General features: G+C 37.2%; 47 protein-coding genes and 6 tRNA genes (1 of these 53 running past the window's edge). 20 read left to right on the top strand and 33 right to left on the bottom strand.

Translation table 11 applies throughout. From position 1 onward, the window contains the following. Together recG and pheT are read left to right on the top strand one after the other, a co-directional pair. Positions 1-1,357, top strand: partial view of an ATP-dependent DNA helicase RecG gene (gene recG / locus B4F31_RS04220; RefSeq protein WP_093306367.1) — the 3' portion only. 743 nt of this gene lie to the left of the window's left edge; 1,357 of the gene's 2,100 nt are visible here — the last part of the coding sequence; its start codon lies off the left edge, out of view; the stop codon is at positions 1,355-1,357. A gap of 139 nt (positions 1,358-1,496) precedes the next feature. Beyond that, positions 1,497-3,923 carry a phenylalanine--tRNA ligase subunit beta gene (pheT, locus tag B4F31_RS04215; protein ID WP_093306365.1) on the top strand — a complete coding sequence of 809 codons (2,427 nt, stop codon included), beginning with the start codon at positions 1,497-1,499 and terminating at the stop codon, positions 3,921-3,923. Between the two features lie 160 nt (positions 3,924-4,083). Here pheT and B4F31_RS04210 read toward each other — a convergent pair whose 3' ends face one another. Together B4F31_RS04210 and B4F31_RS04205 are read right to left on the bottom strand one after the other, a co-directional pair. Beyond that, positions 4,084-4,668, bottom strand: coding sequence for a DUF4136 domain-containing protein (locus B4F31_RS04210; protein WP_245764404.1), 585 nt, complete (start codon positions 4,666-4,668; stop codon positions 4,084-4,086). A 127-nt stretch (positions 4,669-4,795) separates the two neighbouring features. Next, the gene (locus tag B4F31_RS04205) at positions 4,796-5,350 is read right to left on the bottom strand and encodes a fasciclin domain-containing protein (protein ID WP_414706120.1); all 555 of its coding nucleotides are present in this window, start codon (positions 5,348-5,350) and stop codon (positions 4,796-4,798) included. Between the two features lie 220 nt (positions 5,351-5,570). Here B4F31_RS04205 and B4F31_RS04200 point away from each other — a divergent pair, with 220 nt between their 5' ends. From B4F31_RS04200 to B4F31_RS04190, 3 genes are all read left to right on the top strand, one after another. Further along, positions 5,571-6,299: a hypothetical protein gene (locus B4F31_RS04200; protein ID WP_075326032.1), complete on the top strand. Its 729-nt coding sequence runs from the start codon at positions 5,571-5,573 to the stop codon at positions 6,297-6,299. A 77-nt stretch (positions 6,300-6,376) separates the two neighbouring features. Continuing rightward, complete coding sequence (locus B4F31_RS04195) at positions 6,377-6,622, top strand: putative signal transducing protein (protein WP_075326031.1); 246 nt, start codon at positions 6,377-6,379, stop codon at positions 6,620-6,622. Continuing rightward, entirely contained in the window at positions 6,615-6,809 is a 195-nt protein-coding gene (locus B4F31_RS04190; RefSeq protein WP_075326030.1) for a hypothetical protein, read from the top strand. The genes B4F31_RS04195 and B4F31_RS04190 overlap by 8 nt, the downstream gene beginning before the upstream one ends. 98 nt (positions 6,810-6,907) lie before the next feature. Here the strand turns inward: B4F31_RS04190 and B4F31_RS04185 are convergent, their stop codons facing one another. Next, positions 6,908-7,918: a 3-oxoacyl-ACP synthase III family protein gene (locus B4F31_RS04185; RefSeq protein WP_075326029.1), complete on the bottom strand. Its 1,011-nt coding sequence runs from the start codon at positions 7,916-7,918 to the stop codon at positions 6,908-6,910. Between the two features lie 139 nt (positions 7,919-8,057). Between B4F31_RS04185 and B4F31_RS04180 the strand changes: the two genes are divergently transcribed. Next, positions 8,058-10,517, top strand: a complete 2,460-nt coding sequence (locus tag B4F31_RS04180; RefSeq protein ID WP_286760693.1) for a S9 family peptidase — start codon at positions 8,058-8,060, stop codon at positions 10,515-10,517. A 257-nt stretch (positions 10,518-10,774) separates the two neighbouring features. Here B4F31_RS04180 and B4F31_RS04175 read toward each other — a convergent pair whose 3' ends face one another. Both B4F31_RS04175 and B4F31_RS04170 read right to left on the bottom strand, forming a co-directional pair. Then, the gene (locus B4F31_RS04175) at positions 10,775-12,085 is read right to left on the bottom strand and encodes an ABC1 kinase family protein (protein WP_075326027.1); all 1,311 of its coding nucleotides are present in this window, start codon (positions 12,083-12,085) and stop codon (positions 10,775-10,777) included. A 22-nt stretch (positions 12,086-12,107) separates the two neighbouring features. Beyond that, a complete protein-coding gene (locus B4F31_RS04170; protein ID WP_075326026.1) occupies positions 12,108-12,776 on the bottom strand; it encodes a TetR family transcriptional regulator C-terminal domain-containing protein in 669 nt (222 codons plus the stop codon). Positions 12,777-13,002: 226 nt separating this feature from the next. Here B4F31_RS04170 and htpG point away from each other — a divergent pair, with 226 nt between their 5' ends. Beyond that, positions 13,003-14,889 carry a molecular chaperone HtpG gene (gene htpG / locus B4F31_RS04165; protein ID WP_286760692.1) on the top strand — a complete coding sequence of 629 codons (1,887 nt, stop codon included), beginning with the start codon at positions 13,003-13,005 and terminating at the stop codon, positions 14,887-14,889. Positions 14,890-15,072: 183 nt separating this feature from the next. Here htpG and B4F31_RS04160 read toward each other — a convergent pair whose 3' ends face one another. Beyond that, a complete protein-coding gene (locus tag B4F31_RS04160) occupies positions 15,073-17,286 on the bottom strand; it encodes a tetratricopeptide repeat-containing hybrid sensor histidine kinase/response regulator (RefSeq protein ID WP_286760691.1) in 2,214 nt (737 codons plus the stop codon). A 578-nt stretch (positions 17,287-17,864) separates the two neighbouring features. Between B4F31_RS04160 and B4F31_RS04155 the strand changes: the two genes are divergently transcribed. Both B4F31_RS04155 and B4F31_RS04150 read left to right on the top strand, forming a co-directional pair. Then, the gene (locus B4F31_RS04155) at positions 17,865-18,224 is read left to right on the top strand and encodes a DoxX family protein (RefSeq protein ID WP_286760690.1); all 360 of its coding nucleotides are present in this window, start codon (positions 17,865-17,867) and stop codon (positions 18,222-18,224) included. Positions 18,225-18,226: 2 nt separating this feature from the next. Continuing rightward, the gene (locus tag B4F31_RS04150; RefSeq protein WP_083634154.1) at positions 18,227-18,811 is read left to right on the top strand and encodes an alpha-ketoglutarate-dependent dioxygenase AlkB family protein; all 585 of its coding nucleotides are present in this window, start codon (positions 18,227-18,229) and stop codon (positions 18,809-18,811) included. 55 nt (positions 18,812-18,866) lie between these two features. Here the strand turns inward: B4F31_RS04150 and B4F31_RS04145 are convergent, their stop codons facing one another. Then, entirely contained in the window at positions 18,867-19,649 is a 783-nt protein-coding gene (locus B4F31_RS04145; protein ID WP_286760689.1) for a S1/P1 nuclease, read from the bottom strand. Between the two features lie 160 nt (positions 19,650-19,809). Between B4F31_RS04145 and B4F31_RS04140 the strand changes: the two genes are divergently transcribed. The 8 genes from B4F31_RS04140 (at position 19,810) to mqo (ending at position 27,888) form a co-directional block, all read left to right on the top strand. After that, positions 19,810-20,670 (top strand): SPFH domain-containing protein, encoded by an 861-nt coding sequence (locus tag B4F31_RS04140; protein WP_075326019.1) that lies wholly within the window; start codon positions 19,810-19,812, stop codon positions 20,668-20,670. Positions 20,671-20,677: 7 nt separating this feature from the next. After that, positions 20,678-21,628, top strand: a complete 951-nt coding sequence (locus tag B4F31_RS04135; RefSeq protein ID WP_286760688.1) for an alpha/beta hydrolase family protein — start codon at positions 20,678-20,680, stop codon at positions 21,626-21,628. A 1-nt stretch (position 21,629) separates the two neighbouring features. Next, positions 21,630-21,800, top strand: a complete 171-nt coding sequence (locus B4F31_RS04130; RefSeq protein ID WP_075326017.1) for an Arc family DNA binding domain-containing protein — start codon at positions 21,630-21,632, stop codon at positions 21,798-21,800. Next, positions 21,800-22,609: a Cof-type HAD-IIB family hydrolase gene (locus tag B4F31_RS04125; protein WP_075326016.1), complete on the top strand. Its 810-nt coding sequence runs from the start codon at positions 21,800-21,802 to the stop codon at positions 22,607-22,609. The genes B4F31_RS04130 and B4F31_RS04125 overlap by 1 nt, the downstream gene beginning before the upstream one ends. Positions 22,610-22,683: 74 nt before the next feature. After that, entirely contained in the window at positions 22,684-23,949 is a 1,266-nt protein-coding gene (locus tag B4F31_RS04120; RefSeq protein ID WP_286760687.1) for a DUF819 domain-containing protein, read from the top strand. A 143-nt stretch (positions 23,950-24,092) separates the two neighbouring features. Further along, entirely contained in the window at positions 24,093-24,848 is a 756-nt protein-coding gene (locus tag B4F31_RS04115) for a DUF4369 domain-containing protein (RefSeq protein WP_286760686.1), read from the top strand. Between the two features lie 168 nt (positions 24,849-25,016). Continuing rightward, complete coding sequence (locus B4F31_RS04110; protein ID WP_286760685.1) at positions 25,017-26,291, top strand: L-lactate MFS transporter; 1,275 nt, start codon at positions 25,017-25,019, stop codon at positions 26,289-26,291. A 94-nt stretch (positions 26,292-26,385) separates the two neighbouring features. Beyond that, positions 26,386-27,888 carry a malate dehydrogenase (quinone) gene (gene mqo, locus B4F31_RS04105; protein ID WP_286760684.1) on the top strand — a complete coding sequence of 501 codons (1,503 nt, stop codon included), beginning with the start codon at positions 26,386-26,388 and terminating at the stop codon, positions 27,886-27,888. Positions 27,889-28,107: 219 nt separating this feature from the next. Here mqo and B4F31_RS04100 read toward each other — a convergent pair. From B4F31_RS04100 to B4F31_RS04075, 6 genes are all read right to left on the bottom strand, one after another. Next, positions 28,108-28,181 (bottom strand) — tRNA-Thr (locus tag B4F31_RS04100). 9 nt (positions 28,182-28,190) lie between these two features. Beyond that, the gene (locus B4F31_RS04095) at positions 28,191-28,454 is read right to left on the bottom strand and encodes a hypothetical protein (RefSeq protein WP_079714298.1); all 264 of its coding nucleotides are present in this window, start codon (positions 28,452-28,454) and stop codon (positions 28,191-28,193) included. 63 nt (positions 28,455-28,517) lie between these two features. Further along, a complete protein-coding gene (locus B4F31_RS04090) occupies positions 28,518-28,976 on the bottom strand; it encodes a peroxiredoxin (RefSeq protein ID WP_075326011.1) in 459 nt (152 codons plus the stop codon). Next, positions 28,977-29,387 carry a 6-pyruvoyl trahydropterin synthase family protein gene (locus B4F31_RS04085; protein ID WP_093303772.1) on the bottom strand — a complete coding sequence of 137 codons (411 nt, stop codon included), beginning with the start codon at positions 29,385-29,387 and terminating at the stop codon, positions 28,977-28,979. Further along, a complete protein-coding gene (idi, locus tag B4F31_RS04080; protein WP_075326009.1) occupies positions 29,384-29,902 on the bottom strand; it encodes an isopentenyl-diphosphate Delta-isomerase in 519 nt (172 codons plus the stop codon). The genes B4F31_RS04085 and idi overlap by 4 nt, the downstream gene beginning before the upstream one ends. Positions 29,903-29,997: 95 nt before the next feature. After that, positions 29,998-31,596, bottom strand: a complete 1,599-nt coding sequence (locus tag B4F31_RS04075) for an OmpA family protein (RefSeq protein ID WP_286760683.1) — start codon at positions 31,594-31,596, stop codon at positions 29,998-30,000. 146 nt (positions 31,597-31,742) lie between these two features. Between B4F31_RS04075 and B4F31_RS04070 the strand changes: the two genes are divergently transcribed. Both B4F31_RS04070 and B4F31_RS04065 read left to right on the top strand, forming a co-directional pair. Beyond that, positions 31,743-33,332: a peptide chain release factor 3 gene (locus tag B4F31_RS04070; protein WP_093303779.1), complete on the top strand. Its 1,590-nt coding sequence runs from the start codon at positions 31,743-31,745 to the stop codon at positions 33,330-33,332. A 103-nt stretch (positions 33,333-33,435) separates the two neighbouring features. After that, positions 33,436-34,806, top strand: coding sequence for an alanine/glycine:cation symporter family protein (locus B4F31_RS04065; protein WP_075326006.1), 1,371 nt, complete (start codon positions 33,436-33,438; stop codon positions 34,804-34,806). Between the two features lie 16 nt (positions 34,807-34,822). On the opposite strand, the gene B4F31_RS04060 is transcribed toward B4F31_RS04065, so the two are convergent. From B4F31_RS04060 to B4F31_RS04055, 3 genes are all read right to left on the bottom strand, one after another. Next, entirely contained in the window at positions 34,823-36,409 is a 1,587-nt protein-coding gene (locus tag B4F31_RS04060) for a Ppx/GppA phosphatase family protein (protein ID WP_093303782.1), read from the bottom strand. Between the two features lie 263 nt (positions 36,410-36,672). Beyond that, on the bottom strand, positions 36,673-36,987 hold the full coding sequence (locus B4F31_RS18125) for a group II intron maturase-specific domain-containing protein (RefSeq protein ID WP_414706119.1): 315 nt from the start codon (positions 36,985-36,987) through the stop codon (positions 36,673-36,675). 630 nt (positions 36,988-37,617) lie between these two features. Further along, a complete protein-coding gene (locus tag B4F31_RS04055) occupies positions 37,618-37,935 on the bottom strand; it encodes a DUF3467 domain-containing protein (protein WP_093303787.1) in 318 nt (105 codons plus the stop codon). A gap of 608 nt (positions 37,936-38,543) precedes the next feature. Between B4F31_RS04055 and B4F31_RS04050 the strand changes: the two genes are divergently transcribed. Beyond that, the gene (locus B4F31_RS04050; protein ID WP_286760682.1) at positions 38,544-42,197 is read left to right on the top strand and encodes an SNF2-related protein; all 3,654 of its coding nucleotides are present in this window, start codon (positions 38,544-38,546) and stop codon (positions 42,195-42,197) included. Between the two features lie 230 nt (positions 42,198-42,427). On the opposite strand, the gene rpoC is transcribed toward B4F31_RS04050, so the two are convergent. From rpoC to rpsU, 17 genes are all read right to left on the bottom strand, one after another. Beyond that, entirely contained in the window at positions 42,428-46,729 is a 4,302-nt protein-coding gene (rpoC, locus tag B4F31_RS04045) for a DNA-directed RNA polymerase subunit beta' (RefSeq protein WP_093303793.1), read from the bottom strand. Between the two features lie 73 nt (positions 46,730-46,802). Further along, the gene (gene rpoB / locus B4F31_RS04040; protein WP_075326002.1) at positions 46,803-50,615 is read right to left on the bottom strand and encodes a DNA-directed RNA polymerase subunit beta; all 3,813 of its coding nucleotides are present in this window, start codon (positions 50,613-50,615) and stop codon (positions 46,803-46,805) included. A 130-nt stretch (positions 50,616-50,745) separates the two neighbouring features. Continuing rightward, entirely contained in the window at positions 50,746-51,123 is a 378-nt protein-coding gene (rplL, locus tag B4F31_RS04035; RefSeq protein WP_075326001.1) for a 50S ribosomal protein L7/L12, read from the bottom strand. Positions 51,124-51,180: 57 nt separating this feature from the next. Continuing rightward, positions 51,181-51,702 (bottom strand): 50S ribosomal protein L10, encoded by a 522-nt coding sequence (rplJ, locus tag B4F31_RS04030; protein ID WP_075326000.1) that lies wholly within the window; start codon positions 51,700-51,702, stop codon positions 51,181-51,183. Between the two features lie 11 nt (positions 51,703-51,713). Continuing rightward, the gene (gene rplA / locus B4F31_RS04025; RefSeq protein WP_075325999.1) at positions 51,714-52,412 is read right to left on the bottom strand and encodes a 50S ribosomal protein L1; all 699 of its coding nucleotides are present in this window, start codon (positions 52,410-52,412) and stop codon (positions 51,714-51,716) included. A gap of 18 nt (positions 52,413-52,430) precedes the next feature. Beyond that, on the bottom strand, positions 52,431-52,868 hold the full coding sequence (rplK, locus tag B4F31_RS04020; protein ID WP_057482053.1) for a 50S ribosomal protein L11: 438 nt from the start codon (positions 52,866-52,868) through the stop codon (positions 52,431-52,433). Positions 52,869-52,944: 76 nt separating this feature from the next. Beyond that, positions 52,945-53,496 carry a transcription termination/antitermination protein NusG gene (gene nusG, locus B4F31_RS04015; RefSeq protein WP_075325998.1) on the bottom strand — a complete coding sequence of 184 codons (552 nt, stop codon included), beginning with the start codon at positions 53,494-53,496 and terminating at the stop codon, positions 52,945-52,947. A 10-nt stretch (positions 53,497-53,506) separates the two neighbouring features. Next, a complete protein-coding gene (secE, locus tag B4F31_RS04010) occupies positions 53,507-53,704 on the bottom strand; it encodes a preprotein translocase subunit SecE (protein WP_075325997.1) in 198 nt (65 codons plus the stop codon). A gap of 19 nt (positions 53,705-53,723) precedes the next feature. Continuing rightward, positions 53,724-53,796, bottom strand: a tRNA-Trp gene (locus B4F31_RS04005). 62 nt (positions 53,797-53,858) lie between these two features. Then, the gene (tuf, locus tag B4F31_RS04000; RefSeq protein WP_075325996.1) at positions 53,859-55,046 is read right to left on the bottom strand and encodes an elongation factor Tu; all 1,188 of its coding nucleotides are present in this window, start codon (positions 55,044-55,046) and stop codon (positions 53,859-53,861) included. Between the two features lie 56 nt (positions 55,047-55,102). Beyond that, positions 55,103-55,174, bottom strand: a tRNA-Thr gene (locus tag B4F31_RS03995). Positions 55,175-55,318: 144 nt separating this feature from the next. Beyond that, positions 55,319-55,391: transfer RNA gene (locus tag B4F31_RS03990), tRNA-Gly, on the bottom strand. Between the two features lie 77 nt (positions 55,392-55,468). Further along, positions 55,469-55,551: transfer RNA gene (locus B4F31_RS03985), tRNA-Tyr, on the bottom strand. Between the two features lie 197 nt (positions 55,552-55,748). Further along, positions 55,749-55,822, bottom strand: a tRNA-Thr gene (locus B4F31_RS03980). A gap of 101 nt (positions 55,823-55,923) precedes the next feature. Next, positions 55,924-56,226, bottom strand: a complete 303-nt coding sequence (gene hpf / locus B4F31_RS03975) for a ribosome hibernation-promoting factor, HPF/YfiA family (RefSeq protein ID WP_075325995.1) — start codon at positions 56,224-56,226, stop codon at positions 55,924-55,926. A gap of 28 nt (positions 56,227-56,254) precedes the next feature. Continuing rightward, the gene (locus tag B4F31_RS03970; RefSeq protein WP_286760681.1) at positions 56,255-57,148 is read right to left on the bottom strand and encodes a tyrosine-type recombinase/integrase; all 894 of its coding nucleotides are present in this window, start codon (positions 57,146-57,148) and stop codon (positions 56,255-56,257) included. Between the two features lie 99 nt (positions 57,149-57,247). Next, on the bottom strand, positions 57,248-57,442 hold the full coding sequence (gene rpsU / locus B4F31_RS03965; protein WP_037316435.1) for a 30S ribosomal protein S21: 195 nt from the start codon (positions 57,440-57,442) through the stop codon (positions 57,248-57,250). Between the last annotated feature and the right edge of the window lie 229 nt (positions 57,443-57,671).

Below are 57,671 nucleotides of genomic sequence, written 5' to 3'. Positions count from 1 at the left end.
AGGTTTTGTTTTTGAAGAAATTGGGCAGAATTTCAGTGAATTCTATAAAAACCATCTTCCTTTTGAACTTACGGGTGCTCAAAAACGAGTAATTAAAGAAATTAGAGCCGATCTTGGCAGCGGTGCGCAAATGAACCGTTTGCTGCAGGGCGATGTAGGCTCAGGAAAAACCATTGTGGCCTTAATGTCTATGTTTATTGCGCTAGATAATGGTTTCCAGGCCTGCCTAATGGCACCTACAGAAATTCTCGCCATTCAGCATTATAACGGTCTAGTAGAACTTTGCGAAAACCTGGACACCAGTATTTATTTACTTACCGGTTCTTCCAAAACTAAAGCCCGCCGCGAAATTCACGAAAAGCTTGAAAATGGGGAAATAGATATTCTAATTGGTACTCACGCTTTGCTGGAAGACAAAGTAAAATTTAAAAATTTAGGGCTGGCAGTTATAGATGAACAACATCGTTTTGGCGTGGCGCAACGGGCCAAATTATGGCGAAAAAACCAGGTGCCACCCCATATTTTAGTGATGACCGCTACTCCAATTCCAAGAACCTTAGCGATGAGTCTTTATGGCGATTTAGACATTTCGGTAATAGATGAATTACCACCCGGCAGAAAACCAATTAAAACCGTACATCGTTATGACAGCAACCGACTTAAAGTTTTCGCTTTTATAAAAGATGAAATAAAAAAAGGTCGGCAGGTATATATCGTTTATCCATTGATCCAGGAATCGGAAAAAATGGATTATAAAGATTTAATGGATGGTTATGAAAGTATTGCCCGGGAGTTTCCAGATAAGCAAATTTCTATAGTTCATGGCCAGATGAAATCGGACGCCAAAGATTATGAAATGGAGCGTTTTGTACGAGGCGAAACTCAAATTATGGTCGCCACCACTGTAATTGAAGTTGGAGTAAATGTCCCAAATGCCAGTGTCATGATTATTGAAAGTGCCGAACGATTTGGGCTTTCACAGCTTCACCAGCTGAGAGGACGTGTAGGCCGTGGTGCCGAACAGAGTTTCTGTATTTTAATGACGGGTCACAAATTATCTAACGACAGTAAAACCAGGTTGGAAACCATGACCGCAACCAACGACGGATTTGAGATTGCCGAGGTTGATTTAAAATTACGAGGCCCCGGCGATATTATGGGCACCCAGCAAAGCGGTGTTTTAAATTTAAAGATCGCCGATATTGTTAAGGATAATGACATCCTAAAATTGGCGCGACATCACGCTATGAAGATTTTAAAAGAGGATTCTAACCTCTCTATGGAAAAGAATAAAGTGCTTCGTTTTACTTACGCGCAGGTGGCAAAACATAAAAATATCTGGAATTATATTAGCTAGACTTAAGGTTTAAAAAAATGATGAATCTTCTTCCTCATTCTTAATTCTCACATTTCTTAAAATAAGGCATAAAATTAAAATTTGAAATTATGCCAAAACTATTCGTAATACTATCTTTGCGAACTGAAAATATTGAGACATGAAAATTTCATATAACTGGCTTAAACAATTTATTAAACTTCCCGAAGATTCGGAGAAAACGGGAGAATTACTCACCGATCTTGGCCTTGAAGTAGAAGGACTACAGCCTTTTCAAAGCATTAAAGGTGGTCTTGAAGGTATTGTTGTGGGCCACGTGCTGGAATGTAAAAGTCATCCAAATGCTGATAAGCTACAACTTACTAACGTAGATCTAGGAAATGGCGAGCACGTACAAATTGTTTGCGGTGCACCCAATATTGGTGCTGGGCAAAAAGTTCCTGTAGCGACTATTGGTACAACTCTCTATGATGAAAAAGGTGAAGCCTGGCCAATTAAGAAAGGTAAAATTAGAGGTGAAGCCAGTTACGGGATGATTTGCTCTGAAAAAGAACTTGGCCTGGGACAAAGCCATGAAGGAATTATGGTGATGCAAGACGACCTAATTCCCGGAACTCCTGTTGCCGAAATTTTTGATGTTGAAAACGACCAGGTTTTTGAAATTGGTCTTACTCCAAACCGTGCCGATGCAATGAGCCACTGGGGCGTTGCCAGAGATCTAAAAGCCGGTTACACCCAACAAGGAAGGAATTTAGAACTAATCACCCCTTCAGTTAGTAGTTTTCATGTAGACAACAGAAGTTTAAAAGTACAGATACAGGTAGAAGATTCGGCGCTGGCACCGAGATATTGCGGCGTTACTATATCCGGGCTTAAAGTAGAAGAATCACCAAAATGGCTTCAGAATAGATTAAAAGCGATAGGTCTTGGCCCAAAAAACAACGTGGTAGATGCTACCAATTACGTGATGCACGAGCTTGGGCAACCGCTACACGCATTTGATGCTGCAAAAATTGCCGGTAATGAAATCAATGTAAAAACCCTGGAAAAAGGAACGAAATTTACCACTTTGGATGAAGTAGAGAGAGAGCTTCACGAAGAAGATTTAATGATTTGTGATGCCGAAAAACCGCTTTGTATTGCAGGAGTTTTTGGCGGTGCTACCAGCGGGGTAACCCAGGCTACCACCCAAATCTTTTTAGAAAGCGCTTATTTTAACCCGGTGAGCGTTAGAAAAACGGCAAAAAGACACGGTTTAAATACCGATGCTTCTTTTAGATTTGAACGAGGAATTGACCCCAACATTACTGAATATGCTTTAAAACGCGCTGCACTTTTAATTACAGAAATTGCCGGCGGCGAAGTAACCAGTGATATTGATGATCTTTATCCTAAGAAAATTGAAGATTTCCAGGTTTTCCTAACCTTTGATAAAGTGAATAAACTAATTGGGGAAAATCTTGAAGAAGAAACTATAAAATCTATCCTTGCGTCGCTTGAAATTAGGGTAAACAATGTTACCGAAACCGGGATGGGACTTACCATTCCTTCTTATCGCGTAGACGTGCAGCGGGAAGCCGATGTAATAGAGGAGATTTTAAGAGTTTATGGCTATAACAATATTAAATTTGGCGAAAAACTAAATGCTTCAGTTGCTAATTCTTCAAAGTATGAAGATTATAAACTTCAAAATATAATTGCCAACCAGTTGGTGGGTCAGGGTTTTTATGAAACCATGGCCAATTCTTTAACTACACCGGCTTATTCTGGATTGAGTGAGCAAATTAAAGAATCTCAGAATGTTCAAATGCTAAATCCGTTAAGTCAGGATTTATCTGTTTTGAGACAATCTATGTTATATTCGGGACTGGAGTCTGTGAGTTATAACATTAACAGGAAACGCAGTGATCTTAAATTATTTGAATTCGGGAAAACGTATCACGATTTTAATGGAAGCCGTGTAGAAAACAAACACCTCTCCATTTTTATTAGTGGAAACCGAAATGCCGAACGTTGGAATTCAGTTTCTGCCAGAACAGATTTCTTTTTATTGAAAGGAGTAATTCAGTCAATTTTTCAAAGATTTGGAATTGAAAATTTAAAGCCTTCCGCAGTAAAATCTGATGTATTTTCTGAAGGACTTATATTTTCTTCAGCAAAAAACAATCTGGTTTCTTTTGGAGTGATTCGCAAAAAGGTTTTAAAGCATTTTGATATTGAGCAGGAAGTACTTTATGCCGATATTAACTGGGATGCTTTACTGGACGTTGTAAAATCCAGGAAAACTAATTTTAGCGCAATTCCTAAATATCCGGCCGTAAGACGTGATTTTGCCTTATTACTGAATAATAATATTTCTTACGATCAAATTGAAGAAATAGCCTTAAAAACAGAGAAAAAACTCTTAAAAGAAGTTGATCTTTTTGATGTTTACCAGGGAAAAAATCTTCCCGAAGGCAAGAAAAGTTACGCTGTGAGTTTTAAATTTCAGGATGAACACAAAACTCTAACCGATAAGCAGGTAGATAAAATGATGAAAAAGCTTCAGCAAAGTTTTGAAGAAGAACTTAAGGCTGAGTTGAGGTAATTATATAAAATTGGCTGTTTAAATTTCCATCTTACGTCAACCTGAATTTATTTCAGGTTCTAACTTGAATTAAGTTTCAATTTAGCTTAGACTCTGAAACAAGTTCAGAGTGACGTTAGGAGCATTTAAACAGCCAATTTCTATTTTTAGCTAAGATAAACTATGGAAATTTTTTAAAGATTTCATCTACATAATTTCTTAGATCTCTTTCTAATCTTCTTGACCCAATTTCCTCATCGGCGGTTCCACGCCATAAGATTTGATTGGTTCTGCGGTCTATAAAATCTATAACAATAGATTTTTCTTTATAAGGTATTTGTCTAATGGCACCATCGGCTCCAATACGCTGAATCGTAAAATAATTCTCGTAGGTATAATCTTCATAATATGGCCCTATATAAAGTCCCGGACGATAATATGAGAAATTTGTATACACAGGATTCGCATTTACATCTACCTTTTCATCAAACATAGTGTGCACATAGACTAACACATCGGGTTGACGATTATCTATTGCAAAATCTTCGCTAGCCATATTATTGTTTATGGTAGAGATAATCACCTCGTGTACACGGTCATTATTATAATCCCGATTCAAAATAGTGTCCTGATTTGGCAAATAAGAATAGGTATCGTAATTTTTTAATTTTTTGGAAGAATCTTTAGAAATATTGCTTCCAGAGCCGCAAGACATCAAAAAAGCAGCCGCCATAATTGTGGTAATTAAAAGTTTCAATTTCTTCATAGGTTTCAAATTTAAATGAAAATAAGTTTTACTTTATAATTAAAAAAAGGATCTTTCCTAATTGATATTTAATTAACAAACAAAAGCGGCCATTTAGGCCGCTCTTAAGTTTTCTTTCAATAGCAATTTATTTCCCCGGTAATACTACAGTATCAATTACGTGAATAACCCCGTTTGACTGGTTCACATTTGCAATAGTTACAGTTGCAACATTCCCTGAAGCGTCTTTAAGCTTTACTTTACCATCTTCCATTATAGCATAAAGTTTTGCACCGCTTACCGTTTCAAAAGTGGCTTTACCATCAGCCTCTTTAATTGCCGCTACCACATCGTTAGCACTAAAATTCCCAGCTATTACGTGGTATGTAAGTACTGCTTGTAGTTTAGCTTTATTCTCTGGCTTTAGTAAAGTTTCCACGGTTCCAGAAGGTAGTTTTTCAAATGCCGCATTTGTGGGAGCAAATACGGTAAAAGGACCATCGCCCTGTAAAGTCTCTACCAAACCGGCAGCTTTTACTGCTGCAACGAGGGTGGTATGATCTTTAGATTGTGAAGCATTTTCCACAATATTCTTGCTGGGGTACATTTCTGCACCACCAACCATTGTAGATCCGTTTTGGGCCATTAAAGTCCCTCCAATAAATAGGAAACAAAGAATTCCTAAGTGTTTTAATTTTCTCATAACAATTATTTTTAAGTGATTTATTAGATAAAATCTGTTCTGCGAATATTTATTCAGAAAACCTAATTATCTAATTTTTGTCTAATTTAATTATATTTTAGTTAAACAGTTTTTAAATTTAACCAATTATGAAAGGTTTAACATGCATTCGGTTAAAAAAATGGATTGCATGAATCATCTTAATTACTTAATTTAGTGAAAGATGCTAAAGAAAAAGAAAATGAAGTTGAAGTTAGGCTTGCGCCGCACTAATCTGGAAGAGCAGTTATATAAATCCCGAAAACAAAGAGTTTCTTCTGAAAATATTCTGCAACAGGTTCAGGAAATCTTTGAACAGGAAACCACTAAGGACGATAATATTCTAAAAGAGATTCAAGGTGGAAATTCTGGAAACAACCATTTTAATCTTGATTTATTAGAAAGCTCTAGAATTTTTCATCTCTCAGATATTGAAAAACTATGTATTGATTATCGCCTACGCTTCTTAGACAGCAGTTATTTTAAAGGTAAAATTCCTTATGAAGCCGTGAGCAGGATTAAGGCTATAGAAAAGGAACAACAAATTACCCTGAAAGGTTTTAAAATAGTTGCGCCATCTAAACTTTTTAAACTGGAAAATGCTGACGATCCCTTACTTTTCGCTCCCATGGGGAACGATTATTTTTACCTAATACATAAATGGGGCAACGACCTACATCCATTGAGAAAATTATTAATGTGGCCGTTTAGACATCTTGAGAATTTTGTTGGCTTCTTGCTTGTGCTTAGCTTTGTAATTGCACTTTTAATTCCCGACGGACTTTTCTCACCACAGCAAACCACTACCCAGTTTTTTTTGATCTTTTTCTTTGTTTTTAAATGGGTGGCAGGACTTTCAATTTTCTATGGCTTCAAAAAAGGAAAGAATTTTAGTTCGGCTATTTGGCGAAGTAAATATTATAACGCATAGAACGTTAAACTCAGTATAAAATACACATTAAGCTATATTGTTATTTGTATTTTAGATAGGACTAAAAACTATTAATTATGAGTTTAGACGAATCTTACGAAAGAGTATATACGGGTTCGGAGCCCAATGTGCAATATTTGCAGGAATTATTTGATAAAGCCAATATTTCTTCCCGGGTTAGAAACGATTTTGATTCAGGATTACGAGCCGGATTTGGCGGAGGCCTACGAGGACAGGTGCAACTTTTTGTAGTTAAAAATCATTACGACGAAGCCTTGAAAATAGCTAAAACCACCTTCCCAAAAGATTATACAGATGAGTAACCTCAACGAAGGAGGAAGACGTAATAAATGGTATTTAATACTGGGAATTCTATTTCTGGTTTATGGAGTTTATAGACTCTATTCACACCTATCTGCAGAAGAAACCGATAATTTTGGCTCGGTACTCGCGGTTGGTTTTATAGTTTTTGGACTTTACGACCTGTTCCGATATTTCAGGAAAGTTTGAATCAATTTTTCAGAAGAAATTTCTATAAGAATTTAGAAAATAAAAAAGGTTATTTCGCGCAACGAAATAACCTTTTTTAATCTTAGTAATTAATATTCTTACCAGCTAATTACAGCACTTGCCCAGGTAAATCCGCTCCCAAAAGCTGCAAGAACCACTATATCTTCATTTTTAATTTTGCCCTGTTCCCAGGCTTCGCATAAAGCAATAGGAATAGAAGCTGCAGTAGTGTTCCCGTATTTCTGAATATTATTATGCACCTGCTCGTCACTCAATTTAAATTTTTGCTGAACATATTGTGATATACGCAAATTTGCCTGGTGCGGAATTAACATATCAATATCTTTCACTTCAAGTCCGTTCGCTTTTAGACCTTCCATAATAACTTCAGAAAAACGCTGAATGGCATTTTTAAATACAAATTGCCCATTCATATATGGATAATAAGGAATATCGTCTCCCTGTGGGTTTTCAGCAATAATTTCAGGAACCCAGTGCTCTGTACTTGGGCCTTTTAAAGAAAGTTCTAAAGCGTGTTTTCCTTCAGAATGTAAGTGTGTAGAAAGTATTCCCTCTCCATTATGGTCGCTTCGGGTTAAAACCACTGCTCCTGCTCCATCTCCAAAAATCACTGAAACAGACCGGCCACGTGTGGTAAAATCGAGTCCACCGCTATGGTTTTCACTTCCAATAACCAAAACGTTTTTATACATTCCGGTTTTAATAAATTGATCGGCAGTAGAAAGTGCATAGATGAAACCGCTGCATTGGTTTCTCACATCTAATGCCGGGCAGGTTTTTATATCTAACATTTCCTGAACCTGAACCCCACAACCAGGAAAATAATAATCTGGACTTAGGGTTGCAAAAACTATTAGGTCTATATCGTCTTTATCTATTTTAGCACGTTCAATAGCAATTTTAGCGGCTTTTACGCCCATTTTAGCGGTAGAATTACCGTCGCCTTTTTTTATATGTCGGCGTTCTTTGATACCTGTTCTTTCCTGGATCCATTCATCGTTGGTATCCATTCTTTTAGCCAAATCATCATTAGTAACAACATTTTCTGGCACGTAACTCCCAACTCCGGCTATTTTAGATTGATACATATTCTATTGTTTAGTATATTTAGACCTTATTGAATTTAAATTTAAGCATTTAATAAAAAATGGGTCCGCAATATACTAAAGATTAGCATGACTGCGATTATGACGCATTTTTATTTTCATTTCCTAAAACCACAAATTTATGAGAAAAATTATTTTAAGCATTTTTAGCCTATTGCTAAGTTTGCCCACGCTTTTTGCCCAGGAAAATTTAACTTACCAGAAACCGCCACAGGAGATCCTGAATTTGGTAGATGTACCCCTGGCGCCTTCTACAATTTTAGATAGTGATGGGGAAATGATGATCTTTTTATATCGCGACCAATATAAATCTATTGCTGAATTAAGCGAAGAAGAATTGAGACTGGGCGGATTAAGAATTAACCCTGTAACTAATATTAGCAGCCGTGCAACTTATTATAACAATCTTGAAGTAAAAGAAATTGAAGCCGAAACACCAACCCAGGTAAAGGGCCTGCCTGAAAATCCTAGGTTATCAAATTTCAGCTGGTCTCCAGACGAATCCAGGATCGCTTTTACCCATACTACAAATACCGGCGTAGAACTTTGGGTATTAGATATTGAAAATGCACAAGCGAGAAAATTAACCGATGCAAACCTAAACGCAAATATGCGTGATGTTATTAACTGGTTTAAAGACAACTCGTCCGTTTTAGTAAAAATGCTTCCAGAGGATCGTAAAGATTTAATTGATCCCGAGACCGCAGTTCCAACCGGACCAACAATTTCTGTGAGTGATGGGAAAGAAGCTCAGAACCGTACTTACCAGGATTTACTTAAAAATCCTAATGATGAATATAATTTTGAACAATTAGCGCGTTCAGAATTGGTGAAAATTAATTTAGACGGTACTTCCGAAAAATGGATGGATGCCAAAATGTATAGCAGCGTTTCCTTCTCTCCCAATGGAGAATATGTGATGGTTAATCATATCAAAAAACCTTTTTCCTACCTGGTACCTTATTATAGATTCCCTTCAGAAACTAATATTTATAAAGTTTCAGGAGAATTGGTAAACCAGGTAAACGACGAACCGCTATTAGAAGATCTTCCGCAAGGTTTTATGTCTACTCAAACCGGGAGAAGAAGCGTGCAATGGAGAAACGACAAACCGGCAAGCCTGGTTTATGTAAAAGCTTTGGATGAAGGTGATCCGGAGGTAGAAGTAGATTATAGAGATGAGGTTTTTGTTTTGGAAGCTCCGTTTAAGGGTGAAGGAAAATCTATTTTAAAAACAAAAGATCGTTTTTCTGGAATTACGTGGGGAAATGATGAAATTGCTCTTGCTGATGATTACTGGTGGAATACAAGAAATACCAGAACTTATGTATTTAATCCATCTGATGCATCAGAAGAACCTGAAGTTATTTTTGACAGAAATTACCAGGATAGATATAGCGATCCCGGGCGATTTGTAACCACTAAAAATGAATTTGGGCAAAATGTATTAAAATTAGACGGAGAAGATGCTTTTTTACTTGGCGCAGGTTATAGTGAAGAAGGTCAGTTTCCATTTGCCGATAAAATAGATCTGGAAAATGGTGAAACTGAACGTTTATACCAATCTGAATACAACGATAAAAAAGAAACTCTTGTAGAAGCATTAGATATTGAAGATGGGGAAATCCTGGTAAGAATAGAATCGGCTACCGAATATCCTAATTATTACATTAGGGATATAGACGATAAAGAAGACTTAACACAAATCACTTCTTTTGAAAATCCTTTTAAAAGTCTTAAAAATGTAAGTAAAGAGGTGATTACGTACGAGCGCGAAGATGGCCTGGAATTAAACGGAACGCTTTATCTTCCGGCAGGTTTTGATAAAGAAAACCCCGAAGAACATCCTATGATTGTTTGGGCTTACCCAAGAGAATACAAGGATAAAAATTCAGCTTCGCAAAATACTTCCAACGCCAACGATTTCACTTATCCTTATTATGGATCGCCAATCTACTGGGTAAATCGAGGTTATGTGGTATTAGATGATGCGTCTTTTCCAATTATAGGGGAAGGTAATGAACAACCAAACGATAGTTTTAGAGAACAATTAGTGGCAAATGGAAAGGCTGCAATAGATGCCGTAGCTGAAAAAGGTTATGTAGATCGTGATCGTGTGGCCGTGGGTGGCCACAGTTATGGTGCATTTATGACGGCAAACCTTTTATCACATTCCAATCTTTTTGCAGCGGGAATTGCCAGAAGTGGTGCTTATAACAGAACGCTAACTCCATTTGGTTTCCAAAGTGAAGAAAGAAACTACTGGGAAGCACCAGAAGTATATTATAATATGTCTCCTTTTATGCACGCCGATAAAATGAAGACTCCACTATTATTAATTCACGGGGAAGCCGATAATAATTCAGGGACTTACCCAATGCAGAGTGAACGTTATTTTAATGCGCTAAAAGGGCTGGGAGCAACAGCTCGCCTGGTGATGCTACCAAAAGAAAGCCACGGCTATAGCGCAAAAGAATCTGTTTTGCACGTGCTTTGGGAACAAGACCAATGGTTAGAGAAATATGTAAAAAACAGAGAAGAATCTGGAAACATTGAAACTTCAGCAGAATTAAAAGACTAAAATTCTAAATTATAGCCAACTTTTTAGGCTGTTTGAGAGATGTTTTTTTCCGTCAGGCTGAACTGGTTCAGCTTCTAACATGAGTACAGTAATCAACTTGTTAGATCCTGAAATAAATTCAGGATGACGTTTTTAAAACCTTCTCAAACAGCTTTTTTATTTCACAAAGTCAATTAGGTTTAAAAATAGGAAAAGCGCCACTACCAGAGATGGTAATAACGCTTTTCCACAACCTAACCAATAAATAAAACCAACAATTATGACATGTAATCGCGGAACTTGTTAACCTCGATCTTCGCTTCCAGATCGTGCAATAAATTATATAAACCGAAAAATGTTCTATTAATATAAAGGAAATGCTTACTGCCTCTATTCCCATTCATTTTTCGTAATTCTGTGTCTTTACTATACTTTTCACTCAATGCTGTAATTGAATTCCAAAAGGTTTCATCGGCAAAATCAAAAGTTTCTTCGTGAAACGGGCTTGTAAATAAATTCAGCATTTGGTAAAATAATTCTGAAAAATATTTGATTTCCCGTTCAGAATCATCCTCCCTTAATATTTCCAGTTCAAATAATTTCTCGTTGAAAAATTCAGGATTATTAATATTTTCCTTTTTTGCCAATTCAAAATATGGCACATAAAAATCTTCAGGAACCTGCTTTATGCAACCAAAATCTATAGCAATAAGGTTTGCATCTTTATCAATTAGAAAATTCCCTGGGTGAGGATCGGCGTGTACTTCCTTCAATCTATGCATTTGGTACATATAAAAGTCCCAAAGCGCCTGCCCTACCTTATTAGCTTTCTCCTGATCTTTATTTTCTTTCGCAAATTCACTTAGATGCTTTCCATCCATCCAATCCATCGTGATAATTCGCTCACTGGATAAATCTTCGTAATATTTTGGAAATTTTAAGTTTGGAATATGCGCACAGGCTTCAGAAATTTCTTTACTCTGTTTTACTTCCAAAATATAATCGGTTTCCTCAAGTAATTTTCCTTCTACTTCCTTAAAATATTTAGCGGAATCCTTACCCTGAAGATTAAACATTCTGGTAGCAATAGGTTTAACCATCGCCAAATCTGAACTTATACTATCTGCCACGCCGGGATATTGAATTTTCACAGCAAGTTTTTTCCCATCTTTTTCGGCTCTATGAACCTGGCCAATACTGGCCGCATTCACAGAATCTGAAGCAAATCTATCGTACAACTCTTCAGGGTAAGCTCCGTTATATTTTTTAAAAGTTTTTCTCACCAAAGGCGCTGAGAGTGGCGGCACACTAAATTGTGCCAGGCTAAATTTCTCAACATAAGCGTTTGGTAAAAGGCTTTTTTCCATAGAAAGCATTTGGGCTACTTTTAGCGCGCTTCCTTTTAAACTTTTTAGGCTGTCGTAAATATCATCGGCATTGCTTTGATCTAATTCATCGCGGGTAAGCTCAGAATCAAAAGCTCTTTTACTGTAATATTTAAGGTAATTGCCTCCCAACTTTACTCCGGTTTGCACCAGTTTTGAAGTTCGGCCAATTTTGCCTGTGGGTATTTTATCTATAGTTTTCATGATAATTTGGGGTAGACTTTAATTAAGCCATTTTTTCTTTCCAGAGGAATTTTCCTAAATCTATAACCCGTTCCAGCGGGGTATTATCGAAAACATCAAAAACAGTGTTTACAGATTTCTCTATTGCAACATCGGTGCTTTCAAATTGAGGAGAATTATCGTCCATCCAAAATTTCATTAAAAACATCAATTGTACCCAGGTTGCTTCAGAAAATATTCTCTCTGATTGTTGTAAAGCTGATATTGCTTTTTCTGAATTTTCATCCTGAATAAGTTCCGTTGCAAAAGATTTCACGTTCTTTCTTAATCCTTTTAACTGCTGTAGGTTTTTTAACTGACTTTCATGTTCTTTTAATGAGAACAAAACGTAACTCCTATTTGCAGTAAGTATTTCGAAAAAGGTGTAATAGAAAGTGAGCATTTTTTCCCTGTTGGAAAAACTGTCAAATTCAGGACTTTTATTAATCACATTCATAGTATGCTCATAAAACCGCTCCCAAATTCCTTTCTGTAAACCTTCAAAACTTCCGTAGAAATTATAAAATTCCTCTTCTTTGATCTTATTCTCCTTACAAAATTTATAAACCGTTTTAGGACGCTTCTCTTCTTCCAATACATAGTCCATATACATCGCAATAAGCTTGTCTTTATCTAAAACTTTCCTGGTTGTATTTTTTTTAGCTGTAACCATAATTTTTATTTCTTTTTCAAAGATACACTTTTGTTTAAGTTTTAATTCATAATATTAAACAAAATGTTTGTTAAAAATATCTCTGCCTATTAAAATTGAATTTCAGCAGTTTAGACGAAATGATATTTTATTAATTACAGGTTATGTCAGTTTGTCAGCGGAGTTTTAATGGTATTTTTTTTGACTATAGGTAAGCAACAATAAATAGTATTAAAAACGAAAATATATGGCAACCGGAAAAATTAATGTTTCTGTAGAAAACATTTTCCCACTGATAAAGAAATTTCTTTACAGTGATCACGAAATCTTTCTAAGAGAATTGATTTCTAACGCAACAGATGCAACTCTAAAGCTAAAACACCTTACCGATATTGGGGAAACCGATGTAAAGTACGGTAACCCGGTAATTGAGGTTAAAGTAGACAAGGAAGGAAAGAAACTTCACGTTATAGACCAGGGTGTTGGAATGACCAAAGAAGAAGTTGAGAAATACATTAACGAAGTAGCTTTCTCTGGCGCTGAGGAATTCCTTGAAAAATATAAAGATTCGGCTAAAGACAGTGGGATTATAGGCCATTTTGGACTTGGCTTTTACTCTGCCTTTATGGTGGCGAATAAAGTAGAAATCATTACCAAATCTTACAAAGACGAACCTGCAGCGCATTGGGTTTGTGAGGGTACAACCGAGTTCACACTTGGTGATGCCGATAAAAAAGAGCGAGGAACCGAAATCATTCTTCATATAAATGAAGAAGATGAAGAGTTTTTGGAAAAAAACAGGATCCAGGAATTATTGGTGAAGTATAACAAGTTTATGCCAATCCCAATTAAATTCGGAACCAAAGAAGAAACTTTGCCACTTCCGGAAGATGCTCCTGAAGACGCCGAAGCAGAAACCAAAACGGTAGATAATATTATCAATAACCCTGAACCGGCGTGGACTAAGCAGCCAACCGATTTAGAAGATAAAGATTATAAAAGTTTTTACCGCGAATTGTACCCAATGCAGTTCGAGGAACCTTTATTTCACATTCACCTTAATGTAGATTATCCTTTTAATCTTACCGGGATTCTTTATTTCCCTAAGATGACGCAGGATATGAATATTCAAAAGGATAAAATTCAGCTTTACCAAAACCAGGTTTATGTAACCGATAATGTTGAAGGAATTGTTCCTGAATTCTTAACGATGCTTCGCGGGGTTATAGATTCTCCAGATATTCCGTTAAACGTTTCCCGTTCTTACCTACAGGCAGATGGTGCTGTGAAAAAGATTTCCAGCTACATTACCCGTAAGGTAGCCGATAAATTGAAATCTCTTTTCAATAATAATCGTGAGGATTTTGAACAGAAATGGAACGATATTAAGATCGTTATTGAATACGGAATGCTTTCTGAAGATAAATTCTACGAAAAAGCACAGAAGTTTGCACTTTACCCAACGGTAGAGAATGAATACTTCACTTTTGAAGAACTTCAGGAGAAAATAAAAGACAACCAAACCGATAAAGATGGAAACCTGGTTGTGCTTTATGCTTCTAATCAAGACGAGCAACACAGTTATATTGAGGCAGCTAAAGCCAAAGGTTACAAAGTGTTGTTATTAGATTCTCCAATTATTTCTCACCTGCTTCAAAAAATGGAAGGTGAAAAAGAGAAAATCACTTTTGTTCGTATAGATTCAGATCAGGTAGATAACCTTATCAAAAAAGACGAAGAGAAGATTTCAAAACTTTCTGAAGAAGAAAAAGAGAAATTAAAAGGAGATTTTGAAAAAGTAATTCCGAAGGAAAAATATACCGTACAACTGGAAGCTATGGATAGTGATGCTGCTCCTTTGTTAATCACACAACCGGAGTTTATGCGCCGAATGAAGGAAATGCAGCAAACCGGTGGCGGTGGTATGTTTGGAATGGGGAATATGCCAGAAATGTATAACCTTGTGGTAAATACCAATCACCCGTTAATTTCTGATATTCTAAATACCAAAACCGAAAAGAAACAGGAACGCTTAATCAAGCATTCTCTGGATCTTGCGAGATTATCTCAAAACCTGCTTAAAGGGGAAGAGTTAACCAATTTCGTAAAACGTAGTTTTGATATGGTAAAATAATTTCCTTGAAAAGGAAAATTTAGAAAGGTCTGGAAAGTTGATTTAATCGTCATCCTGAACTTGTTTCAGTATCTAAGATGTTAGAAGCTGAAACAAGTTCAGCTATACGGTAACAAGACTTTCCAGGCTTTTTTATTTTATATGATTAAGCTTTAATACAAAGGGAAAGTTTGCCAACAGACTTTAATTCCTTGAGCTTGTCTCTAAATTTGCGTTTAGGTTACGCTTTATGGTTTGGTAGAATCGTTCTATATCATAAGGTTTTACGATAATATCATTCATTCCGGCTGCGAAGATTTCATTTCTTACTTCTTCAATTTCTACTGCAGTAAGTGCAACAATGGGTACGTCTTTACTCAGGTTTCTAATGCGCTGGGTAGTTTCCATACCATTAATTCCCGGCATATTTAGATCCATTAAAATAAGGTCAAAATCCATGGCAGTAACTCTTTCTATAGCTTCTACCCCATTGCCAACAACCACGCATTCAAAATTCTGTTTCTCTAATATGCGTCGCGTTACTACCTGGTTTATTCGATTGTCATCTACAATAAGTATTTTTTGTTTTTCTTTTAGATTATCCAAATATACTTCGTGCGCAAATCCAGCTTTTTTTGTTGAAGATTTATCTTCTTTAAGGCTTAAACTAAAACAAAAAACAGAACCTTCTCCTTCTTTACTTTTTAAATGAATTTGAGATTCAAATAACTGTAATAGGCGTTTTACTATAGGCAAACCTAAGCCGGTTCCCTGGTAATTATAATTTGAAGGTTTAAGCTGAGAAAATTCTTCAAAAATTAATTTTTGTTTGCTTTTTGGAATACCAATTCCGTCATCTTTTACTTCAAAATAAATTATCGCTCTATCTTCTACCTTAGCCTGTAACTCTACATTTATATAAATGTTACCATTTTCGGTAAACTTCACCGCATTTCCCACCAGGTTCATTAAAATTTGAGAAAGCCTTACAGGGTCTCCAATAAGATTTTGGGGTACGTTTTCATCTATATTATAATGTACCTTGTTCTTGTTCTGGAGTCGTGTAAACTCAAAAGTATTTACAATGCTTAATATTAATTCATGAAGATTAAATGAAACATTTTCCAGTTTTACCTGTTTAGATTCCATTTTATTCATTTGCAGCACGTCGTTAATTAGCGCCAAAAGATAATCGGCTGAGAATTTTAAGGATTTTAAATCGCTTTCGTGTTTTTTCAGGCTTTTATCATCCAGCAATAACGAGGTAAGTCCTACTACCCCATAGAGAGGGGTTCTTAACTCGTGACTTACCGTAGAGAAAAACTGGCTTTTTAGCATAGATAAACGCTCTGCTTCTTCTTTGGCCGAAAATAATTCGCTGTTTTTATTTTTTAGTTGGGAAATTAGCTTTTTCCTTGAGTTGTTATTTCTAACAAGCAGGATTATAAAAAATAACATCACGATTAAAGAAATAATCATGATGATGGAATTTTGCTGAGATTTGGCAATTACCTCATCTTTATACTTTTGCTCCCTTTTGGCTATGTCAAGATTTTCGCGATAGCGCTTGGTTTCAAACCGCGCCTGCGCAGATTCCATTTGTTCCAGCTTTTCCTTTTCATAAAGTTCAGCATCGTATTCTATATATTTATCTAACGCGTTATAAGCTTCTTTAAATTCGTTATTTTTAAACAAAGCTTCAGCATAACCATCATAAGCCGTTACCGCCTCATAATACAGGGAATCTCTTTCAGCTATTTTAATAGCTTTTTCATAATATTTCTTAGATTCTTCTAAATTCTCTTTTCCTAAATAGTAGGTTCCAAAAAGGGACGCAACCTGGCTTAGCATATAAGGATCTTTGATATCTTCTACCAGTTTCTCGACTTGTACTAGATAGGGAAAAGCTTCGTCATACTCTTCTAAATATAGATGCGTCCAGCCTTTATTCATAAGCGGTGTGGCTCTACTATCTGCATCTTCAAGGTTAGACGCAGCTTTTATCGCTTTATCGTAATATGCAAAACCCTGGTCTATAGTTTGCTTATTGGAAGTAAACATATTACCAAGATTGTTGTATGCCCACCAAAGTAAAGTATCGTTCTCTACAATTTTAGCATACTTAAGCGCGTTCTCATAACTTTCTTTAGCCCTAATAGTATCATACAATTCATCGTACGTAATTCCCAGGTTATTATAGCCGTGGTAAAGGTGGTAGTAATCTTTTTCTTCCTCGGCAAGCTCAATTAAGTTCAGGGAATAATCAATGGCCTTGTTATATTCATAGGAATACATGGCATCTGTAGATAAGTCTAGTAGTTCCTTAATACTATCACAGCTTTCACTTTCTTTAGACTGTGAGAAAGCAATGCCGGATACCAGGGAAATTAGTAAAACAGAAATGTATTTTATACTCAATTATTTTCCTTGTTAAGTTCTTACCCAGGGGCTATAGACTATGTTAAATTAACTTTTTTTTAATATTTGACCAACCAATGGTCCCCTTAATTTTAGGATTCATCTTAAAACGGTAAAAGTTTTGTAAAAAAGATATTTTCTGAAAACCCTATTTTCTTTTAAAAAGACCAATAATATTAAGTACCCATCTTTTTTAAGACAGATTAATTTAGTGCTGAAAATTCCCAATTTATTAGCCTTACTTTCTAAGACTGAAACTGTGTAGAGATTAGAGAAAGTTCCCTTTTTATTGAGGAAACAATCTTGAGCTATATAACCTATTCCAATACGCGGCTTCGATTTAACGAGCGGTTGTAGCGAACAAATTATTTAATGTATGAGACAAACCTCAGGGCATATTAATCTCAATTATCTAATAAAAATAGCAGGTAATTATGTTTCAATATAGATTAAGTTAGGTTGTAAATTGGGAGCCGAAAATTACTCTATTTTAGCGAATTACACAAAATTTTTAATACCTAGCGGTATTATTATTATAATTACACGCTCTCATAAAAATATATTTTTATCTTTAAATTATGCAATATCCCTGGCACCTTTACCTAATGGGCGCGATGTACATCGTAGCCGGTATTATTCACTTTATAAAACCTCAAATGTATATGCGAATTATGCCGCGATATTTACCGGCGCATAAACCACTGGTTTATTTAAGCGGATTGGCAGAAATTTTTCTGGGTTTTCTACTCTTTTTTCCTGAAACCAAAGACCTGGCCATCTACGGGATTATTTTAATGCTCCTAGTTTTTCTACTTGTACATTTTTATATGCTTTCTTCCAAAAAAGCCGGCGCGGACATCCCAAAATGGGCTTTAATTTTAAGAATACCGTTACAGTTTTTTCTAATGTACTGGGCCTGGTTTTATTTACAATTTTAAAGATGAAGTCTAAAATTTTTAGCTTGCCACAAGCAGAATTAGAATATTTCCCCCATTTTCTTAATACTGAAAAGGCCAATTTTTTATTCGAAAAATTGCTGAAGGAAGTTTCCTGGCAACAGCAAAATATTAAACTCTTCGGCAAAGAAATTCCGCAGCCACGTTTAACCGCTTTTTTTGCTGAAAAAGGAATTTCTTATACCTATTCGGGCTTACAGTTAAAACCCGAAACTTTTTCTTCAGAAATTTTAGATCTAAAACAACAAACCGAAGAAGTTTCCGGCTTTGAATTCAATACCTGCCTGGCAAACCTTTATCGTGATGGAAACGACAGTATGGGCTGGCACGCCGATGATGAACAAGTTTTAGGCAAAAACCCCGTAATTGCTTCTATAAGTTTGGGCGGCGTTCGTAGCTTTCAGTTTAAACATAAAACCAACAAAAACCTGAAAGAAAAAATTGAACTTCAGCACGGCAGCCTCTTAATTATGAAAGGCAGTATGCAACATTATTGGAAACACCAGCTGCCAAAAACCAAAAAAGAAGTTTCACCCAGAATTAATCTAACTTTTAGACAAATTCAATAAAAAAAGCCATTGTAGAAGTTTCCACAATGGCTTTTTTGAATGTTTTGGAATCAAATTATCCGTAAATCTCGTTTAATATTTTTGCCAAACGAATTCCGCCTTTTTGCAATTGCTGCAAAACAGTAGGCAGGTGATGATACATATATTCATAACCTAATTTCTCCCCCATTTCAACTGAATTATAAAGCTCGCTTGCCATTTCACCAGACTCATACACCCAATCTATAACTTCTCCTTCTTCAATAGCTTTAATTTGAGCTCTGCTTAATTTTTTGGTATTTACTGCAAGCTCTGTATAGCTCATTTGGTAAGAATCTATCATCTGGCTATCCCAAACCCGGTGAATGTTAGATCCCTCGTTATACCAACGAACCTGCACATCATTACCGCCTTTATCGGCAGCTCTTCCCACGTGAAAAGGTTGGTGAAGGTCCCCTACAAAATGAACCAGCATTTTCAGATAAAACTGCCTGCCTTCTTTGGAAGCATTTTCATCTTTTAATACCTCTTTACATTTTAAAATAGCCTGGTAAAGATCTCCTTTTGGGTTGGCGGTTTTCTCATCATATTGAGTTTGTCCTTCGGCTAAATTCACATAATGCCAGGGGCCATATTGCCTAAAATCTGGATCACTTTTAATATCATCGGCATAATTCGCCACAAAGGCCAAACTTTGGCCGTTTAAAATTTTATCTATTGCTTTTTTAGCTTTCTTATTTAAATAATTTTCGGCGATTTCTCCGGTAGCCCTGTGCCCGGTTTTCCCCCATTCATTATCATTAGAGAAACCGGTGTTTCCAATTATAACCAACAAAGCAAATAGCAGTAATTTTTTCATTTATTGAATTTTTAAAGATTAAGAAGATATAGGTGAATCTCCTTTAGATTTTCGGCAAATATAGCGAAGCCCAAATTTTTAATATGTTAAATTTTTCTGAGTTAGGAATTAATGCAATATATTTATGATATCATTTTAATATCAACCAATTTTAAATATTATGACTCAGGAAAAAGATCTCCATGCTTCAAACGGCTATATTATGTTGTTTGTTTTTCTATTATTATTCTTCGGAAGCATTATCGGATTTATTATTTTAAATAATGCGTGGTTTATTTTGGGAATCATTATCTCGCTTTTTATCCTACCCGGGCTAATCCTGGTAAATCCAAATGGCTCCAGAGTGCTTTTACTCTTTGGTGATTACAAGGGAACGGTTAAAAAGAACGGACTCTTTTGGGTGAACCCATTTTACACCAAAAAGAAAATTTCTTTAAGGGCCCGAAACTTTGATAGCGAGCGCCTAAAAGTGAACGACAAATTAGGAAACCCGGTAATGATAAGCACCATCCTGGTTTGGCGCGTTCGTGATACCTACAAAGCTTCTTTTGATGTAGATAATTATGAAAATTTTGTGGTGGTACAAACCGATGCTGCAGTTAGAAAACTTGCCAGTCTCTATCCTTATGATAATTTTGCAGATGAAGGCTTAGACGAGGATATCACCCTGCGTTCCAGCGTAAACGAAGTAAGTGACGCCCTGGAAAAGGAGCTCGAAGAACGTTTAAATATTGCCGGAATTGAAGTTTTGGAAGCCAGAATTGGTTACCTGGCGTATGCTAATGAGATCGCCAGTGCAATGCTTAAACGCCAGCAAGCAACCGCAATAGTTGCCGCCCGTCATAAAATTGTACAGGGTGCAGTGGGAATGGTAGAGATGGCGTTACACCAGTTAAGCGAAAAGAATCTTGTAGATCTTGATGCCGAAAGACGTGCCGCTATGGTAAGCAATTTAATGGTGGTACTTTGTAGCGATAAAGATGCAACGCCGGTGGTAAACGCGGGCACTTTAAATCATTAGAAATTGTATGAGAAATTCAATCCTCAGCTTATTCCTAATTTTCTTCGGAAATTTTATTGTCTCCGCACAAGAAAAGACATTTACCGAAGAAGAAATTACGGTAGATAAATTTACCGATGGAACCCTTACATCTCCTTCGGAAGTTGAAAATCCATCACTGGTAATTTTCATTCAGGGTTCGGGGCCTACAAATCGTGATGGGAATTCTCCCGAAGGGATGAATAATAAAAGTGATTTTGCTAAAAAAATAGCACACGAATTAGCAGCTGAAGGAATTGCAAGTTTTAGATTTGATAAACGTATTATGAAAGCGAAGGAGTTAAATTTAGATTCACTTTCGTTTGAAGATCTTATACTGGATGTTGAAAATATTTTAATTCATTTTAAAAAAGACAGAAATTTCAGCAATATAATTATTGCCGGGCATAGCCAGGGCTCTTTAATAGGCATTTTGGCTTCAAAAAATAATGCCGATGCCCTTATTTCTATTGCCGGTGCGGGAGAAAGTATAGACAATATTCTGGCTGCACAACTTTCGGCTCAATTACCTCAGCTTAAAGATGATATTGAGCAAGCCCTCAAGCAGATAAAAGAAAATGGAAGTAGTTCAAATTACCCATCAATATTAGGTTCATTATTTAGTCCTCAAAACCAGGCTTTTTTAGCCTCCTGGATAAAATATGATCCTGCTGAAGAAATTGCAAAACTGCAAATTCCGGTTTTGATTATAAACGGAACAAATGACGCCCAGGTAAAGGAAGAACAGGCTGAATTACTGCATACAGCAGCCGAAAATTCAGAATTAGTTCTATTGGAAAATATGAACCACGTTTTTAGAAAAGTGAATTCTAAAGATTTGACTAAAAACTATCAAACTTACAATAATCCTGAATTACCATTGCATCCCGAAATAATTCCGGTTTTAACCGATTTTATTAAGAATCTGGAAAATAAATAAAATGAGTAATAAAAAAGCATTCGCCCTACGAGTTGATGAGAAGATGCTGAAAGCCATTGAAAAATGGGCTGCTGATGAATTCAGGAGTACCAATGGGCAGATTGAGTGGATGCTAAATAAAGCCCTAAAAGAAGCAAAACGTCACCCAAAAAATAAAAAAGAAGAAGAATAATGCAATATAAGATCGTTTTTTCAGACATAGATGGAACTCTACTAAACCACGACCGGGAATTATCTCCCAACACAATTTCAACAATAAAAAATTTAAAAGACAGTTTACCATTCGTACTTATTTCAGCCCGAATGCCAGCAGCAATGAGACATTTGCAAGCCGATCTTGAAATAAAAGAACAACCTATTATTTGTTATAACGGCGGATTAATACTGGTAGATGGGAAAGCCATAAGTTCTACTGAAATTTCTTTAAATACGCTGGAAAATCTTTCTGATTTCAATAAAAGTATGAACTGCCATTTAAGTTTATATAATAGTGACGAATGGTACGTTCCGCAATACGACCAGTGGGCTGCTAGGGAAGAAAATAACACCAAAGTAAAACCCGAACTTAGATCTAATCGCGAAGTAATTTCAGAATGGAAAAAAGATAACAAAGGAGCTCATAAAATTATGGCAATGGGAGACGAAGCCCATATTGATAAAATTAAAGATTATTTATCAGAGAATTTTCCTGGAGAACTTCATTTATACCGTTCTAAACCCACATACCTTGAAATTGCCAATAAAAAGATTTCAAAACTTACGGCTATTAAATTTTTATTGAAAAATCATTTCAATCTAACGCCAGAGCAAAGTATTGCTTTTGGAGATAATTATAATGATGTAGAAATGATTAAAGGCGTAGGAATGGGCGTTGCCGTGGGTAATGCTAGAAAAGAAGTTTTGGAAGTTGCTAATATTGTTACCCAAAGCGGAAAGGAAGATGGCGTAGCCAATAGCCTAAAAGAGTTGTTTCAAATCTAACAGAAGGATTCCCGTAATTCTTTAAGAAGAGTTTAAGAAAAATTGTATTTTGGCGCCGCTTATAAAAATTTCCTATGGAAGATACTCCCGTTTTTACCAATGATGCTATAGTCTTTGGACTTTTAATGCTCGCTTTGGGTTTTGTGTTTTACACCTCTTCTAAAGAAGCTGGTTTCTGGAAAAAATTCTATGGCATTGTACCGGCTCTTTTAATGTGCTATTTAATTCCCGCAATCTTTAATTCCCTGGGACTTATAGACGATGGTACTTCTCAACTTTACTATGTAGCCAGTAGATTTCTATTACCGGCTGCCCTTGTTTTAATGACTTTAAGCATAGACCTGAAAGCAATTTTTAACCTGGGTCCAAAAGCCTTAATTATGTTTTTTGCGGGTACGGTAGGAATTATTGTAGGTGGGCCGCTAGCTATTCTAATTGTTTCCGCTATTTCTCCAGAAACCGTGGGTGGTGTTGGTCCCGATGCTATTTGGCGAGGTCTCTCTACCATTGCCGGTAGTTGGATTGGTGGTGGCGCAAACCAGGCTGCTATGCTGGAAATTTACGAATACAACCCCGATCTTTACGGCGGAATGGTCTTAGTAGATATTGTAGTAGCCAACCTCCTTATGGCAGGACTGTTAATGGGAATTGGTAAAACCGAAAAAATTGATAAATGGCTAAAAGCCGATAATTCAGCAATTACAGAACTTAAAAACAAAGTTTCTAATTATGCTGAAAGTGTAACCAGAAATCCCAACCTACCCGATTATATGATTATGCTGGCCCTGGCCTTTGTAACGGTGGGAATTGCACACTGGGGAGCCGATGAAATTTCGGTATATCTATCTTCAAATTTTGAAATTTTTAATGATAGTAAAAGTGCGCTTTCATCCTTTTCCTCTTCCTTCTTTTGGATGATTACCATTGCTACCGCAATTGGAATAGGGCTTTCGTTTACACGATTCAAAACCTACGAAGGTGCTGGAGCAAGTAAGTTAGGCAGTATTTTTATTTATATTTTGGTAGCTACCATAGGTATGAAAATGGACCTTGGGATGGTATTCGATAATCCGGGACTAATTGGTATTGGTATTATTTGGATGTCTATTCACGTTATTTTCCTCTTTGGTACCGCAAAACTCATTAAAGCACCTTACTTTTTCCTCGCTGTAGGAAGTCAGGCTAACGTTGGTGGTGCGGCCTCGGCCCCTGTGGTAGCTGCGGCTTTTCACCCTTCCCTGGCAACCGTGGGAGTTTTATTAGCCGTGTTTGGATATGTAGTTGGAACCTATGGAGCAATTCTTACTACTATTTTAATGCAAATCGCCGCCGGGAGTTAGTTTAAAATAGAAAATTATAAGATATTTGCCGCCTAAATCAGAAACCTGAAACCAGCAAGTTGCTGGAGACTAAATATGGGAGTTCGCAGGATGAATTATTAGCTTGTGATAAATTCCCACTACCAGAGAAAATTATAAAACAAATGAAAAAATTAAGCATTCTTTTATTGGCTATTACCGCCCTTACTTCCTGTAATAATAAAGAAAGCAACTTAATAATAAATGCCAATATTGAGGGCCTAAAAAAAGGAACCGTTTATCTTCAAAAGATAGAGGATACTCTAATGGTAGATATGGACTCCGTAGTGGTTAATGGTGATGCCAATATTAGCCTGGAAGCTTTTATAGAAAGCCCACAGGTAATGTACCTCTATCTTAAAAAAGTTGATAATTCCCAATACGACGACCGTATAGACTTTTTTGCTGAAGAGGGAGAAGTAACTATCAATACAACTTTAGAGAATTTTGTTACCGATGCTGAAATAACCGGGGCAAAGAACCAGGAAAAATTAGAAGAATATCGCACAATGATGCAACGCTTCAACGATAAGAACCTGGAACTTATTCAGCAAAACTTTGAAGCCCAACGCGATGAAAACGAAGAACAGCTGATTGACGTGAATAAACAATATGAAAGTTTACTTAAACGTAAATATCTTTACACCGTTAATTTTGCGATTAACAATAAAGACCTGGAAATAGCTCCTTATCTGGCCCTTTCTGAAGTTTTTGACGCTAATATTAAGTATTTAGATACCATCTTTAAATCTTTAGAGCCAAAGGTGAAAAAATCCATGTACGGAAAAGAATTGAAAGATTTTCTTGAAGAAAGACGGGAGGAAGAAGAAGCAAGCGAAAGTGTTGAGCCCGTAGAAACTGAAGAAAACGATATTAGTTAATTCAGCGACTTAACTTAATAATCTTAAAGCCCGAAATTAATATTTTCGGGCTTTTTTATTACCTCATTAATAATACTGCCGCCAATTCATTTATATTTCCGCAATAAAAACTTATACTTGTTATCCTATTCAATTTAATAACAATATAACCTTGCAAAATTCTTTAAAATGAGTGCTCCAACCAAAAACCGATGGCTTATTGCCGCTTCGGCTGTTTTTATTCATATTTCAATAGGTGCTGCTTACGCATACAGTGTTTATACCCAACCCCTTGTAGAAACCAAGGGCTGGTCTATGGCATCGGTTACCACCGCCTTTACCATAATGATGGTTCTCGGTGGAGGATCTGCTGCATTATTCGGAAAATTTGTAGAGCGAAGCGGCCCAAAAAAATCGGCTATGCTGGCCGCAGTTTTATTTGGTTTAGGCCAGGCGGGATCGGGATTTGCTATTTCAATGGATTCATTAACAGGATTTCTACTATCCTATGGTTTATTAAGTGGACTCGGCCTTGGAATTGGTTATATAGCGCCCGTTTCAACCTTAGTAAAATGGTTCCCAGACAAAAGAGGTTTAGCCACAGGAATGGCTGTTCTGGGATTTGGAACCGGAGCTCTGGTAACTGCTCCTGTTGCAGCGAGTTTAATAGAATCTATAGGAATTAGTACTACTTTTTACATTTTAGGAGCCTCTTATTTCATTTTAATGATGCTTGGCGCTTCTTATATCGCACCACCGCCAAAAAACTGGATGCCAACGGGAATGGAAGCAGCGGTAAAAGCCGGAACCAAAAAAATAAAAAGAGATCTGTCGCAAGCTACGTCTGGTGAAGCTGTTAGAACCAAGCATTTCTGGATGCTTTGGACGATGATGCTTATAAACACCAGCGCAGGAATTATGATGATTTCTGTAGCCTCGCCAATGGCTCAAAATATCGTTGGACTCTCAGCCGGTGCAGCAGCTACTATGGTAGGAATTATGGGAATTTTTAATGGCGGAGGAAGATTAGGGTGGGCTGCAGCTTCAGATTATATTTCGCGCCCAAAAGTGTTTATTATTTTCTTTATAATTCAGCTCGTTGCTTTTATCACCCTGCCCATTATTACAAGTGCTCTTATTTTTCAAATATTTATTTTTCTTGTAGTAAGTTGTTACGGTGGCGGATTTTCTAATCTCCCGGCATTTATTGGCGATCTTTTTGGCACAAAAGAACTTGGAGCAATTCACGGTTACCTATTAACTACCTGGTCTCTGGGCGGACTTATTGGTCCCACCCTGGTCTCACAAATCTATACCCGTACGGGAAGTTATATTCCAGTTTTCTATGTTTTTACTGCTTTAATCATCGTGGCATTAATTATTAGTTTAGTGCTAGACAGAAGTGTAAAAAAAGTTAGAACCGAGCATAAAGAACTCGAGTATAAAACCTCAACATCTGAGTGAAATACTACCATAGATTAATTAAATCTCCCGAGCTTTAATATTTCATTGGGTAAGATTGGTGTGGTATTTTTCTAAGTTTGAGAAAAACCAGGCTATGCATCAAAAAGTACTCAAAGAGAATAACTACGATCTTATTTGTGTAGGAGGCGGTATAATGAGCGCTACACTCGCATTAATGCTGAAGTTAATAGATCCCGAAATCAAAATTATTATTTTTGAAAAGCTGGGCGAAGTATCTAAAGAAAGTTCTGGCGCATGGAATAATGCCGGCACCGGGCATTCGGCACTTTGTGAACTTAATTATACCCCAGAAAATGCCGATGGTAGCATAGATATTAGTAAAGCAATTGAAATTTTTAGTCAGTTTGAAACCAGCAAACAATTTTGGGCCTATCTGGTAGACCAAAAACTTATAAAAGACCCTCAAAATTTTATTCATTCAGTTCCCCATCACAGCTGGGTTAATGGTGAAGATAATATCAATTTTCTTAAAAGTCGATTTGAAGCGCTTACCCAAACGCCAATGTTTGAAGAAATGAAATTTTCTGAAGATCCAGAGAAATTAAAAGAATGGATTCCCTTAATTGCGAAAGGCCGTGAGAATGAGAAGATGGCTGCAACGCGAATGGAAATTGGCACTGAAGTTAATTTTGAAGCACTCACACAACAATATTTTAAAGTTCTGGAAGAACAATTTAATGTACCGGTTTTAAGAAATACCGATGTTTTAGATGTAGATCCTGATGAAACCCTGGAATGGACGGTAGAAGCTCAAAATCTAGACTCAGGTAAAGTTACTTATTATGATGCCGAACATGTTTTTATAGGTGCCGGTGGCGGCGCATTGCCATTACTTCAAAAAGTAGAAATAGAGGAAAAAGACGGGTATGGTGGATTCCCTGTAGATGGCCAGTGGCTGGTTTGCAAAAACCGGGACGTCATAGACCAACATTGGGCTAAGGTTTACAGTAAGGCAGGACCAGATGCTCCCCCAATGTCTACTCCTCATCTTGACACGCGATATATAAACGGGAAAAAGGAATTACTTTTTGGGCCCTTTGCTGGTTTTACTACTAAATTTCTAAAAGAAGGTTCTAAACTTGATTTTCCAAAAAGCATAAATAAAGAAAATATCCCTTCAATGTGGGGTGTCTTTTGGCATAATTTACCGCTTACAAAATACCTGATGAAACAAGTCACCATGGACCATTCAGACCGCATGGAAGATCTCAGGGTTTTTATAAAAGACGCCAGGCCGAAAGACTGGGAATTAAAAGTAGCCGGAAAACGGGTTCAAATTATAAAAAAAGATGAAGAACAGGGTGGAATTTTGGAGTTTGGAACCGATGTAGTTCACAGCAAAGATGGTTCTATTACCGCTTTACTGGGCGCCTCGCCGGGAGCTTCAGTAGCGGTTTCTATAATTCTGAATGTAATTAATATTGCTTTTCCTGAGAAAATAAAATCTAAAGAATGGGAGGAAAAACTTTCAAAGATGATTCCTTTCTGGAATAAAGAAATTGAAGAAAATATAACTGAATTTAAAAAAGTACAGGCAAATTCTTCTAAAAAACTGGAGTTGGAGGTTTTACATTAGATAGCCACAAAAAGTTTAACCAGAATATTTCAGTATAAAACAAGCTATAATAAAAGCCTGGCCACACGTCAAGCTGAACTTGTTTCAGCTTCTAACATGTTTTGATTAGTTACAACCTAGATCCCCGATATAAAATCGGAGCAGGCTCTGAAATAAATTCAGGATGACGTTTAAAGGATTCCATAAAAAAAACCTCTCAAAAAATTGAGAGGTTTTTAGAGCCGATGGAGGGACTCGAACCCACGACCTGCTGATTACAAATCAGCTGCTCTAGCCAGCTGAGCTACATCGGCCAGTAATCTTTATAAAGCGTTTATTTTCGCAATTAAGGCTTCAGCTTTTGCTTCCAGCTCTTTTGATACTGCTTTAAAATGTTGCTTTTTATTCTCTACATCTTTTTGGTTGATCTTAGTGATCAATTCATCAAAATCTGCAATGGCTTCGTCTACAATCGCTTCAGTTTTAGATGCGTCATCAGGGTTAGCCATTTGATGTATGTATGCTGCATCAATAATGTCTCCCATTACGTAATTCACATCTCTTTTTAATAATCTCTTACTTGCCATATCACTTAAATTTCGGCTGCGAATTTAGGCTATTTTTTAATACAAATTACAGCAAGACTAAAATTATTTTTCCTGAATTTTCTTTAGTGAATTAAGTGCCTCGGGAATATGCTGTGAAGCTCCCATACTATTAAATCTATGGATCAATCTTTTATTCTTATCAAAAACAAAAGTTTCCCTACCCGGGAGCAGACCCAATAAACCTGCTTTTACCCCAAACGCCTGTCTCGCTCGCTTTTCCTTATCAGAAAGTAACACAAACGGAAGTTGATGTTTAGTAGCAAATTTTTTATGAGAGTTTTCATTATCTGTACTTATCCCAATTACTTCTGCTCCCAAATCCTGAAACTCTTCATAATGATCTCTAAAACTACAGGCTTCTTTGGTACAACCGGGAGTAAAATCTTTTGGATAGAAAAAGATTACCAAAGCTTTATCTTCTACCCTGGAAAAATGGTAGTTTTCCCCGTCCTGATCTTTTAAAGTTAACCTCGGTAATTTATCTCCAATTTTAAGTGCCATCTATTCTCCTTTATAGGTTACATAATTTCTTGGAGTTTCGTATAAAGTGATCTCCAAATCGAGCGCAGGTTTTAATTTTTCCCTTATTTTATTCCAAATTACTACCGCAATATTTTCAGCCGTAGGATTTAGATTGTTAAAAGGTGGCACCTCTTCGTTTAAGTTCTTATGGTCAAAAGGTACTTCAACTTCTTCATAAATAAGATCTTTAAGCCGTTTTAGATCCATTACAAAACCAGTTTCCGGGTCTATTTCACCGGTAACCTTTACAATTAGATCATAATTGTGCCCATGATAGTGCGGGTTACTGCATTTCCCAAAAACCTGAAGGTTCTTTTCATCACTCCAATCTTTGCGATATAACCTATGCGCCGCATTAAAATGAGCTTTTCTATGTACGCTTAATCTCATTTTTGAATACTTGAATAATATTTGTCAAAAATAATCTTGAACCATTCGGTATAAACACCGGGATTTACTTCCATATCAGATTTTATAGCATCCAGGCTCATCCATTTCCAACTGGCCACTTCATCGGGATTAGGGTTGGGATCATCTTCATAATTCCCAATCAAAATATAATCGAATTCGTGCTCTGTAAGTCCGTTATCAAAAGGCGCTTTATAAATAAAAGACATAATTTCTTTTAAATCTGTGCTAAAGCCCATTTCTTCCTGAAGTCTTCTTTTTCCCGCAGCAACATTGCTCTCCCCTTCTCTTTGGTGGCTACAACAAGTGTTAGTCCATAATCCTGGAGAATGATATTTAGCATGTGCGCGTTGCTGGATCATTAACTCGCCCTTCTCATTAAAAACAAAGACTGAAAATGCCCGATGAAGTAAAGCTTTTTCGTGAGCTTCTATCTTCTCCATCACTCCAATTTGCTCGTCGTTTTCGTTTACTAATATTACTTTATCTGTTCCCATTTTTTTCTTTGAGTGCCAAATGTACGAAATGAAGCGGGGGTTTTACAAGTCTACATTTCCTAAAATTATGTTGAATTATTTACAAGTAAAATCCTTTAAAATTCGTTTTTTGCGTAAATATCACAATCTATAGCCAGAATAAATTCTGATCTCCTATTTTCTTCGTGCCCGGTTTCAGTACAATTACTGTTATTTCCACAATTATTTAAAAGCTCTGTTTCGCCATATCCTCTCCCCGTAATTCGGTCTTTAGAAATTCCTTTTTCGGTTAAATACTTAAATGTGGCTTCAACCCTTCTTTCAGAAAGTTCCATATTATAGCTATCATTTGCCCGGCTATCTGTATGCGACCTAATATCAAGCAATAATTCTGGATGCGTTTTCATAAATGTTGCAATACTATCCAGGGCCTGGGTATCACTTTTTCTAATTTCGGCTTTATCCAAATCAAAATGAATAGGCTTTAGGCGCAATATTCCTGCAAGATCATCGCCTACTTTAGCGTCCAGCACCGGCCTACCTTCCAAATTTCCGAATTCCAGCACATTCTTTCTTCGTTTAATCTCTGTAGCATAAAAACTCCAGTTAAAGAAGGCCCGCAATGCTGCAATATTTGAAGGTCCTTTTCCATAAATACTATGCCCTGCCTGGTACATAACCAATCCATTTTCTGGGTTTCCAAAAGCAGGACCGTAAGCTGCAACTACCGCGGTATCTTCAGCGATCTCAGGAATATCTGGCGCATCTTCATCTATTACAATTTTCTTTGTTTCTCTTCGCCACCTGTTTATTTTCTTCGGAAAAAAAATTCTTTCAGAACCATTGAGATGTGCAGCATCTGGGCTGCCAATGTATTGCGCAACAGGATCGGCCGGTAGTAAGTTTAGATAAGGGGGCGTGCCGTGTCTATGTTTTTTATAGGGAATTAAACCTGCACTTTGCGCTCCCGGGAACCCGGAACTCAAAAAATTTAACTGAACAAATTCTGTGCTATCACTCTCTTTCAGCTTAATATTTCCGGTAAGATTTTCTAATATACTTACGGCGTGACAACCGGCCCAAATTGCTCCTTTATATTTACTATTCCAATTATAAAGATTTTTATGGGTTGAAAAAGCAGGATCGGCATGGGGCATTACAAAAATATCGTCGCAAACTCCAAGATCTTCCGGAGACTTCCAGTTTTTACTGCTATTCCCACCATAAGCTTCTTCAGGAATTGCCGCCGCTTTAAAAAACGGTACAGCTATATAACCATTTTCTCTATCCAGGGTCCATCTTGGAGCGACCGATAGGCTGGTAAAAACTGGCACGCGAATAGCTTCTTCTAAATAAATTCCCACAATTCCTTTCTCTTCCCAGGCTGCAATTAAGTTTTTAATATCTTCTGTGATATAAGAAACCGGAATAATAAAAGCACTCCCCTTAAAATCATTATCCTTATAAGTAAAATCTACCCCGTCTTTTTCTTTCCGGGGGTTAATGATCCATTTTACTTCAATTTTTTCATTTCTAAGCAAATTATAGAGCAGTCCATAAGCCTGCAAAGAATTCTCTGCGGTTTGGGGTTTTGAGCCCATATTTATAACATAGGCACCAGGAGCTATTACCTGTTCAGCTCCCTGCCCAAAGCAATGGTAGCCCGAAAATAGCAAACTCAAAAAAACTATTGATCTTATAAAATACTGCCCCATAAATGTAAAATTACTGAATGTTTTTAAAGCCGTAAGTTTTTAATAGATTTTTACTTAAATGCTGAAGGCTCTTCCCCAAAGGAGTAGATAATTTATCCTTAAATTTCTTCAAAATAATAGTACTTTTGCTGCTCTAAATTTTATAGATGAAAAGTTTTCAAAAAGAACTAAAACGAAGAAGAACTTTTGGGATTATTTCTCACCCCGATGCCGGTAAAACCACGCTTACTGAGAAACTGCTGCTATTTGGTGGTGCTATCCAGGAAGCCGGGGCGGTAAAATCTAACAAGATCAAAAAAGGCGCTACAAGTGACTTTATGGAGATTGAACGCCAAAGGGGAATTTCGGTAGCGACTTCGGTTTTAGCTTTTGAATATAAAAATATTAAAATCAATATCCTGGATACTCCGGGCCACAAGGATTTTGCTGAAGATACTTTTAGAACCTTAACGGCTGTAGATAGCGTTATTGTGGTGATAGATGTTGCAAAAGGTGTAGAGGAACAAACTGAAAAACTGGTAGAGGTTTGTAGAATGCGAAATATCCCGATGATCGTTTTTATTAATAAAATGGACCGGGAAGGGAAGGACGCTTTTGAATTACTGGATGAAATTGAACAAAAATTAAATCTTACCGTAACGCCGCTAAGCTACCCTATTGGGATGGGTTACGATTTTAAAGGAATTTATAATATTTGGGAGAAAAATGTAAACTTATTTACCGGTGATCCTAAAAAAGATATTGAAGATACTATTGAAATTTCCGATTTAACTTCTGAAGAATTAGATGAACTTATTGGAAGTAAGGCGGCCGATAATTTAAGAGAAGAACTCGAACTTGCCCAGGGCGTTTACCCTGAATTCGATAAAGAAGCTTACCTGGAAGGCCGATTGCAGCCCGTGTTTTTTGGTTCGGCTTTAAATAATTTTGGAGTTCGTGAATTGCTAGATTGCTTTATTAACATCGCTCCAACTCCAAGACCAAAAGAAAGTGAAGAACGCCTGGTAAAACCAGATGAAGATAAATTTACCGGTTTTGTGTTTAAGATTCACGCGAATATGGATCCTAAACACCGCGACAGGCTGGCTTTTGTAAAGATCGTTTCCGGAAAGTTTGAGCGAAATAAAGCTTATTTGCACGTGAGACACAATAAGAATCTTAAGTTTTCCAGTCCAAACGCCTTTTTTGCTGAAAAGAAAGAAATTGTAGATGTTTCTTATCCCGGTGATATTGTAGGCTTACACGATACCGGAAATTTCAAAATTGGTGATACACTTACCGAAGGTGAAAATTTAAATTACCGCGGAATTCCAAGTTTCTCTCCAGAACATTTTAGATATATCAACAACGCCGATCCAATGAAATCGAAACAGCTCGCTAAAGGAGTTGACCAGTTGATGGATGAAGGTGTAGCGCAGCTTTTTACATTAGAACTCAACGGAAGAAAGATTATTGGAACAGTGGGAGCGCTTCAGTTTGAAGTTATTCAATACAGGCTGGAGCACGAATACGGCGCCAAATGTACCTACGAAAATCTAAACGTTTACAAAGCAACCTGGGTAGAAGCTGAAGATGAAAAAAGCGAAGAATTTAAAGATTTTAAGCGTGTAAAAGCTAAATTCCTTGCGAAGGATAAAAAGGGACAATTGGTATTCTTAGCAGATTCCCAATTTTCATTACAAATGACGCAGGACAAGTATCGTTCAATTAAATTCCATTTTACTTCAGAATTTTAAGTTTCTGATTCTAAACCAGTAATGCTTAGATTGAAAGAAACCTATTAGTACGCTGTGTTTAATAGGACTTAATTTCATATATTTTCAGCATAATTAAGGTTTTATGAATCAATTAGATGAATTTGTCTCCCAATTTGCTTCGGCGGTTTGGGGACTTCCTTTGGTAATTTTATTAATTGGAGGCGGACTTTATCTGCTTATTTTATCTAATTTTCTTCCCTTTCGATATTTAGGACATTCCTTAGACCTTTTACGAGGAAAATATAATAACCCTAATGATCCCGGGGAAATCAATCATTTCCAATCACTTTCTACTGCCCTCTCCTCTACTGTAGGAATGGGAAATATTGCTGGCGTAGCCGTGGCTATCGCTTTAGGTGGCCCTGGTGCCATTTTCTGGCTTTGGGTTAGTGCAGTTGTGGGTATGGCGACTAAATTTTTTACCAACACTCTTGCGGTTATGTATCGTGGTAAAGATACTCAGGGAAATATCCAGGGTGGGGTGATGTATTTTATTGAAGAAGGCCTTGGAAAGAAATGGAAGTTTATGGCCATCTTTTTTAGTGTTGCTGGGCTTATTGGAGCATTACCGGTTTTCAATGTAAACCAGCTTACGCAGGCTATTAATTTTATTCTTTTAGAACCTAATAATATTCCCACCGGTTTTGGTACAAACCTTATTATCGGTATTATTTTAGTCATCCTTACTTCAGTAGTAATTCTTGGTGGATTACAGCGAATAAGCAAAACTGTTTCAAGATTGGTACCTGCAATGGTAGCCCTCTATTTTGTTTCGGTAATTATTATATTAATCGTTAATTACGATGTTGTTCCTTATTACTTTTCAACGATTTTCACTGATGCTTTTGCTGCCGAAAATTATAAAGGGGAGCCTATGCTTGGCGGCGTTCTTGGCGGCTTAATAATCCTGGGAGTAAGAAGAGGTGCTTTTTCTAATGAAGCAGGGATAGGAACCGCCACAATGGCTCACGGAGCGAGTAAAACTTCTGAACCTGTGCGAGAAGGATTAGTAGCAATGTTGGGGCCGGCAATTGATACGCTGGTGGTTTGTACACTTACTGCCCTATGTATCCTGGTAACGGGAATTTGGCAGACTACAGATGTAAATGGTGTAAGTCTTACCGCAGCCGCTTTTGAAGATTCTATTCCTTATGTGGGAGATTACCTGTTATTACTTTGTATAGCCGCTTTTAGTATTTCCTCTTTGTTCTCCTTCTCTTACTACGGAACAAAATGTCTTTCTTACCTGGCAGGGGCTGAAAACAAACATTATTATAACTATTTTTATATTATTAGTATCCTCTTAGGTGCAACTACTTCTTTAAGTATGATGATTAATTTAATTGATGGTTTTTTCGCTTTAATGGCAATACCAACGATGATCTCTACTTTAATCCTTGCGCCCCGAGTGATGAAAGCTGCGCGAATTTATTTTAAGAAATATAAAGATTAGGGTATACTCCGCTGAATTATTTTTTTTCATTTTCAACAACATGAAAAACTTCAAGTTTCTTATCAGTTAGTTTTTCTAGTAAGTCGCCTTTTCTTAAAGTTCCCCATATTTCTAGTTCGGGATCACTATGTGTGGTGATAATTAATTGAATTTTGTTCTTCTTATTATTGATTTCCAATTTTTCTACATTTTGATAATGGCTTCTATCCAAACCATCAGCAACTCTAAGTATTGCTGAAAGTTTCTTTACCCGCTTTCGAGTTTTTTTATTTAATTGTTTATAATGTTCGTGGCGCTTAGCTGGTGTTGATTTTCTATGATACCTGGCAACATTTGCCATAATATTTACTTCATCTTCTTTAAAACCCAGTAAATCTGAATACCGAATAAGATACAAAGCGTGTTTATGATGTTTTCTATAAGAAATATAATACCCTATATCGTGCATTAAACTGGCATACTCCAGCAATTCCCTGTCTGATTCTTTTAATTTTAATTCTTCTTTAAATTCATCAAAAAGCTGCAATGCAAAATTTGAAACGTGCCGGGAATGTTTTTCAGGCCAGTTACATTTTCTTAATAGTTCGTAAATACTTCTGCGTCTGGGATCTTTAAAACTGGCTACAAGATCAAGGTTGAGTTGCTCTTTTTGATTGTTGATGAAGTTTAAGATCATACCTTCCCGAAGTGCACCTTCAGAAATTTTAATATTTTCAATCTTAAATTTATCTATCAGAAAATTCAGCAAAACCATTCCGGGGTTTATAATATCCACCCTTTTTTCTTCCAGGCCTTTTTCTTTAAGACGATCTTTTTTATTCAGTTTAATAAAATCCTTATATAAATCTTTAAAGTCGGCTGCGCTAAACTCCAGTTCGTTAAGGCTTCTTTTGGCAGTAATAGAATTTCTATTCGCTACCATTTCGCCAATATTCTCCATAGTTCCCGAAGAACCAATAATGGTCTTTACTTTATGTTTTTTGGCCAATTTCAACACTTCAGCAAGTTCTTTGGCAAAATGCTTTTGAAGCTTTTTAACGTCTTTTTCTTCTATAGGATCTGAATCTACAAACCCAGCGGCCATTCTTGCCACACCCAGTTTTAAACTATTATAATAAATAAATTCTTTTTGGTTACCAATAATAAATTCAACGCTACCACCACCAATATCGGCCATAAGCACCATTTCATCTCCTAAAACAATGCTATGTCTAATGGCCAGCCCAATCATTTCGGCTTCCATTTTTCCGGAAATTGCTCTTACTCTTATCCCAACATTTTCTCCTACTTCTTTAATAAAATCGCCTCCATTTTTTGCCTCCCGAATAGCACTGGTGGCAAAAGCGAGAATATTTTCAACTTTATGGCTATCGCATAAAAATTTTATTCGTTTAAGCGCTTCTAGTCCGCGGTCCATAGCATCCCGGCTTAATCTATCTTCCAGACCTTTTTCAGCGAGAATAACCATCTCTTTTAATTTATTCACGGTACGGAAACTACCATCGGGATATATATCTACCAACACTGCGTGGAATGAATTGGTACCAAGGTCTATTGCAGCTATGCGCTTTTTAGGTTTAGAATTGGAAGCGTTTTTTGCCATTGTCTCGCAATTTTAAACTGAAGTATCCTTCAGGTTGTTGTACTTCTAAATTAGGTAATATTTATTAAAATCTTTTCGCTGTTTTAAGTCAATCGAGTAGGAAGATAGGGATTATCTTATTAAGATTATTGTTCCCTATCTGTCCTCTCACACCACTCAGCGTACGGGTCCGTACTGAGCGGTTTCTTAATTTATGTATTCCACTTTAGAAAAGAATCCAGTAAGAAAGTGTACCCCGCTTCTCTTAGGCGCTCTTTGGTTATTCAAACATTAAGCGTAGGAGTTCCTGATATTTTCCAGTATCCTTTTCTTGTTGAAGCCAGTTTTAGCGCTTTAGAGTTGGATATCCCTAATTTTCGGAGATTCCTTAGTCGGGTTCGTATGGGTTTCCATCTTTTCCAGATACACATTCGTAACCTTCTGCGATACCATAGGTCTACTTTCTGCATTAGACTTTTCATATCAGCCAGTTTAAAGTAGTTTACCCAACCTCTGATAAATTGGTTGAGTGCCTCCTTTCGTCTGGCCTCACCCCACCCGTTGCTCCTTGACGTCAACAACTTTATACGTCGTTTCATCTTTTGGATACTGATAGGGTGGACTCGGAGTCTGCCTTTTCCTTTATATCGGTAGAAGGTGTATCCGAGGAATTTAGTTTTAGAGATATTAGACACATTGGTTTTCCCCTTATTCACTTTAAGGAATAACTTATCCTCGATAAAAGGAATAATATTCCTTAGCGTCCGCTCCGCGCTTAGCTTACTTTTGCAGACGATCATCAATCGAGTAGGCCCAAGGAACCGCCCCCTGAGCCTCTCCCAGATCCGTACGTGATACTCGCGCATCATACGGCTGTTTCACCTATGTCTGTGAGATCTCCCGCGGTAAGACATATCACTTTCATTCCATATACCCGCATCATCTACACCCTGATCTCCGTATAGCTTTAGGACTTCGCTTTGTATGGCAAGCTCATCCAGATCAGATATGCCTTATATGATGTTCGTGTTCCTCGGATCGGAACTTTGCCGCAGGCTTCCTTCAGATTCCAACTCACGATGGATACCCTTGCCGTTGGCTAATGGTAGGTAGCTATAAACCCCCATAACGGACTTGCACCGTCAAGTGATATGCCATGCACGGCACACCACAAAAAACCCACGGAGATAAAACTTCCGTGGGTTTCCAGAATATATTATAAACCTGGATTAAGCCTGGCCGGTTGGACCAAAGTTTAATGGCATTGGTGCTTTTTCGTAATCCCTAATTTCACCGTGGGCTTTTTCAAATCGATGAATATTATCGTTTAAAGCTTTCAATAAGCGTTTGGCGTGTTGTGGAGTTAGAATAATTCGGGATTTTACTTTACTCTTCGGTCTCCCCGGCATAATATTCACAAAATCAACTACAAATTCTGAAACCGAATGATTGATTATAGCTAAATTGGAATAAGTTCCTTCAGCTACGGCTTCGTCAAGTTCTATATTTATCTGACCTTTTTTAGGTTTCTTTTTTTCTTCACTCATTAGTATAATTATTTTAAATTTAATTCTTAGAATATAATCATTTCATTCAGGACATCAATAGAAGTTGCTGCAAGTAAGTCTATACCAGATGACGCTTAATTATAGCCCCTCCTGAAAAAGCAGAACATCAAAGCAGTAAAGGATAATTGATATATCTTTACAAACCTTTTCAATAGGTTAAAAGTACAAAAAAAACCACGATGACAAATAGACCGGATCAGCTACAGAAGATCATAGGTGTAAGCCTGGACCCAATCTTTGAAAAATATTAGGCCGTAGACGATCATAATTTGATATTTCCAACTGAACCCAAAGGTGGAAATCATAAATACCAGTTGTCCCTTAGCTATAACTCTCCGACTAGCGCTAAACCATCGAAAAATATTGCTACATATCAACTGCTCTTTCGTAGTTATAAAGTATATCTCCGATTTTATTATTAAACCATAACAAGCAATTAAATTGAGTTCATTTTTAAACAGTTTTCTTAAAGTTTATTAAACCACTAATTTTCCCAACCGATATAATTTTTTTTACTTTTTTTCTATGATTCCATTCGTTCCGGTTTATTAAATTTACTTTTAAAATTTCCGGCAAAGACAGTGAACATGAAGCTCTCTCATAAACCCTTTCAAACCTTTATACAAAATAACACGACGGTAAAAACCCGAAGTCGCTACGCTGATTCCTTAATCACCAGTCTGGAAGTAGGCACTAATGATATACAAGCCGAAGTTTGGGGTTCCACTCGTTACCATGTTGCCATCACCTTCAACACCAATGAAGTAATCGCCGCCCACTGCACCTGCCCTTATGACCAGGGAGGATATTGCAAGCATATTGTAAACGTTCTGGTGGAAGCCGATAGCCGGGTACAACAAGAAGTGCTTTCAAGTCAAACTCATTCCATTAATTCCCTGGAGCTTTCGGATCTTTCATTAATAAAAGAAGGCAAAACTTTTATCCTTGAGAATCAGAATATCTTAGAATTAACAGTCCCGGATCTCCAGAGCATTTCCATTACCCCAGATAATTCCAGGTGGAACTATTTATTAAATTTAATTGAAGCTAAGATACTGCCCAATGTTCTGGTTGCTAGAATCAGCGAATCCTATAGGAATTTTTTCGACCTAAAAATCATTCAGGAGGACAGGAATCTTCTTTTGGAATGTAGCTGTTCAAATAATTCTGATCTACTTTGTCTTCACCTTTCCTTTGTCCTATTAAAAATACCTGAATCAGAAGGGCTCCTATTATCCTTTGATGAAAAAAGTCGCTTTCAGCTCATTAAACAAAAAGCAGACGCCCAGGGGCTGGGAGATATTAATAATCCAGATGAATTTTACACAATTTACCAAAGATATGATAGAATATATATAGAAGCTAAACATAGCTTTTTATCGCTTACTAAACCGGACCTAATAAATCTCAAAAAGGAATTGCTCCCGGATTTCAAATTTCCCCCCTCCATTTCAGAAGATAATAAAATAGAATTTATCTTAGCGGAGGACCAGCAAGGCACTCGTTTTAAGTTTCAATTAATGGAAGCAGCTTTGACAAAAAGTGGTCGGATCAAATCACCAATTCGGCCGCTAAACCTGCAAGACAAATTAAAAACGCTTTCGCAACCAGAAGAATTTTTATTCATTACTTCTCTTTTACAACAGGAAAATTATAGCCTGGATTTTTCTGTTGACCCTCATATTCTAAAAAATCCTTTCAATTTACAATTCTACTATTTTGAACCTGATTGGCGCAACAGAAAAATAACCCCGGGAAAAATCAGGCCTGTTCGGTTTCTGATAGAAGATTTTGATACCACAGTGCAAGTGGAACAAAAAAATAATTTGTATGTCTTAAAACTTAATTTTAAAATCAACGGACATAATTATTTCTCCTATAACATTTTGCAGGTAGGAAATTATTTCGAGGTTGACCACAACTTTTATTTTATTAAAAATGAAGAGGTAAATAAGCTCCTGGCATTTTTCCGGCAGAAAAAGCACGAAATATATTTAACCCAGGTTCAATTCCTACAACTTAAAAAAGAACTTTTAGACCCTTTGGAGCAAGCCGTTAAAGTAAAGTATGATTTTATAAAAAAAGTACCAGAGAAAGTCAGAAAAGAAAAATTTCTGGACCAGGTTACCGAACATATGGTTTACTTATCCGAATCAGATGATTATATTCTTATTACCCCGGTTATTCGTTACGGAGAAATTGAGGCGCCCATTCTTTCCAGGCGAAATATCTATACCGAAGATGAAAAAGGAAAAATGTACGTCGTCGACCGAAATGAAAGCATGGAACATAGGTTTAAACGCAATATTCAAGCGCAACACCTCGATTTTGACGATAATCCGCAAAATGAATTTTATTATTTACATAAACAAGAGTTTTTGGATAAGGGTTGGTTTATTGATGCTTTTGAAGCCTGGCGTGAACACGGCTATACTATCCTGGGATTCAAACAGTTAAAAAGCAACAACCTGAACCCAAACAAAATGCAGGTACAGGCTTCGGTAAAATCCGGTATTGACTGGTTCGACATTCATACCAATATCAGCTTTGGGAATCAAAAAGTAGGATTGAAGGAAATACGCAAATCCATAATTAATAAAAACCGCTATGTAAAATTAGGCGACGGCTCTAAAGGAATTTTGCCTGAGGATTGGGTAGAAAAATTCAGTCGCTATTTCCGTTCCGGGGAAATTAAAGATGATGCGATCCGCACACACAAATCTCATTTTGGACTGGTGGATGAACTTTTTGAAAAAGAAGTATTGTCGTCCGAAGTAAAAATAGAATTAGAAAATTACCGGGATAAATTGGCCAATTTTCATTCCATCCGGAATGTAAAAATACCGAAGAATTTAAAAGCCAGCTTACGGGATTATCAGAAAGAAGGTTTGAATTGGTTGAATTTTTTGGATGAATTTGGGTTCGGCGGTTGCCTGGCAGATGATATGGGATTAGGTAAAACTATTCAAATTATAGCTTATTTCCTGCTTCAAATTGAGAAAGGGAACAAAAATCCAAACTTAGTGATCGTTCCCACCTCCCTTCTACACAACTGGGAAATTGAAATTAAAAAGTTTGCACCGAAACTCAAGTATAAAATTATTTACGGAATCAACCGTGAGACAAAAAATATCCCATTTGAAGAATATGAGGTACTTATCACCTCCTATGGAACTATGTTGAACGATGCTGAAATTTTAAAAAATATTAGTTTTAACGTGATTGTTCTTGACGAATCCCAAGCAATAAAAAACCCTGCCTCAAAACGTTATAAAGCGGCACGATTGCTCAAGGCAAGACAACGAATTGTGGCAACAGGAACCCCGGTAGAAAACAATACCTTTGACCTATTTTCCCAACTTTCTTTTGCCATGCCCGGACTTTTTGGGAATGCCAAACAATTTGCTGCCGACTATTCAACACCGATTGACAAATTCCAAGATGAATCCAGGGCGAAGGAACTTCAGCAAAAAGTACATCCCTTTATTTTGAGGCGAACTAAAAAAGAAGTCGCTACAGAACTCCCGGAGAAAACAGAAATGATAGTTTATTGCGAAATGGGCAAGGAACAACGCCGCGTATATGATATTTATAAAAAAGAATTTCAGCAATATCTCAACAATAGCAGTGATGAAGAATTAAAAGCATCCAGTATGCATATTTTACAGGGCTTAACAAAAATGCGACAAATTTGTAATTCCCCTGCCCTGCTTTCCGACCAGGAATATTATGGAAGCCAGTCGGCCAAATTGGACGAGTTGATCACACAGGTCTTAAACCTACAAAGTGAACACAAGGTGCTGATTTTCTCACAGTTCGTTGGAATGTTAGAGTTAATTAAGGAACGTCTGGACCAGGAAACGATAAAATATGCTTTCCTCAGCGGTAAAACCAGAAAACGCCAAGAACAGGTTGAAATATTTCAGGAAGATGAGCAGACGCGGGTTTTTCTCATCAGTTTAAAAGCCGGGGGCACAGGACTCAATTTAACAGCGGCAGAATATGTTTTCATCGTCGACCCCTGGTGGAACCCCGCCGTTGAAAACCAGGCAATAGATCGTGCTTATCGGATTGGACAAGCCAATAAGGTTGTAGCTGTGCGTATGATTACTCCTAATACCATCGAAGAGAAAATCATAGAGTTGCAAGACCGGAAAAAGAAATTAGTAGAAGAGCTCATTCACACCGATTCCGGGTTCTTCAAACAGTTAACTAAAGATGATCTATTGAAGCTGATATAGAAAGATCAAAAATTCTGGATATCATCGATACACTAGGTTCCGAAGAAAGGTGTTGAAAGATAATAAAATATACTTCTATTAGTCCGAACTTTTAAAGACCGGTTTTGATATTAAGGAACAAAAGTATTTTTAACCTCTATTATAAAAACCAAGAAATCCCGATCTAAAGTCGGGATTTCCTGTGCTTAATTAAAAATAAAAGAGCCGCGTTTGCGGCTCTTTTATAGGCATTAGTTATAATTAACTTCTTGCTTGTGTTCCATCATTTCGTCAAATTCTTCTTTAGAACCAACGATAATGCTATCGTACTTACGCATACCTGTACCTGCAGGAATTCTATGTCCTACAATTACATTTTCTTTCAATCCTTCAAGTTTATCGATCTTACCGCTTACGGCAGCCTCGTTTAATACTTTGGTAGTTTCCTGGAAGGAAGCCGCAGAAATAAACGATTTTGTTTGTAGCGATGCACGAGTAATACCCTGAAGAACCGGTGTAGCGGTTGCAGCAGTTACGTCTCTTGCAGTTGCAAGGTTTTTATCTTCACGTCTTAACAATGAGTTCTCATCTCTAAGTTCTCTTGGTGAAACGATTTGTCCTGGTCTTAAATTCTCTGAATCTCCAGCATCTTCAACCACTTTCATTCCGAAGACTTTATCGTTCTCCTCGATGAAATCTGATTTATGAACAAGTTGGTTTTCTAAGAAAATAGTATCTCCCGGATCCTGAATTCTAACCTTACGCATCATTTGTCTTACAACAACTTCAAAGTGCTTATCATTAATTTTCACACCCTGGAGTCGGTAAACTTCCTGAACTTCGTTTACAAGATACTGTTGTACCGCGTTTGGTCCTTTGATATTAAGAATATCTTCTGGAGTAACAGATCCATCAGAAAGTGGCATACCTGCACGAACATAATCGTTTTCCTGAACAAGAATCTGGTTAGATAACTTCACTAGGTATTTCTTAACCTCTCCTAATTTAGACTCTACGATAATCTCGCGGTTACCTCTTTTAATTTTTCCGAAGGAAACAACACCATCAATCTCACTAACAACTGCTGGGTTAGATGGGTTACGAGCCTCAAACAACTCGGTTACCCTTGGAAGACCACCGGTAATATCACCTGCTTTAGAAGATTTACGAGGAATCTTAACCAAAATCTTACCTACACTTATTTTTTCTTCATTGTCTACCATAAGGTGGGCACCAACCGGAAGGTTATAAGAACGAATCACTTCATCCTTTTTACCTAAAATATGTAAAGTTGGAATAAGCTTTTTGTTACGGGATTCAGAAATTACTTTTTCCTGGAATCCTGTTTGCTCATCTATCTCTACCTGGTAAGTTACACCTTGCTCAACGTTTTCATATTTAATCTTACCGGCAAATTCTGAAATAATAACCCCGTTATAAGGATCCCACTGGCAAACTACATCACCTTTGGAAACTTCAGCACCGTTATCTATAAAGATTTGAGAACCATAAGGAATGTTATTATTACTCAATACCACTCCGGTTTTCTTATCTTTTACTTTAAGCTCGGCAGTTCTTGAAATCACAATTTCAGACTGGCTACCATCTGGAGCTTCTCCTTTTACAACTTTAAGGTCTTCAATTTCGGCAATACCGTCAAATTTAACCTCTAGTTTATTATCTTCTGAAATGTTACCTGCAATACCTCCCACGTGGAATGTACGTAGTGTTAACTGTGTACCTGGTTCTCCAATAGATTGCGCAGCAACAACACCTACAGCTTCACCTCTTTGTACCAGTTTATTGGTAGAAAGGTTTCTTCCGTAACATTTTACACAAATTCCTTTTTTAGCTTCACAGGTTAATGGAGATCTTACTTCAACACTTTCTATTGGAGCGTTTTCAATTTTTGTGACAATTTCTGAAGTAATTTCTTCGCCTGAGGCTACTAAAAGTTCATTATTAGAAGGATTAAGAACATCGTGAAGAGAAATACGTCCTAAAATACGTTCTCCAAGAGATTCTACAATTTCTTCGTTCTTTTTAAGTGGTCTAACTTCTACTCCTCTTAAAGTTCCGCAGTCTTCTTCATTTACAATAACATCTTGCGAAACATCAACCAGTCTACGGGTTAAGTAACCAGCATCGGCAGTTTTAAGTGCGGTATCGGCAAGTCCTTTACGTGCACCGTGAGTAGAGATAAAGTACTCAAGAATTGAAAGCCCTTCTTTAAAGTTAGAAAGAATTGGGTTTTCAATAATTTCACCTCCACCAGAGTTAGATTTCTTAGGCTTGGCCATAAGACCACGCATACCGGTTAGCTGACGAATCTGTTCTTTAGATCCACGAGCACCAGAATCAAGCATCATAAACACAGAGTTGAAACCTTGCTTATCTTCTCGAATACGTTTCATAGCCAATTCGGTTAGACCGGCATTGGTAGATGTCCAGATATCAATTACCTGGTTGTAACGCTCGTTATTAGTAATAAGACCCATATTATAGTTTCCTACAATACCTTCAACCTGCTCGTTAGCTTCATCAATCATAGTTTGCTTCTCTTCAGGGATAATAATATCACCTAAACTGAAGGAAAGTCCACCACGGAAAGCGTATCCATAACCCATTTCCTTAATAGCATCAAGGAATTCACCTGTAGCAGGAACACTGGTTTTAGCCAATACATCACCAATAATATCCCTAAGGTTTTTCTTGGTTAATACTGTATTCACATATCCAACTTCTTCTGGTACAGCCTGGTTAAATAATACTCTACCAACTGTAGTTTCTATAATTTGGTAAGTTAACTCACCTACTTCATTAAAATCTTTAGCGCGAATCTTGATTTCGGCATTAAGGTCTACTCTCTTCTGGTTGTAAGCGATTACCACTTCTTCATCAGAATAGAAAGTAAGTCCTTCCCCTTTAACCTTAACCTCGTCTGTAGATTTTCTAGACTTGGTCATATAATAAAGACCAAGAATCATATCCTGAGATGGTACTGTAATAGGTGAACCGTTTGCAGGGTTAAGGATATTATGAGAAGCAAGCATTAATAACTGAGCTTCTAAAATAGCCTCTGGCCCAAGCGGTAAGTGAACCGCCATCTGGTCACCATCAAAATCGGCGTTAAATGCCGTACAGGCTAATGGGTGTAATTGTATCGCTTTCCCTTCAATAAGTTTTGGCTGGAATGCCTGTATACCTAAACGGTGAAGCGTAGGAGCACGGTTAAGCAATACAGGGTGTCCTTTAAGAACATTCTCCAGGATATCCCATACTACCGGCTCTTTCTTATCTATTATTTTCTTGGCAGATTTTACTGTTTTTACAATTCCTCTTTCAATTAGTTTTCTAATTACAAAAGGCTTGTAAAGTTCAGCTGCCATGTTCTTTGGAAGACCACATTCGTGCATCTTCAACTCAGGTCCTACAACAATTACCGAACGTGCTGAATAATCTACACGTTTACCAAGTAAGTTTTGACGGAAACGTCCCTGCTTACCTTTAAGAGAATCTGAAAGCGATTTTAACGGACGGTTAGAGTCTGTTTTTACCGCTGAAGATTTTCTTGTGTTATCAAACAATGAATCTACAGATTCCTGAAGCATACGTTTTTCGTTACGTAAAATCACTTCAGGAGCTTTGATCTCCATTAATCTTTTTAGACGGTTGTTACGAATAATAACTCTTCTATAAAGATCATTTAAATCTGAAGTCGCGAAACGCCCACCATCAAGAGGTACAAGAGGTCGTAATTCTGGTGGAATTACAGGAACCACTTTCATAATCATCCATTCTGGAAGATTCTCGCGATTATTATTGGCATCACGGAAAGCTTCTACAACCTGAAGACGTTTAAGCGCTTCGGTTTTACGTTGTTTTGAAGTTTCGTTATTTGCCTTGTGTCTTAACTCGTAAGAAAGTTCGTTAAGATCTATTCTTCTTAGTATTTCAATAAGACATTCGGCTCCCATTTTAGCGATAAACTTATTTGGGTCGCTGTCTTCTAAATACATATTTTCTTGCGGAAGGCTATCTAAAACGTTTAGATATTCTTCTTCAGTAAGGAAATCCATTTTCTTTAATGGTTCACCTTCTTCGTTTTTAGCAATACCGGCTTGAATTACTACGTAACGCTCGTAGTAAATGATCATATCTAATTTCTTAGATGGAAGACCAAGCAAGTATCCAATTTTATTAGGTAAAGAACGGAAATACCAGATATGTGCTACAGGAACTACCAAATTAATGTGCCCAACACGGTCTCTACGTACTTGTTTTTCGGTTACTTCTACCCCACAACGGTCACAAACAATTCCTTTGTAACGTATTCTTTTATACTTACCGCAGGCACATTCGTAATCCTTTACAGGACCAAAAATACGCTCACAAAACAAACCGTCACGTTCGGGTTTGTGCGTACGATAATTGATAGTTTCCGGTTTTAGAACTTCACCACGAGATTCTGCGAGGATAGATTCCGGGGAAGCCAAACCGATAGAGATTTTATCAAATCTCTTTACTGTATTCTTATCATTATTTCTAGCCATAATAACTCTGCTGCTATAATTATTGTGAAAAATCTGTTTTTGGGGCGCCGTAACGCCCCTTTAAAACAGTATTTTATTCTTCTAATTTAATATCCAAACCAAGACCTTTCAATTCGTGCATAAGTACGTTGAAAGATTCCGGCAGGCCGGGTTCTGGCATAGGCTCTCCTTTTACGATAGACTCGTAAGTTTTAGCCCTTCCTATCACATCATCTGACTTCACTGTTAAGATTTCACGCAGGGTGCTTGATGCTCCATAAGCCTCAAGTGCCCAAACCTCCATCTCACCAAAACGCTGACCACCAAATTGTGCTTTACCACCAAGTGGTTGCTGAGTAATAAGCGAGTATGGTCCAATAGATCTGGCGTGCATCTTATCTTCAATCATATGTCCTAATTTCAACATATAGATTACCCCTACTGTTGCAGGTTGGTCAAAACGATCTCCTGTTCCACCGTCATAAAGATAGGTATGCCCGTATCTTGGAATTCCAGCTTCATCAGTAAGCTCATTAATCTGGTCTATGGTAGCTCCATCAAAAATTGGAGTTGCATATTTATTACCAAGCTTTTGTCCTGCCCATCCAAGTACAGTTTCGTAGATCTGACCAATGTTCATACGTGAAGGTACCCCAAGTGGGTTCAACACAATATCAACCGGTGTACCATCATCAAGGAATGGCATATCTTCCTGGCGAACTATTCTTGCAACAATACCTTTGTTACCGTGACGTCCCGCCATTTTATCACCTACTTTTAGTTTACGCTTTTTAGCGATGTAAACCTTAGCAAGTTTAAGGATACCAGAAGGAAGTTCATCTCCAACAGAGATGGTAAACTTCTCTCTTCTCAAGTTACCCTGAAGATCGTTTTCCTTAATCTTATAGTTATGAATAAGATCTGCTACCAAAGTGTTTAAGTGATCATCTGTAGTCCAGGTACCGTGAGTTAAGTGAGTATAATCGTCTACTGCATTAAGCATTTTCAACGTATACTTCTTACCTTTTGGCATTACCTCTTCTCCAAGATCATTTTGAACTCCCTGAGCAGTTTTTCCGCCTATAATAGCGAATAACTTATCTACAAGTTCAGCTTTTAAATTGGCGAATTTAGCGTCGTACTTTTTCTCAAGCGCGGCAACATCTTCTTTATCCTGAGCTCTTTTACGTTTATCTTTAATAGCACGGGCAAAGAGTTTCTTCTCTATTACCACACCATTTAAAGAAGGAGAAGCTTTAAGCGATGCATCTTTTACATCACCGGCCTTGTCTCCAAAGATAGCACGAAGTAATTTTTCTTCTGGTGTTGGATCGCTTTCTCCTTTTGGAGTAATCTTACCAATAAGAATATCGCCAGGTTTAACCTCTGCACCAATTCTAATCATTCCGTGTTCATCAAGGTCTTTAGTAGCCTCTTCTGAAACGTTAGGAATATCGTTGGTTAATTCTTCGTTACCTAATTTTGTATCACGAACTTCGAGTGAGTATTCATCAATATGGATAGAAGTAAAGATATCTTCTCTAACCACTTTTTCTGAAATTACAATCGCATCCTCAAAGTTGTAACCTTTCCAGGGCATAAAGGCAACCTTCATATTTCTACCTAAAGCAAGTTCCCCGGCTTCTGTAGCGTAACCCTGACATAAAACCTGACCTTTAGTTACTCTATCTCCTACCCTAACGATTGGCTTGAGGTTAATAGAAGAACCCTGGTTGGTTTTACGGAACTTAATAAGATCATAAGACTTTGAATCGCTATCAAAGCTTACCATACGTTCTTCTTCAGTTCTATCGTACTTTATAATAATTTTCTTAGCGTCTACATATTCTACTTCACCTTCTCCTTCAGCATTAATCAATACACGAGAATCTGTAGCTACCTGGCGTTCCAATCCGGTTCCAACAATTGGAGAATCGGCTTGCAATAATGGTAATGCCTGGCGCATCATGTTAGATCCCATCAACGCACGGTTCGCATCATCATGTTCTAGGAACGGAATTAACGAAGCCGAAATAGATGAAATCTGGTTTGGTGCAACATCGGTATAATGAACCTCTTTTGGGTCTACTACCGGGAAGTCACCTTCCATACGAGCAATTACTCTTTCAGAATCTATAGTTCCATCTTCTTTAAGTGGAATGTTAGCCTGGGCAATTTTCTTGTCCTCTTCCTCTTCTGCACTTAAATAAATAGGTTCTTCTGAAAAATCTAATTTTCCATTTTCAACTTTACGGTATGGCGTTTCAATGAAGCCCATTCCGTTCACTTTAGCATAAACTGAAAGTGAAGAAATAAGTCCAATGTTTGGCCCTTCAGGAGTTTCAATTGGGCAAAGTCTTCCGTAGTGAGTATAGTGAACATCACGTACCTCAAACCCTGCTCTTTCTCTAGATAAACCACCTGGCCCTAATGCTGAAAGTCTACGCTTGTGCGTAATTTCGGCAAGCGGGTTGGTTTGATCCATAAACTGAGACAACTGGTTGGTACCAAAGAAAGAGTTAATCACAGAAGATAATGTCTTCGCATTAATCAAATCTATTGGGGTAAACACCTCGTTGTCACGAACGTTCATTCTTTCACGAATGGTACGTGCCATACGAGCAAGACCAACTCCAAACTGTTGAGATAATTGCTCACCTACAGTTCTAACACGACGGTTAGATAAGTGGTCAATATCATCAATCTCAGCTTTAGAATTAATAAGCTCGATTAAGTATTTAATTATGGTAATAATGTCTTCTTTGGTAAGCACTTGCTTATCCATAGCAACATCAAGACCTAATTTTTTGTTCATTCTATATCGACCAACTTCTCCAAGGCTGTAACGCTGATCTGAGAAGAATAATTTATCGATAATACCACGAGCAGTTTCCTCATCTGGCGGTTCTGCATTACGTAATTGACGATAAATATGTTCTACCGCTTCTTTTTCAGAGTTGGTAGGGTCTTTTTGTAATGTATTATGAATAATAGCATAATCTCCGGTAGAATTATCTTCTTTATGAAGAAGAATAGTTTTACTTCCGGTTTCAAGAATTTCTTCTATATGCTCTTTTTCAAGTTCTGTATCACGATCTAAAACGATCTCATTACGTTCTATTGAAACTACCTCTCCTGTATCTTCATCTACAAAATCTTCATACCAGGTATTCAATACACGGGCCGCAAGTTTACGACCTAATACTTTTTTAAGTCCTGTTTTTGAAACTTTCACCTCTTCTGCAAGGTCAAATATTTCTAAAATATCTTTATCGCGCTCAAAACCTATGGCACGGAAAAGTGTGGTAACAGGTAATTTTTTCTTTCTATCGATATATGCGTACATAACGCTATTAATATCGGTAGCAAATTCTATCCATGAACCTTTAAAAGGAATTACACGGGCAGAATAAAGTTTTGTTCCATTTGCGTGGAACGATTGTCCAAAGAAAACTCCTGGTGAACGGTGAAGCTGAGAAACTACCACACGTTCTGCCCCGTTGATACAAAAAGTACCACTTGGAGTCATATAAGGTATAGTTCCTAAGTAAACGTCCTGTACGATGGTTTCAAAATCTTCGTGTTCAGGGTCGGTACAATATAGTTTTAATCTTGCTTTAAGAGGCACACTATATGTTAAACCACGCTCTATACACTCCTGAATGGAATATCTTGGCGGGTCCACAAAATAATCTAAAAATTCTAGTACAAATTGGTTACGGGTGTCCGTAATTGGGAAGTTTTCCAGGAAGGTATTATAGAGACCTTCATTTCCCCGCTCTTCTGATTTGGTTTCTAATTGAAAGAAATCCTGAAAAGACTTGATCTGGATATCCAGGAAGTCCGGGTAATCAGGTCTGTTCTTTACAGAAGAGAAACTCACTCTTTCAGTTTGCTTTGCTAACATCAATGGACGGATTATAATTTATAAAAAAACGGGCGCGCAAGGAGTTAATCCCCTATATACGCAAAAGGGTTTAGACCTTCAGGAACGAATTCCTGAGGTCTAAACCTAAATAATATTGCTGCTGGCAAGCTTATTTAAGCTCAACCTCAGCTCCTGCTTCTTCTAGCTGTGCTTTAAGTGCTTCTGCTTCGTCTTTAGCTACTCCTTCTTTAACTGGAGCTGGTGCGCCATCTACTAATGCTTTAGCATCTTTAAGACCAAGACCTGTAAGTTCTTTTACAAGTTTAACAACTGCTAGTTTAGATCCACCTGGAGCCTTAAGAATTACGTCAAATTCAGACTGCTCTTCAGCTTCTTCACCACCACCAGCAGCACCGCCACCAGCAACAGCTACTGCAGCAGCTGCAGGCTCTATACCATATTCTTCTTTTAAAATATCAGCTAACTCGTTTACTTCTTTTACGGTTAAGTTAACCAATTGTTCTGCGAATTCTTTTAAATCTGCCATTTTCTATCGTTTTTAAAAAGTTCTTTAATTTATATTTGTTAAAAAGTGCGTACTAATTTATCCTTCCTTTTCTGAAAGTGTCTTAAGGATTCCAGAGATTTTACCGCCACCAGACTTAAGTGCTGAAATAACATTCTTAGCAGGTGATTGTAATAGTCCAACGATATCTCCAATAACCTCTTCTTTAGACTTGATATTTACAAGTGCATCAAGGTATTCGTCTCCTACATAAACAGCTTCTTCAACAAAAGCTCCTTTAAGAAGTGGTTTTTCGTTTTTCTTTCTGAATTCTTTAATTACTTTGGCCGGCGCATTACCGGTTTCAGAAAACATTATGGAAGTGTTGCCTTTTAATACTGAAGGAAGGTCTCCAAATTCTTTATCTGAAGCTTCCATCGCTTTAGCAAGCAACGTATTTTTAACTACAGCCAGCTTTACGTTAGCTTTAAAACAAGCTCTACGCAAGTTTGAAGTTGTTCCGGCATCAAGGCCAGATATATCTGCTAAATAAACCACAGAATTATCTGTTAACTGGGCAGTTAAATCTTCAATTACTATTGATTTTTCTTCTCTTGTCATAATCTATACTATTATTGCTCAGTGAACCTTTTAGTATCAACCTGAACGCTCGGGCTCATTGTAGAAGACATGTGTATACTCTTAATATACACACCCTTAGATGCCTGAGGTTTCAACTTCACTAAAGTAGTTAATAATTCTCTCGCGTTTCCAGCAATTTTTTCAGCTTCAAAAGATGCTTTTCCAATTCCAGCGTGAACAATACCAGTTTTATCAACTTTAAAGTCAATTTTACCAGCTTTAACATCAGATACTGCTTTGGCAACATCCATAGTTACTGTTCCTGTTTTTGGGTTAGGCATTAATCCTCTTGGTCCAAGTACTCGTCCCAAAGGTCCTAATTTACCCATTACGCTAGGCATAGTGATAATTACATCAACATCTGTCCATCCACCTTTTATTTTGTCAAGATATTCATCAAGACCAACATAATCGGCTCCGGCTTCTTTAGCCTCTTCTTCCTTATCTGGAGTAACTAACGCAAGTACTTTTACATCTTTACCTGTACCGTGTGGAAGGGTTACAACACCTCTTACCATTTGGTTGGCTTTTCTTGGATCTACATTCAAACGAACCGCTAAATCCACAGATGCATCGAAGTTTTCGTTAGCAACTTCTTTAATTAAAGCTGAAGCTTCTGCCACCGAGTAAGCTTTATTGCTCTCGATCTTAGATTGGGCTTCCTTTTGCTTTTTAGTTAATTTTGCCATTTTTAATTTCTTTTTGGATTAAAACGGTGCATCACCTTTTACAGTTATTCCCATTGAACGAGCTGTTCCAGCAACCATTTTCATTGCAGATTCTACGGTGAAGGCATTTAAATCCTGCATCTTATCTTCTGCAATAGTTCTAACCTGATCCCAAGAAACACTTGCTATTTTCTTTCTGTTTGGTTCTCCTGAACCTTTTTTGTTCTTAGATGCTTCCAACAATTGTACTGCAGCTGGAGGAGTTTTAATCACAAAGTCAAAAGACTTATCTGAATAAACCGTAATCGCAACCGGCAATACTTTACCTTGTTTATCCTGGGTTCTACCATTGAATTGCTTACAGAATTCCATGATATTTACCCCGGCAGCACCCAAAGCAGGTCCAACTGGTGGTGATGGGTTAGCAGCACCTCCGCGAACTTGTAGTTTTACAACTTTACTTACTTCTTTTGCCATTTTCTTAATTTTTAAGGTGATAGTTTGTTAGAGTGGAAGCTTTAAAAAACCATCAAAAAATATGTAACTAAAATCTTTATACTTTTTCTACTTGCATATAGCTTAATTCCAATGGTGTTTTTCTTCCGAAAATCTTAACCATTACCTCAAGCTTACGCTTTTCTTCATTTATCTTTTCTACTGTACCATTAAAGCCATTAAACGGTCCGTCTATAACTTTTATGGTTTCTCCAATAGTAAAAGGTATTGCTACGTTATCGGTTTTTACTGAAAGTTCATCTACTTTACCAAGCATTCTATTAACTTCAGATTTTCTAAGCGGAACAGGATCTCCTCCTTTTGTTTCGCCTAAAAATCCAATAACGCCATTAATATTTTTAATCACGTGAGGCATTTCACCTTCAAGACTAGCCTGAATCATTACATACCCAGGAAAATAAACACGTTCTTTGTTTACTTTCTTACCATTTCTAATTTGGATAACTTTTTCGGTAGGAACTAAAACCTGATCCAGATAATCTTCCATCCCAAGATGGTTAACCTCTTTCTCAATATAGTCTTTAACCTTGTTTTCCTGACCGCTAACGGCACGAACTACATACCACTTTTTTTCCTTTCCTTCTGCCATCCTACTATCTTTAAGATTTAATCCATTTGAAATATTCTTCGATAGCCGAACTAAATACGGTATCTACACCCCAAATAGCCAGTGAAAAAATAATAGAAAAAACGGCTACAAGGATGGTTAGCCTCTGTGCTTCGGGCCAGCTTGTCCAGGTAACGTGGTTTTTTAATTCGTTATAAGATTCTGATATATAATTGCCAATTCCTGCCATGTGATTCTTAAGGTATTTGCACGGGTTGAGAGGCTCGAACTCCCGACACCTGGTTTTGGAGACCAGTGCTCTACCAACTGAGCTAAACCCGTAAATATAATATAAATGAAGGTTTCCCGCCCGAGCGGGAAACCTTTTTATATTTAAACTGTAATTAGTCTAAAATTTCAGTAACCTGTCCAGCACCTACAGTTCTACCACCTTCACGGATAGCGAAACGTAGACCAACATTCATTGCAATAGTCTGGATAAGCTCTACAGTAATCGTAAGGTTATCACCAGGCATTACCATTTCAACTCCATCAGGAAGGTTAATTGTTCCTGTTACATCAGTTGTACGTACGTAGAACTGAGGACGGTAGTTGTTGTGGAATGGAGTGTGACGTCCACCTTCTTCTTTTTTAAGGATATAAACCTCTGCTTTAAACTTAGCGTGAGGAGTTACAGATCCAGGCTTAGTAATTACCATACCTCTTGAGATCTGAGACTTTTCAATACCTCTTAATAAGATACCAACGTTATCTCCAGCTTCACCTCTATCAAGGATCTTACGGAACATCTCAACACCAGTAATAGTAGAAGTAAGTTTTTCAGCTCCCATACCAATAATCTCTACAGGATCTCCAGTGTTTGCAACACCAGTCTCAATACGACCAGTTGCAACAGTACCACGACCTGTAATAGAGAATACATCTTCAATAGGCATCAAGAAAGGCTTATCTACATCACGCTCTGGTAATTCAATCCAGCTATCTACAGCTTCCATTAAATCAAGAACGGTTTTAGACCACTTCTCATCACCTTCAAGAGCTCCAAGTGCAGAACCTGAAATTACAGGACCGTTATCACCATCATACTCATAGAAAGAAAGAAGATCTCTAACTTCCATTTCTACTAATTCTAAAAGCTCCTCATCATCAACAAGGTCAACTTTATTTAAGAATACAACGATTCTTGGAATACCAACCTGGCGTCCTAGAAGGATGTGCTCACGAGTTTGTGGCATAGGCCCATCAGTTGCAGCAACTACAAGAATTGCACCGTCCATTTGAGCAGCACCAGTAACCATGTTCTTTACATAATCGGCGTGACCAGGACAGTCAACGTGTGCGTAGTGACGGTTAGCAGTTTGATACTCTACGTGAGAAGAGTTAATTGTAATACCTCTTTCTTTTTCTTCAGGAGCATTATCAATTTGATCAAAAGCACTAGCTTCTGAATATCCAGCATCAGCCATTACTTTAGTAATCGCTGCTGTTAAAGTCGTTTTTCCGTGATCTACGTGTCCAATTGTACCTATGTTAAGGTGCGGTTTGGAACGATCATAAGTTTCCTTTGCCATAATTAATACTTATTTAATCTTAGTTATATATTAGTGTTCAATTTAATACAATCTAGAGCCAACGACGAGAATTGAACTCGTGACCTCTTCCTTACCAAGGAAACGCTCTACCCCTGAGCTACGTCGGCAAGCCGAAAGTCTCCACTTTCAAGGTTCACCGGTTCAAACAAGAATAACCATAAACCAATACTGGTTTACGGATGTTTAACTTTACTTAAACCGGAAAAATAAATTTAGAAAACAAGGATATACTTTCCTGCTTTCTAATTAAGAGCGGGAGACCGGGTTCGAACCGGCGACATTCAGCTTGGAAGGCTGACGCTCTACCAACTGAGCTACTCCCGCATTATCGATTCAGGGCTTATAAATTTAAAGTTCCCGGATTTTCACATCCCTGAATCTGGAACTTTAAACAATTCTTGTGGGGAGAGCAGGATTCGAACCTGCGAAGTCGAAAGACAGCAGATTTACAGTCTGCCCTCGTTGGCCGCTTGAGTATCTCCCCAAATTTATTTTTCCACTATTTCATAGAACCGTAGCCGGCTTGCCAGCTAAGCTTTATGACGGTTTGTTTTTAACGGCTGCAAATAAACATAATTTTACAGCACCGTCCAAAGCATTTTTTAAAATTTTTCGATATTTTTCTTACTCATTTAATCTCCAGGAGATTAAACTAAAAATACTTTATTTCAAAATTTCAAGAGCCGATGGAGGGACTCGAACCCACGACCTGCTGATTACAAATCAGCTGCTCTAGCCAGCTGAGCTACATCGGCCTTTACGCTACTTTTTCAGCATAAAAAAGTCCGCTATTTCTAACGGACTGCAAATGTATACAAATTATTCCTTTCACAAAACAATTCTGCAAAAAAAATATTTAAACGTGAGCACTTAATTTTTCCTTGCGTTTAATTAACTGTCTTTGTAGTGATGAAGCACATTCATCTACGCATTCTTCAAATTTCTTACAGGTTTTTTTTACCATAATATCTCCGCCGGGGATACTTAATAAAACCTCGGTAATCTTATTATCCTTTCCACTTGTATTCTGAACTTTTAAAAAGACATCAGCATAGATAATTTTATCGTAATAATTTTCAAGCCTATCCAATTTGCGTTGGATGAAATCAATTAATTTTTGATCGGCGTTGAAGTTAACAGATTGCACATTTACTTTCATCTTCGGTAGAATTTAATTAAACATTATTTTAATTGGTCTTTTTGTTCCTGGGATGCGCCATTTGATGAACTTTACTAAGTTCTGAAATACTATTGTGGGTATATACCTGCGTGGCAGCAAGACTGGAATGCCCAAGTAATTCTTTTACTGCGTTTAGGTTGGCGCCCTGGTTCAATAAATGTGTAGCAAATGAGTGCCGCAGAATATGCGGACTCCTTTTTATTTTGCCAGACACCTTACTAAAATAATTATTAATAATTCTATACACAAGGCTTTCGTATAATTTTATACCTTTTTGAGTTACAAATAAATAGGATGGCTCCTGCCCTTTCACCAAATCTGATCGTTTACTTATATAATTTTCTAAATTAGAAATCACGCCAGGCAATAATGGTATAATTCTTTCCTTCTGTCTTTTACCAAGCACTTTAACGTACTTTCCACTCAAATCTACATCCTGAAGTTTAATTTCAATGAGCTCAATACGCCTCATTCCCGTAGTATAAAAAAGCTCTACAATTAAACGGTCTCGCAAACCTTCAAAATCTGAAATATCAATTTGTTCCAAAACCTGGCTTATTTCAGCTTCAGAAAATGGAACCTGAATTTTAGAAGCAGTTTTTAAAGCTTTATGTTTTGCGAGGGGAGAAAATTCTATATCGCCGGTTTTTTGAAGAAAGCGGTAGTAAGCTTTTAAAGAAGAAATCTTCCGGTTTATACTTCTATTGGATACACCCTGATCTACCAATGAAACAATCCAGTTTCTAATTTGGGAATAATGAACTTTACTAAGATCTTTTTCTTCAAACTCGAATAAAATAAATTCTGAAAAAGATTCTAAATCGGTTTTATAGGCGGTTAGTGTATTGGGAGAGTATTTTTTCTCCAACTGCAGGTAATCTAAAAACTGGGAAAAGGGCATAAAAAAACTGTTGATAGACAAAGTTAGCAAACTTTAATCTATCAACAGTTATATTTGTTTTTCCGAATAGCTTCGGAAAAATTCGATTATATCTTTTTACTAGATATCTTCCTGATCTCTCAAATGTTGAATGTACTCGGCTTTTTGAACCTGAGCTCTCTTCGCAACAGAAGGTTTCGTGAAATGCTGGCGGCTTCTCAGCTGGCGCATTGTTCCGGTTTTATCGAATTTTCTCTTAAAACGCTTCAGCGCTCTATCAATATTTTCTCCGTCTTTTACTGGTATTATTAACATAGTGTCATCACCCCCTTTCTTTAGAAATAGGCTGCAAAGATAATTTAAATCTAAGAACCCACAACCAATATTTTAATTATTTTCAATGCTATTTCGCAGCTGGTTTGTATTCTTTTTTATCGATCATCATTTTAGCGATAAAAGTAGAATTTTCGCAAAAATGTTAATCTAAAAGATTACTTCGCCGCTGGCTTGTATTCTTTTTTATCGATCACCATTTTAGCGATAA

Source organism: Salegentibacter sp. UBA1130, from assembly GCF_002311535.1.
GTDB classification, from domain to species: Bacteria; Bacteroidota; Bacteroidia; order Flavobacteriales; family Flavobacteriaceae; genus Salegentibacter; species Salegentibacter agarivorans.
Note: the sequence above shows the minus strand (reverse complement) of the source record. Positions and strands in the feature narration are given on the sequence as shown.

Coding starts and splice junctions, on each gene's coding strand:
- hpf (WP_075325995.1), bottom strand. CDS start 56,226: ATGAAAGTAAATGTGCAATCTGTTAACTTCAACGCCGATCAAAAATTA.
- B4F31_RS04095 (WP_079714298.1), bottom strand. CDS start 28,454: ATGGCAAGTAAGAGATTATTAAAAAGAGATGTGAATTACGTAATGGGA.
- B4F31_RS04060 (WP_093303782.1), bottom strand. CDS start 36,409: ATGGCAAAAAACGCTTCCAATTCTAAACCTAAAAAGCGCATAGCTGCA.
- B4F31_RS04140 (WP_075326019.1), top strand. CDS start 19,810: ATGACTCAGGAAAAAGATCTCCATGCTTCAAACGGCTATATTATGTTG.
- B4F31_RS04210 (WP_245764404.1), bottom strand. CDS start 4,668: ATGAAGAAATTGAAACTTTTAATTACCACAATTATGGCGGCTGCTTTT.
- rplK (WP_057482053.1), bottom strand. CDS start 52,868: ATGGCAAAAGAAGTAAGTAAAGTTGTAAAACTACAAGTTCGCGGAGGT.
- htpG (WP_286760692.1), top strand. CDS start 13,003: ATGGCAACCGGAAAAATTAATGTTTCTGTAGAAAACATTTTCCCACTG.
- B4F31_RS04205 (WP_414706120.1), bottom strand. CDS start 5,350: ATGAGAAAATTAAAACACTTAGGAATTCTTTGTTTCCTATTTATTGGA.
- B4F31_RS03970 (WP_286760681.1), bottom strand. CDS start 57,148: ATGCCCTTTTCCCAGTTTTTAGATTACCTGCAGTTGGAGAAAAAATAC.
- B4F31_RS04155 (WP_286760690.1), top strand. CDS start 17,865: ATGCAATATCCCTGGCACCTTTACCTAATGGGCGCGATGTACATCGTA.
- B4F31_RS04195 (WP_075326031.1), top strand. CDS start 6,377: ATGAGTTTAGACGAATCTTACGAAAGAGTATATACGGGTTCGGAGCCC.
- mqo (WP_286760684.1), top strand. CDS start 26,386: ATGCATCAAAAAGTACTCAAAGAGAATAACTACGATCTTATTTGTGTA.
- rplA (WP_075325999.1), bottom strand. CDS start 52,412: ATGGCAAAATTAACTAAAAAGCAAAAGGAAGCCCAATCTAAGATCGAG.
- pheT (WP_093306365.1), top strand. CDS start 1,497: ATGAAAATTTCATATAACTGGCTTAAACAATTTATTAAACTTCCCGAA.
- B4F31_RS04150 (WP_083634154.1), top strand. CDS start 18,227: ATGAAGTCTAAAATTTTTAGCTTGCCACAAGCAGAATTAGAATATTTC.
- B4F31_RS04200 (WP_075326032.1), top strand. CDS start 5,571: ATGAAGTTGAAGTTAGGCTTGCGCCGCACTAATCTGGAAGAGCAGTTA.
- B4F31_RS04075 (WP_286760683.1), bottom strand. CDS start 31,596: ATGGGGCAGTATTTTATAAGATCAATAGTTTTTTTGAGTTTGCTATTT.
- B4F31_RS04130 (WP_075326017.1), top strand. CDS start 21,630: ATGAGTAATAAAAAAGCATTCGCCCTACGAGTTGATGAGAAGATGCTG.
- rpoC (WP_093303793.1), bottom strand. CDS start 46,729: ATGGCTAGAAATAATGATAAGAATACAGTAAAGAGATTTGATAAAATC.
- B4F31_RS04065 (WP_075326006.1), top strand. CDS start 33,436: ATGAATCAATTAGATGAATTTGTCTCCCAATTTGCTTCGGCGGTTTGG.
- B4F31_RS04170 (WP_075326026.1), bottom strand. CDS start 12,776: ATGGTTACAGCTAAAAAAAATACAACCAGGAAAGTTTTAGATAAAGAC.
- B4F31_RS04070 (WP_093303779.1), top strand. CDS start 31,743: ATGAAAAGTTTTCAAAAAGAACTAAAACGAAGAAGAACTTTTGGGATT.
- B4F31_RS04120 (WP_286760687.1), top strand. CDS start 22,684: ATGGAAGATACTCCCGTTTTTACCAATGATGCTATAGTCTTTGGACTT.
- B4F31_RS04110 (WP_286760685.1), top strand. CDS start 25,017: ATGAGTGCTCCAACCAAAAACCGATGGCTTATTGCCGCTTCGGCTGTT.
- secE (WP_075325997.1), bottom strand. CDS start 53,704: ATGGCAGGAATTGGCAATTATATATCAGAATCTTATAACGAATTAAAA.
- tuf (WP_075325996.1), bottom strand. CDS start 55,046: ATGGCAAAGGAAACTTATGATCGTTCCAAACCGCACCTTAACATAGGT.
- rpoB (WP_075326002.1), bottom strand. CDS start 50,615: ATGTTAGCAAAGCAAACTGAAAGAGTGAGTTTCTCTTCTGTAAAGAAC.
- B4F31_RS04190 (WP_075326030.1), top strand. CDS start 6,615: ATGAGTAACCTCAACGAAGGAGGAAGACGTAATAAATGGTATTTAATA.
- B4F31_RS04085 (WP_093303772.1), bottom strand. CDS start 29,387: ATGAGATTAAGCGTACATAGAAAAGCTCATTTTAATGCGGCGCATAGG.
- B4F31_RS04125 (WP_075326016.1), top strand. CDS start 21,800: ATGCAATATAAGATCGTTTTTTCAGACATAGATGGAACTCTACTAAAC.
- B4F31_RS04090 (WP_075326011.1), bottom strand. CDS start 28,976: ATGGCACTTAAAATTGGAGATAAATTACCGAGGTTAACTTTAAAAGAT.
- nusG (WP_075325998.1), bottom strand. CDS start 53,496: ATGGCAGAAGGAAAGGAAAAAAAGTGGTATGTAGTTCGTGCCGTTAGC.
- B4F31_RS04145 (WP_286760689.1), bottom strand. CDS start 19,649: ATGAAAAAATTACTGCTATTTGCTTTGTTGGTTATAATTGGAAACACC.
- B4F31_RS04115 (WP_286760686.1), top strand. CDS start 24,093: ATGAAAAAATTAAGCATTCTTTTATTGGCTATTACCGCCCTTACTTCC.
- B4F31_RS04180 (WP_286760693.1), top strand. CDS start 8,058: ATGAGAAAAATTATTTTAAGCATTTTTAGCCTATTGCTAAGTTTGCCC.
- B4F31_RS04175 (WP_075326027.1), bottom strand. CDS start 12,085: ATGAAAACTATAGATAAAATACCCACAGGCAAAATTGGCCGAACTTCA.
- idi (WP_075326009.1), bottom strand. CDS start 29,902: ATGGGAACAGATAAAGTAATATTAGTAAACGAAAACGACGAGCAAATT.
- B4F31_RS04050 (WP_286760682.1), top strand. CDS start 38,544: ATGAAGCTCTCTCATAAACCCTTTCAAACCTTTATACAAAATAACACG.
- rpsU (WP_037316435.1), bottom strand. CDS start 57,442: ATGTTAATAATACCAGTAAAAGACGGAGAAAATATTGATAGAGCGCTG.
- rplJ (WP_075326000.1), bottom strand. CDS start 51,702: ATGACAAGAGAAGAAAAATCAATAGTAATTGAAGATTTAACTGCCCAG.
- B4F31_RS04185 (WP_075326029.1), bottom strand. CDS start 7,918: ATGTATCAATCTAAAATAGCCGGAGTTGGGAGTTACGTGCCAGAAAAT.
- rplL (WP_075326001.1), bottom strand. CDS start 51,123: ATGGCAGATTTAAAAGAATTCGCAGAACAATTGGTTAACTTAACCGTA.
- B4F31_RS18125 (WP_414706119.1), bottom strand. CDS start 36,987: ATGAAACGACGTATAAAGTTGTTGACGTCAAGGAGCAACGGGTGGGGT.
- B4F31_RS04055 (WP_093303787.1), bottom strand. CDS start 37,935: ATGAGTGAAGAAAAAAAGAAACCTAAAAAAGGTCAGATAAATATAGAA.
- B4F31_RS04135 (WP_286760688.1), top strand. CDS start 20,678: ATGAGAAATTCAATCCTCAGCTTATTCCTAATTTTCTTCGGAAATTTT.